This window comes from Micromonospora sp. WMMA2032, from assembly GCF_002688545.1.
GTDB lineage: Bacteria > Actinomycetota > Actinomycetes > Mycobacteriales > Micromonosporaceae > Micromonospora > Micromonospora sediminicola.
On sequence record NZ_CP024052.1, the window covers coordinates 3771873 to 3827910 of the forward strand.

At 72.3% G+C, this 56038-nt stretch carries 57 protein-coding genes, 1 tRNA gene and 1 pseudogene (2 of these 59 only partly in view); 24 read left to right on the forward strand and 35 right to left on the reverse strand.

Annotated elements, in window-relative coordinates:
• On the reverse strand, positions 1-697 hold the beginning of the coding sequence (locus CO540_RS17240; RefSeq protein ID WP_091583402.1) for an MDR family MFS transporter. Its footprint begins 977 nt before the window's first position; the window shows 697 of its 1674 coding nt (coding positions 1-697); it begins with the start codon at positions 695-697; its stop codon lies beyond the left edge, outside the window.
• A gap of 53 nt (positions 698-750) precedes the next feature.
• Positions 751-1308: a type 1 glutamine amidotransferase domain-containing protein gene (locus CO540_RS17245; RefSeq protein WP_099162847.1), complete on the reverse strand. Its 558-nt coding sequence runs from the start codon at positions 1306-1308 to the stop codon at positions 751-753.
• A 142-nt stretch (positions 1309-1450) separates the two neighbouring features.
• Here CO540_RS17245 and rfaE2 point away from each other — a divergent pair, with 142 nt between their 5' ends.
• Both rfaE2 and CO540_RS17255 read left to right on the forward strand, forming a co-directional pair.
• Positions 1451-3325: a D-glycero-beta-D-manno-heptose 1-phosphate adenylyltransferase gene (gene rfaE2, locus CO540_RS17250; protein ID WP_253865995.1), complete on the forward strand. Its 1875-nt coding sequence runs from the start codon at positions 1451-1453 to the stop codon at positions 3323-3325.
• Entirely contained in the window at positions 3322-4194 is an 873-nt protein-coding gene (locus tag CO540_RS17255; RefSeq protein WP_099162848.1) for a glycosyltransferase family 2 protein, read from the forward strand. The genes rfaE2 and CO540_RS17255 overlap by 4 nt, the downstream gene beginning before the upstream one ends.
• Here CO540_RS17255 and CO540_RS17260 read toward each other — a convergent pair.
• The 3 genes from CO540_RS17260 to CO540_RS17270 all read right to left on the reverse strand — a co-directional run bounded on the left by CO540_RS17260 (position 4169) and on the right by CO540_RS17270 (position 6355).
• Positions 4169-5251, reverse strand: a complete 1083-nt coding sequence (locus tag CO540_RS17260; RefSeq protein WP_371682306.1) for a glycosyltransferase family 9 protein — start codon at positions 5249-5251, stop codon at positions 4169-4171. The two genes, CO540_RS17255 and CO540_RS17260, sit on opposite strands and share 26 nt — an antisense overlap.
• A 73-nt stretch (positions 5252-5324) precedes the next feature.
• Positions 5325-5852 carry an Hsp20/alpha crystallin family protein gene (locus tag CO540_RS17265; protein ID WP_099162850.1) on the reverse strand — a complete coding sequence of 176 codons (528 nt, stop codon included), beginning with the start codon at positions 5850-5852 and terminating at the stop codon, positions 5325-5327.
• Positions 5849-6355, reverse strand: coding sequence for a DUF2231 domain-containing protein (locus CO540_RS17270; RefSeq protein ID WP_099164804.1), 507 nt, complete (start codon positions 6353-6355; stop codon positions 5849-5851). Before CO540_RS17270 ends, CO540_RS17265 begins: the two co-directional genes overlap by 4 nt.
• A 167-nt stretch (positions 6356-6522) precedes the next feature.
• Here CO540_RS17270 and CO540_RS17275 point away from each other — a divergent pair, with 167 nt between their 5' ends.
• The 3 genes and pseudogenes from CO540_RS17275 (at position 6523) to CO540_RS17285 (ending at position 8959) form a co-directional block, all read left to right on the forward strand.
• A complete protein-coding gene (locus CO540_RS17275) occupies positions 6523-7143 on the forward strand; it encodes a pyridoxamine 5'-phosphate oxidase family protein (protein WP_099162851.1) in 621 nt (206 codons plus the stop codon).
• A 175-nt stretch (positions 7144-7318) separates the two neighbouring features.
• Positions 7319-7765, forward strand: a pseudogene (locus CO540_RS17280) (SRPBCC family protein); the annotation flags it as partial.
• Between the two features lie 279 nt (positions 7766-8044).
• Positions 8045-8959, forward strand: a complete 915-nt coding sequence (locus CO540_RS17285) for a Nif3-like dinuclear metal center hexameric protein (RefSeq protein WP_099162853.1) — start codon at positions 8045-8047, stop codon at positions 8957-8959.
• A gap of 4 nt (positions 8960-8963) precedes the next feature.
• Here the strand turns inward: CO540_RS17285 and CO540_RS17290 are convergent, their stop codons facing one another.
• Entirely contained in the window at positions 8964-9920 is a 957-nt protein-coding gene (locus tag CO540_RS17290) for an SDR family NAD(P)-dependent oxidoreductase (RefSeq protein WP_099164805.1), read from the reverse strand.
• Between the two features lie 86 nt (positions 9921-10006).
• On the opposite strand from CO540_RS17290, the gene CO540_RS17295 reads away from it, so the two are divergent.
• Positions 10007-10909, forward strand: coding sequence for an AraC family transcriptional regulator (locus CO540_RS17295; protein ID WP_099162854.1), 903 nt, complete (start codon positions 10007-10009; stop codon positions 10907-10909).
• 22 nt (positions 10910-10931) lie between these two features.
• Here CO540_RS17295 and CO540_RS17300 read toward each other — a convergent pair whose 3' ends face one another.
• Together CO540_RS17300 and CO540_RS30190 are read right to left on the reverse strand one after the other, a co-directional pair.
• Entirely contained in the window at positions 10932-11474 is a 543-nt protein-coding gene (locus CO540_RS17300) for a hypothetical protein (protein WP_157779142.1), read from the reverse strand.
• 62 nt (positions 11475-11536) lie between these two features.
• On the reverse strand, positions 11537-11902 hold the full coding sequence (locus tag CO540_RS30190) for a hypothetical protein (RefSeq protein WP_157779143.1): 366 nt from the start codon (positions 11900-11902) through the stop codon (positions 11537-11539).
• 131 nt (positions 11903-12033) lie between these two features.
• On the opposite strand from CO540_RS30190, the gene CO540_RS17310 reads away from it, so the two are divergent.
• Both CO540_RS17310 and CO540_RS17315 read left to right on the forward strand, forming a co-directional pair.
• A complete protein-coding gene (locus CO540_RS17310; RefSeq protein WP_253865997.1) occupies positions 12034-12417 on the forward strand; it encodes a hypothetical protein in 384 nt (127 codons plus the stop codon).
• Positions 12418-12500: 83 nt separating this feature from the next.
• Positions 12501-13130, forward strand: a complete 630-nt coding sequence (locus tag CO540_RS17315) for a VOC family protein (RefSeq protein ID WP_099162856.1) — start codon at positions 12501-12503, stop codon at positions 13128-13130.
• 378 nt (positions 13131-13508) lie between these two features.
• Here CO540_RS17315 and CO540_RS17320 read toward each other — a convergent pair whose 3' ends face one another.
• Together CO540_RS17320 and CO540_RS17325 are read right to left on the reverse strand one after the other, a co-directional pair.
• The gene (locus CO540_RS17320) at positions 13509-13877 is read right to left on the reverse strand and encodes a hypothetical protein (protein WP_099162857.1); all 369 of its coding nucleotides are present in this window, start codon (positions 13875-13877) and stop codon (positions 13509-13511) included.
• A 105-nt stretch (positions 13878-13982) separates the two neighbouring features.
• On the reverse strand, positions 13983-14366 hold the full coding sequence (locus tag CO540_RS17325; protein WP_099164807.1) for a VOC family protein: 384 nt from the start codon (positions 14364-14366) through the stop codon (positions 13983-13985).
• A 681-nt stretch (positions 14367-15047) separates the two neighbouring features.
• On the opposite strand from CO540_RS17325, the gene CO540_RS30195 reads away from it, so the two are divergent.
• The 5 genes from CO540_RS30195 to CO540_RS30975 all read left to right on the forward strand — a co-directional run bounded on the left by CO540_RS30195 (position 15048) and on the right by CO540_RS30975 (position 17788).
• On the forward strand, positions 15048-15350 hold the full coding sequence (locus CO540_RS30195) for a hypothetical protein (protein WP_157779144.1): 303 nt from the start codon (positions 15048-15050) through the stop codon (positions 15348-15350).
• 459 nt (positions 15351-15809) lie between these two features.
• Positions 15810-16034: a hypothetical protein gene (locus CO540_RS17335; RefSeq protein ID WP_157779145.1), complete on the forward strand. Its 225-nt coding sequence runs from the start codon at positions 15810-15812 to the stop codon at positions 16032-16034.
• Positions 16035-16036: 2 nt separating this feature from the next.
• Entirely contained in the window at positions 16037-17140 is a 1104-nt protein-coding gene (locus CO540_RS17340) for a WXG100 family type VII secretion target (RefSeq protein ID WP_099162860.1), read from the forward strand.
• On the forward strand, positions 17137-17445 hold the full coding sequence (locus CO540_RS30970; RefSeq protein WP_253866000.1) for a hypothetical protein: 309 nt from the start codon (positions 17137-17139) through the stop codon (positions 17443-17445). The genes CO540_RS17340 and CO540_RS30970 overlap by 4 nt, the downstream gene beginning before the upstream one ends.
• 34 nt (positions 17446-17479) lie before the next feature.
• Positions 17480-17788, forward strand: coding sequence for a site-specific integrase (locus tag CO540_RS30975; RefSeq protein ID WP_256386055.1), 309 nt, complete (start codon positions 17480-17482; stop codon positions 17786-17788).
• A gap of 92 nt (positions 17789-17880) precedes the next feature.
• On the opposite strand, the gene CO540_RS17350 is transcribed toward CO540_RS30975, so the two are convergent.
• A tRNA-Thr gene (locus tag CO540_RS17350) sits at positions 17881-17957 on the reverse strand.
• A gap of 131 nt (positions 17958-18088) precedes the next feature.
• Here CO540_RS17350 and CO540_RS17355 point away from each other — a divergent pair.
• Entirely contained in the window at positions 18089-19822 is a 1734-nt protein-coding gene (locus CO540_RS17355) for a metallophosphoesterase (protein ID WP_091583518.1), read from the forward strand.
• Between the two features lie 26 nt (positions 19823-19848).
• On the opposite strand, the gene CO540_RS17360 is transcribed toward CO540_RS17355, so the two are convergent.
• The 6 genes from CO540_RS17360 to tmk all read right to left on the reverse strand — a co-directional run bounded on the left by CO540_RS17360 (position 19849) and on the right by tmk (position 25790).
• Entirely contained in the window at positions 19849-20694 is an 846-nt protein-coding gene (locus CO540_RS17360; RefSeq protein WP_099162862.1) for a regulatory iron-sulfur-containing complex subunit RicT, read from the reverse strand.
• Between the two features lie 260 nt (positions 20695-20954).
• Positions 20955-21623, reverse strand: a complete 669-nt coding sequence (locus tag CO540_RS17365) for a hypothetical protein (RefSeq protein WP_099162863.1) — start codon at positions 21621-21623, stop codon at positions 20955-20957.
• On the reverse strand, positions 21623-21928 hold the full coding sequence (locus CO540_RS30590; protein ID WP_099162864.1) for a hypothetical protein: 306 nt from the start codon (positions 21926-21928) through the stop codon (positions 21623-21625). The genes CO540_RS17365 and CO540_RS30590 overlap by 1 nt, the downstream gene beginning before the upstream one ends.
• A gap of 1 nt (position 21929) precedes the next feature.
• Positions 21930-22259 carry a YbaB/EbfC family nucleoid-associated protein gene (locus CO540_RS17375; protein ID WP_099162865.1) on the reverse strand — a complete coding sequence of 110 codons (330 nt, stop codon included), beginning with the start codon at positions 22257-22259 and terminating at the stop codon, positions 21930-21932.
• Between the two features lie 151 nt (positions 22260-22410).
• Positions 22411-23727 (reverse strand): DNA polymerase III subunit delta', encoded by a 1317-nt coding sequence (locus CO540_RS17380; protein ID WP_099162866.1) that lies wholly within the window; start codon positions 23725-23727, stop codon positions 22411-22413.
• A complete protein-coding gene (tmk, locus tag CO540_RS17385; RefSeq protein WP_253866753.1) occupies positions 23724-25790 on the reverse strand; it encodes a dTMP kinase in 2067 nt (688 codons plus the stop codon). The genes CO540_RS17380 and tmk overlap by 4 nt, the downstream gene beginning before the upstream one ends.
• Positions 25791-26097: 307 nt before the next feature.
• Between tmk and CO540_RS17390 the strand changes: the two genes are divergently transcribed.
• A complete protein-coding gene (locus tag CO540_RS17390) occupies positions 26098-27306 on the forward strand; it encodes an amino acid deaminase/aldolase (protein WP_099162867.1) in 1209 nt (402 codons plus the stop codon).
• Positions 27307-27371: 65 nt separating this feature from the next.
• Here the strand turns inward: CO540_RS17390 and CO540_RS17395 are convergent, their stop codons facing one another.
• A complete protein-coding gene (locus CO540_RS17395) occupies positions 27372-27947 on the reverse strand; it encodes a TetR family transcriptional regulator (protein ID WP_091583544.1) in 576 nt (191 codons plus the stop codon).
• 219 nt (positions 27948-28166) lie between these two features.
• On the opposite strand from CO540_RS17395, the gene CO540_RS17400 reads away from it, so the two are divergent.
• The gene (locus CO540_RS17400) at positions 28167-29483 is read left to right on the forward strand and encodes a D-arabinono-1,4-lactone oxidase (RefSeq protein WP_371682223.1); all 1317 of its coding nucleotides are present in this window, start codon (positions 28167-28169) and stop codon (positions 29481-29483) included.
• A 62-nt stretch (positions 29484-29545) separates the two neighbouring features.
• Here CO540_RS17400 and CO540_RS17405 read toward each other — a convergent pair whose 3' ends face one another.
• The 7 genes from CO540_RS17405 to CO540_RS17435 form a co-directional block, all read right to left on the reverse strand.
• Positions 29546-30499 carry a DUF559 domain-containing protein gene (locus CO540_RS17405; protein ID WP_253866002.1) on the reverse strand — a complete coding sequence of 318 codons (954 nt, stop codon included), beginning with the start codon at positions 30497-30499 and terminating at the stop codon, positions 29546-29548.
• A 110-nt stretch (positions 30500-30609) separates the two neighbouring features.
• Positions 30610-33414, reverse strand: a complete 2805-nt coding sequence (gene topA / locus CO540_RS17410; protein WP_099162869.1) for a type I DNA topoisomerase — start codon at positions 33412-33414, stop codon at positions 30610-30612.
• Positions 33415-33727: 313 nt separating this feature from the next.
• Complete coding sequence (locus CO540_RS17415; protein WP_099162870.1) at positions 33728-34336, reverse strand: hypothetical protein; 609 nt, start codon at positions 34334-34336, stop codon at positions 33728-33730.
• Positions 34327-34866, reverse strand: a complete 540-nt coding sequence (locus CO540_RS17420) for a hypothetical protein (protein WP_099162871.1) — start codon at positions 34864-34866, stop codon at positions 34327-34329. The genes CO540_RS17415 and CO540_RS17420 overlap by 10 nt, the downstream gene beginning before the upstream one ends.
• Before the next feature lie 114 nt (positions 34867-34980).
• A complete protein-coding gene (locus tag CO540_RS17425; RefSeq protein ID WP_091583561.1) occupies positions 34981-37329 on the reverse strand; it encodes a sodium-translocating pyrophosphatase in 2349 nt (782 codons plus the stop codon).
• A 293-nt stretch (positions 37330-37622) separates the two neighbouring features.
• Positions 37623-38060, reverse strand: coding sequence for an ATP-binding protein (locus CO540_RS17430; RefSeq protein ID WP_099162872.1), 438 nt, complete (start codon positions 38058-38060; stop codon positions 37623-37625).
• Positions 38060-38410, reverse strand: coding sequence for an STAS domain-containing protein (locus CO540_RS17435; RefSeq protein WP_099162873.1), 351 nt, complete (start codon positions 38408-38410; stop codon positions 38060-38062). Before CO540_RS17435 ends, CO540_RS17430 begins: the two co-directional genes overlap by 1 nt.
• Positions 38411-38546: 136 nt before the next feature.
• Here CO540_RS17435 and CO540_RS17440 point away from each other — a divergent pair, with 136 nt between their 5' ends.
• From CO540_RS17440 to CO540_RS17450, 3 genes are all read left to right on the forward strand, one after another.
• The gene (locus tag CO540_RS17440) at positions 38547-41102 is read left to right on the forward strand and encodes a DEAD/DEAH box helicase (RefSeq protein WP_253866004.1); all 2556 of its coding nucleotides are present in this window, start codon (positions 38547-38549) and stop codon (positions 41100-41102) included.
• A gap of 224 nt (positions 41103-41326) precedes the next feature.
• Complete coding sequence (locus tag CO540_RS17445) at positions 41327-41533, forward strand: hypothetical protein (RefSeq protein WP_099162875.1); 207 nt, start codon at positions 41327-41329, stop codon at positions 41531-41533.
• A 256-nt stretch (positions 41534-41789) separates the two neighbouring features.
• Positions 41790-42368 (forward strand): hypothetical protein, encoded by a 579-nt coding sequence (locus tag CO540_RS17450; RefSeq protein WP_099162876.1) that lies wholly within the window; start codon positions 41790-41792, stop codon positions 42366-42368.
• A 58-nt stretch (positions 42369-42426) separates the two neighbouring features.
• On the opposite strand, the gene CO540_RS17455 is transcribed toward CO540_RS17450, so the two are convergent.
• The 7 genes from CO540_RS17455 to ssd all read right to left on the reverse strand — a co-directional run bounded on the left by CO540_RS17455 (position 42427) and on the right by ssd (position 47442).
• Complete coding sequence (locus CO540_RS17455) at positions 42427-42819, reverse strand: Rv3654c family TadE-like protein (protein WP_099162877.1); 393 nt, start codon at positions 42817-42819, stop codon at positions 42427-42429.
• The gene (locus CO540_RS17460) at positions 42816-43196 is read right to left on the reverse strand and encodes a TadE family type IV pilus minor pilin (RefSeq protein ID WP_099162878.1); all 381 of its coding nucleotides are present in this window, start codon (positions 43194-43196) and stop codon (positions 42816-42818) included. Before CO540_RS17460 ends, CO540_RS17455 begins: the two co-directional genes overlap by 4 nt.
• Positions 43197-43267: 71 nt before the next feature.
• The gene (locus CO540_RS17465) at positions 43268-43435 is read right to left on the reverse strand and encodes a DUF4244 domain-containing protein (protein ID WP_091062778.1); all 168 of its coding nucleotides are present in this window, start codon (positions 43433-43435) and stop codon (positions 43268-43270) included.
• A 23-nt stretch (positions 43436-43458) separates the two neighbouring features.
• The gene (locus CO540_RS17470) at positions 43459-44187 is read right to left on the reverse strand and encodes a type II secretion system F family protein (protein WP_099162879.1); all 729 of its coding nucleotides are present in this window, start codon (positions 44185-44187) and stop codon (positions 43459-43461) included.
• Positions 44187-45134 carry a hypothetical protein gene (locus tag CO540_RS30395; protein WP_172967865.1) on the reverse strand — a complete coding sequence of 316 codons (948 nt, stop codon included), beginning with the start codon at positions 45132-45134 and terminating at the stop codon, positions 44187-44189. The genes CO540_RS17470 and CO540_RS30395 overlap by 1 nt, the downstream gene beginning before the upstream one ends.
• A complete protein-coding gene (locus tag CO540_RS17480) occupies positions 45131-46342 on the reverse strand; it encodes a TadA family conjugal transfer-associated ATPase (protein ID WP_099162880.1) in 1212 nt (403 codons plus the stop codon). The genes CO540_RS30395 and CO540_RS17480 overlap by 4 nt, the downstream gene beginning before the upstream one ends.
• A complete protein-coding gene (gene ssd, locus CO540_RS17485) occupies positions 46339-47442 on the reverse strand; it encodes a septum site-determining protein Ssd (RefSeq protein ID WP_099164811.1) in 1104 nt (367 codons plus the stop codon). The genes CO540_RS17480 and ssd overlap by 4 nt, the downstream gene beginning before the upstream one ends.
• Before the next feature lie 320 nt (positions 47443-47762).
• Between ssd and CO540_RS17490 the strand changes: the two genes are divergently transcribed.
• Positions 47763-48458, forward strand: a complete 696-nt coding sequence (locus tag CO540_RS17490) for a hypothetical protein (protein ID WP_099162881.1) — start codon at positions 47763-47765, stop codon at positions 48456-48458.
• A 56-nt stretch (positions 48459-48514) separates the two neighbouring features.
• Here CO540_RS17490 and CO540_RS17495 read toward each other — a convergent pair whose 3' ends face one another.
• Positions 48515-48871: a DoxX family protein gene (locus tag CO540_RS17495; RefSeq protein WP_099162882.1), complete on the reverse strand. Its 357-nt coding sequence runs from the start codon at positions 48869-48871 to the stop codon at positions 48515-48517.
• Between the two features lie 1280 nt (positions 48872-50151).
• The gene (locus CO540_RS30200; protein WP_157779146.1) at positions 50152-50436 is read right to left on the reverse strand and encodes a hypothetical protein; all 285 of its coding nucleotides are present in this window, start codon (positions 50434-50436) and stop codon (positions 50152-50154) included.
• Between the two features lie 1136 nt (positions 50437-51572).
• On the opposite strand from CO540_RS30200, the gene CO540_RS17500 reads away from it, so the two are divergent.
• The 4 genes from CO540_RS17500 to CO540_RS30205 all read left to right on the forward strand — a co-directional run bounded on the left by CO540_RS17500 (position 51573) and on the right by CO540_RS30205 (position 54717).
• Entirely contained in the window at positions 51573-52436 is an 864-nt protein-coding gene (locus CO540_RS17500) for a YDG/SRA domain-containing protein (RefSeq protein ID WP_099162883.1), read from the forward strand.
• 440 nt (positions 52437-52876) lie between these two features.
• Positions 52877-53701, forward strand: a complete 825-nt coding sequence (locus tag CO540_RS17505) for a TIGR04255 family protein (RefSeq protein ID WP_099162884.1) — start codon at positions 52877-52879, stop codon at positions 53699-53701.
• Complete coding sequence (locus CO540_RS17510; RefSeq protein WP_099162885.1) at positions 53698-54216, forward strand: hypothetical protein; 519 nt, start codon at positions 53698-53700, stop codon at positions 54214-54216. The genes CO540_RS17505 and CO540_RS17510 overlap by 4 nt, the downstream gene beginning before the upstream one ends.
• 15 nt (positions 54217-54231) lie before the next feature.
• Positions 54232-54717, forward strand: a complete 486-nt coding sequence (locus tag CO540_RS30205; protein WP_157779147.1) for a hypothetical protein — start codon at positions 54232-54234, stop codon at positions 54715-54717.
• A gap of 767 nt (positions 54718-55484) precedes the next feature.
• Here the strand turns inward: CO540_RS30205 and CO540_RS31205 are convergent.
• Positions 55485-56038, reverse strand: the 3' end of a protein-coding gene (locus CO540_RS31205; protein WP_157779148.1) for a tetratricopeptide repeat protein. It continues 2209 nt past the right edge of the window; 554 of the gene's 2763 nt are visible here — the last part of the coding sequence; the start codon falls outside the window, past its right edge; its stop codon occupies positions 55485-55487.

Below are 56038 nucleotides of genomic sequence, written 5' to 3' on the forward strand. Positions count from 1 at the left end.
CGGAGCCCCAGCCGTACTCGTTGCCACCCCAGCTCAGCGCCAGCAGCAGGCAGCTCACGCCGGCGACCAGCAGAGCCGCGCCGACCCAGTCGACCGTGTGCTCGCGCCGCTGGAACGGCACCAGCCGCATGACGTGCCAGCAGACCACGATGGCGAGGATCGCCAGCGGCACGTTGATGTAGAAGATCCAGCGCCAGTTGGTCTCCGCGAAGTAGCCGCCGACCAACGGACCGGCCACCGACGACAGGCCGAACACGGCGCCGAACAGACCCTGGTAGCGGCCCCGCTCCCGGGGGGAGACCACGTCCGAGATGATGGTGAACGCCAGCGTCATCAGGCCACCCGCGCCCAGGCCCTGCACCCCCCGGGTGACGATCAGCTGGGTCATGTCCTGCGACAGGCCGGCCAGCAACGAGCCGAGCAGGAACGTGCCGATCGAGAAGAGGAAGACCGGCCGGCGTCCGTACAGGTCGGCCATCTTGCCGTAGAGCGGCGTCGAGGCGGTCGACGCCAGCAGGTACGCCGTCACCACCCAGGAGTAGTGGTTGATCCCACCCAGCTCGCCGACGATGGTGGGCAGCGCGGTGCCGACGATGGTCTGGTCGAGCGCCGCCAGCAGCATTCCGGTCATCAGACCGAACATCAGCAGGCGGATCTGGCGGGCGGGCAGGGCGGGACGAGCGGCCTGGGCGGTCATCCCGCTTCCTATCCCACCGGGGGCGGATCATGCCCCCGGTGGGTGGTCGGGTTTCAGCGGGCGCTGTGCCGGCCCTCGGCGAACTCCTCCACGATCTTGGCGCAGAACGCCGGCAGGTCGTCCGGCTTACGGCTGCTGACCAGGCCGTTGTCGGTGACGACCTCCTGGTCGACCCAGGTGGCGCCGGCATTGGTGAGGTCGGTGCGCAGGCTCGGCCAGGAGGTGATGGTGCGGCCCCGCACCACGTCCGCCTCGACCAGCGTCCACGGGCCGTGGCAGATCACCCCGACCGGCTTGCCGGCGTCGAAGAACGCCTTCACGAACCGGACCGCCTCCGGGTCCGTCCGCAGGAAGTCCGGGTTCGCCACGCCGCCGGGCAGCACCAACCCGTCGTACGCCCCGGCGTCCGCCTCCTTGGTGGTGACGTCCACCTGGTACTGCTTGCCGTGGTCGAGGTGGTTGAAGGCCTGGATCGAGCCGGACTCGATGGAGACCAGCTCCACCTGGGCGCCGGCGTTCTCCACCGCCTCCCGGGGCTTGGTGTACTCGACCTCCTCGACGCCGTCGGCGGCCAGGAAGGCGATCCGCTTGCCCTGAAGTGTCGCTGCCATGCTGCTCTCTCCTCTCCGGGGTGTGTCTGCACGGTTCCCCCGGCCGATACCCCGAAACCGGACGCCGTCGGTGGCCCGCGTCGCACTCCCGCCCGGCCGGCGCGCAGGTTTGGCCGGTCGGCGCGGGGGGACCCGGAGGGGCATGGCAGGAGCAGCAGCGGAAGAGCGCCGGCTGGCCACCGTGGTGGCGAGCTGGCAGGGGCGTCCCGTGCTGGTCGTCGGCGACGCCATGCTGGACGAGTGGCGGTTCGCCGAGTCGGAGCGGCTCTGCCGGGAGGCCCCGGCGCCGGTCCTCACCCTGCGCCGCCGGATCTCCGCGGCCGGCGGCGCCGCGAACACCGCGGTCAACGTCGCCGCCCTCGGCGGGCGGGCCGCGCTGGTCGCCCCGGTCGGCGCCGACGTGGCCGGTGACGAGCTGCACGACTGCCTGGACCGCGCGGCGGTCTGGGACCGGACGGTGAGTCAGCCCGGCCGTCCCACCCCGGTCAAGCGGCGGATGCTCGCCGGCAACCAGATCCTGCTCCGGGAGGACTCCGGCGGCCCGGAGGACGCGCTCGACGAGGACGGGGTGGCCCGCCTGCTGACCGCGCTGCACTGCGCCACCGAGGAGCTGCGCGCGGTGGCCGCCGGGCATCCGCTCACGCTGGTGGTCTGCGACTACGGCCTGGGCGCGCTGCCCTCGGCGGTACGCGCCTGGCTGGTCGCCAACCGGGACCGGTACGGCACGGTGGCGCTGGACGCGCACGACCTGGCCGACTGGCGCGGGCTCAACCCGACCGTGGTGACCCCGAGCTTCGCCGAGGCGACCCGGCTGCTGGCCCGCGCCGCCGCCGGCTTCGCGCACGCCGAACGGGGTGCCGTCCGCGGCGGCGGCGACCTGCACCTCGACCACCCGGCGGAGGCCGACGGCCCGTCCGAGCTGGTGGTGGGCGCCGCACCCGGCGGGGCCGGCGAGCGGACCACGGGCGGCCCGCACCCGACCTCCGGAGCGCCCGCCGCGACGGCCGCCACCGGCGGTCCGGCCGGGCCGACGGGTGAGCCGACACCCGGCGAGGAGCGGGTGGCGTTGACCGGGGACGGTCTCAGCGTCACCGGCACCGGGGTGACGGTGAACGCGGCGGCCGGCGAGGGCGTGGACCGGGCGGTGCTGGCCGAGTCACGCCTGCCCGAGCTGCGCGCCCACACCGGCGCGGACGTGGTGGCGGTGACCCTGGACACCGAGGGCGCGGTGGTCGGCGGCGCCGACGGCTCGCCCCGGCGCAGCCACAGCACCCCGGTCCCGGCGAGCCACGCGGTGGGCGCCGGGGACGCGTACCTGGCGGCCATGACGCTGGCGCTCGCCGCCGACGCGGGCCTGCCGACCGCCGCCCAGCTCGCCCAGCTCGCCGCGACCATCACGGTCGCCGACACCGGCACCTGCGTGTGCCGTCGGGAGGACCTGCTCGCCGCGCTGGGCACCGGCGGTGAGGAGGCCGGGCACCCGGCCCTGGTCGGCGCCGAGGAGCTGACCGCGCTCGTCGCCGACCACCGCCGGGCCGGCCGTTCGGTGGTGTTCACCAACGGCTGCTTCGACGTGCTGCACCCCGGGCACGTCCGCTACCTGACCCAGGCCCGCGCGCTCGGCGACCTGCTGATCGTGGCGGTCAACTCGGACGGCAGCGTGCGGCGGCTCAAGGGCCCGGACCGGCCGGTCAACCCGGTCGAGGACCGGATCGCCCTGCTGGCCGCGCTGGCCTGCGTCGACCACGTGGTGGTGTTCGAGGAGGACTCGCCGGCCCGCCTGATCGAGGCGGTCCGCCCGGACGTCTACGTCAAGGGCGGCGACTACCCGCCGGAGATGGTGCCGGAGGCGCCGCTGGTCCGGCGACTGGGCGGCCAGGTGCGCACCCTCGGGTACGTGCCGGACCGCTCCACCTCGGCGATCATCGACCGCATCCGCGCCCAGGCGGCCAGCGAGCACCGTGAGGCCGTGCCCGACCCGCACCTTCCCGCCGTGGGCGAGGGCAGGCCGGCGTGACCCGACCGCTGGACCCGGGCACGCCCGAACAGTTCCGCCGGCCCCGTCGGCTGGACGTGCTGATCCCCACCCGCAACCGGCCGGCCGAGTTGGCGGTCACCCTCTCCGGGCTGGCCGCCCAGGAGGGCGTACCCGGGTTCGGGGTGGTGGTCAGCGACCAGTCCGACGGCGACCCCGCGTACGCGCACCCGGCGGCGGCCACCATGGTCCGGGCGTTGCGCCACCGGGGGCACCCGGTGCTGCTGACCCGGCGGCTGCCCCGACGCGGGCTGGCCGAGCACCGCTCCTACCTGCTGTCCCGGTCGGCGGCCGACGCGGTGCTCTGCCTCGACGACGACGTGTGGCTGGAGCCGGGCGCCCTGTCCCGCCTGGTCACCGCGCTGGACGAGCTGGGCTGCGGGTTCGTCGGCAACGCCGTGCACGGGCTCTCCTACGCCGACGACGTCCGCCCCGACAGCCACCGGCACTACGAGGAGTGGCCGGGCCGGCCGGAGCCGGAGCGGATCCGCCCCGGCACCCCGGAGTGGCACCGGGCGTCGATCCATCCGGCGGCGAACCTGCTGCACGTCACCGAGAAGCTGAACCTGCCGGCGGGCGCGTGGCGGGCGTACAAGGTCTCCTGGATCGGCGGCTGCGTGCTCTACGACCGGGCCAAGCTGGTCGAGTGCGGCGGCTTCGACTTCTGGGAGCGGCTGCCCGAGCGGCACCAGGGCGAGGACGTGGCCGCCCAGCTCGCCGTGCTGGAGCGCCACGGCGGCGCCGGTGTGCTGCCCAGCGGGGCCTACCACCTGGAGTCGCCGACCACTGTCACCGAGCGGGACGTGGAGGCGTGGGAGGTCGTGCTCAGCGAGTCGACGGCGGAGGTGTGAGCAGCTCCCGGGCCGCCTCCACCACCTCGGCGACCGGCACGTCGGCCACGAACGACACCCGGTGCGGGCACTCGCCGTCGCCCGGGCGGTGCGGGTAGATCCCCGGCGTGCAGTCGACGCCGCAGACCGGGCAGAGCGTGGTCCAGGCGGCGATCGGGCGGTGCCGGCCGCGCAGCGGTGAGGCCCCGTTGATCAGGTTGCCGACCCAGAAGATCCCGACCGTGGGCGCGCCCACCGCGGCGGCCAGGTGCAGCGGGCCGGTGTCGTTGGAGACCACCAGCGCGCAGTCCGCGTAGGCCGCGGCCAGCGCGCCGAGGCTGAGCGTGCCGACCTGCGGGCGCACCGGCACGCCGGCCGCCGCGACCACCGCGTCGACCGTCTCCCGCTCGGCCGGGGTGCCGGTGACCAGCACCTCGTACCCGTCCCCGGCCAGCGCCCGGGCGACCTCGGCGAAGCTCTCCGCCGGCCAGCGCCGCCGGGTGTCGGTCGCGCCCGGGTGCAGCGCCACCCGGGGGCGTTCGGGCGCGCCGAGCACCTCCGCGGCCTCGGCCCGGTCGGCGTCGGTCACCGCCAGCGCGGGGGTGATCGTGGTGGCCGGCGCCCCGACCAGGGCGGCCACCTCCAGGTAGCGGATCACCTCGTGCTGGTAGTAGACGTAGCGCAGCCAGCGGTCCAGCGGCGGCGCGCCGTCCGCCCGCAGCCCGGCGGTGACCCGGGCACCGAGCCCGGTGACGAACGGATTGGAGTTGGCGCCGCCGCCGTGCACCTGCAACGCCAGGTCGAACCGTTCGGTCCGGGCGGCGGCCAGGAACTCCGCTGGGTCCGCCGGGCTCTCGTCCGGGCCGGGGTCCCGGAGGCCGGGCGCGGGCGGCACCACCAGCACCCGGTCCACCGGGCCGGGCCGGTCGCGCCAGAGCGCCGCGTGCCACGGCGCGCCGAGCAGCACGATCTCCGCCGACGGGTACGCGGCCCGCAGCGCGTCCAGCGCCGGCAGCACGAAGATGAAGTCGCCGAGCGCGTTGGCGCGCAGCACGGCGATCCGCTCGACGTCCGGCACCCGCTCACCGACCGTGCCGAGGACCGACGGCTCCGGGTCGCGGCGCGGCGACGTCGGGCTGGTCACGCGACCCCTACGGCCTGTCGATCTCGTCGACGGTGGTGTCCGGGTGGTGCAGTTCCCGGTCGGCGGCCGGATCGGCCGGGCTCGACGTACGGCCGGAGGTGGCGCGCGGGCCGGTGCGGCCGACGGTGATGGTGCGCGGCGCGGGCCGGGCCGCGCGGGGCAGGTGCACCCGCAGCAGGCCGTGGTCCATCACCGCGTCGATCCGTTCCGGGTCCACCCGGGACGGCAGGTCGACGCGGTATTCGAAGCCCCGGGTGGTGAACCCGCCGGGGATGCCCTGGTCGGCGTTGACCTCGGCCTCCGAGCGGGCGCGTACGCACAGCTCGCGGTCGTCCAGCTCGACGGCCACCTCCTCGGGCGCCACGCCGGGCAGCCGGACGACCACCTCCCAGCCGTCGGCGGTCTCGGCCATCTCCACGTCGGGGGTGCCGGAGCGGCCGCCGACCAGGCGGCTCAGCTCGGAGCGCAGCGACTGCAACTCGCCCATCGGGTCCCAACCCTGCTGGCGTCCCCGCCAGCCCCGCTGTTCCGTCATCGCACGTCTCCGATCCGCTGGGTGGCCGAGGGGGGTCGCAGCGAGCTGGGCGCGTTGAGGTCGTGCTCCGGGTCGACGCCGACGCCGAGCCGGTCGACCAGCTCCCCGCCGAGCCACGCGCTGATGCCGAGGATCGCCACCGCGACCACCTCGATCGCGAACAGCGCGCCGCCGGCCGCCCGAGAGTCCGCGTTGAGCCGGACCGCCCAGACCGCGGCGAAGAGCAGGATCACCGCCACGTTGGCGGCGGCGTGGGTGAGCCCGACCCGCTTCGCGCGGGTGCCGGTGGGCAGGGCCAGCAGGTCGAAGGCGCCGGCCGCCGCGGCCAGCAGGCCGCCGATCAGCCCGACCGTGACGTTCCAGTACGCCACCTCGCCGAGGAAGTCCGGCCCGCCCACGATGTCGATCAGGTCGAAGATCACCGCGGTCACGAAGAGGCCGACCGGGAACATCACCAGCATCGGGTGCACGGGATGGCCGAGCACCTTGAGTCGGCTCTCCATCACGGCCTCCATCCGTCGCGTCCGGACACTCGCTGCGATCCGGTCCCTACCCGTCGGCACCGGGGGCAAACCCGGCGCTCGACGCCCTCTCCTAGGCTGACCCTGACGGATCCCGGCCCGTCGCGGGCCGAAACCGTCGTCAAGGTCAACGGACGGGGGAGGAAGACGTGACGACACGGGAGATCACCAGCCCCGAGGAACTGCGCGACCTGCTGGGCGCGCCGATGCCCCGGGCGGTGACGAAGGAACGCCGTACGCTGCACGCCCGCGACCGGGAGTGGCTGGCCGCCTCGCCGTTCTGCCTGATCGCCACCGCCGGCGCGGACGGCAGCTGCGACGTCTCGCCGAAGGGTGACCCGCCCGGCTTCGCGCTCGTGCTCGACGACACCACCATCGCCATCCCGGAGCGGCCCGGCAACCGGCGGGCCGACGGCTACCGCAACATCCTGGCCAACCCGCACGTCGGGCTGATCTTCCTGATCCCCGGCCGCACCGACACGCTGCGGATCAACGGGCGGGCCCGGCTGGTCGGCGACGCGCCCTGGTTCGCCGACATGGAGGTCAAGGGCCACCGGCCGGTGCTCGCCGTGGAGGTGGCGGTCGAGCAGATCTTCTACCACTGCGCGAAGGCGTTCCTCCGCTCCGAGCTGTGGCGGCCGGAGACCTGGCAGCCCGACGTGCTCCCGTCCCGGCCTCGGCTGGTCAAGGAGGTCGAGGCGGTGGCGGAGAGCCTGGCCGACCTGGAACGGCACTACGGCCCGGACTACGTCCGCAAGCTCTACGTCTGAGTCACGTCTTCGGCGCGAAGATCGCGGCGGCGGCGATGTCACCGCCGATGATCTGCCAGTCGCCTCGGGGCGATCGTGGCGGACCCTCCGCGCCGGCGATCTCCGGTCGTCCGGTTGGGCCGGATCTGCGGGGGTACCGATCCCGGTGCAGACGACGGGACGACAAGGAGTGGTCATGACCAGGAAGGTCGAGAAGTCCATCGACGTCGACGTGCCGGTCACCACCGCGTACAACCAGTGGACCCAGTTCGAGGAGTTTCCCCGGTTCATGGGTGGCGTGCGCGAGGTGCGCCAGTTGGACGACCGGCGGACGCACTGGATCGCCGAGATCGCGGGCGTGCAACGCGAGTGGGACGCCACCATCGTCGAGCAGGTGCCGGACCGGACGGTGGCCTGGGCGGCCACCGACGGCACCACCAACGCGGGCACCGTCCGCTTCGCGCCGCTCGACACCGAACGCACCCAGGTCCACCTGCTCCTGGAGTACGAGCCGGAAGGGCTGGTCGAGCAGGCCGGCGAGCGGTTGCACCTGGTGGACCGGCAGGCCGAGTCCGACCTGGCGCGGTTCAAGGAGTACATCGAGGGCCGGCAGGTGGAGTCCGGCGGATGGCGCGGCACGATCGCTCCGGACAGACTCCCGTCCGAGGAGGCCGACCTGCCCGATCCGGCGGCGCGGCACCGTGCGGACACCGACGAGGAACCGCCGCCGCCGGAGACCGAGCCCGAGGAGGCGACGGCGCGGATCCCGGCCTCGCGGGACGCCGTCGGTCCGCGATAGACCTTTCTTCCTCCCTGCCGGAGTGGGCCCGGCGGACCGGCCGCGTGGCCGTGTCCGCCGGGCCCGCTTCGTTCCGCGTATTCACGCTTGCCGCTCCCGCCGCGGGCGGCGAGACTCCGGGGCGTGGATCTCAACCGGATCGTCGCCGCCCTGGACAGCCTGTTCGAACTCGACACGGCGCCGCCGGACACCGCGATGTCCCGCCACCTGCCCCGCGTTCACGAGGAGGCCGGCACCGACTGGCGGAGCTTCGTCGAGCCCAGGTTCGCCGAGCGCTTCAACGGGTTGATGCGGCGCGGACGGCCCGACGTCGGAACCGTGTACGGCGCCTGCTTCCCGTCGGCCGAGGTGCTCGACGCCTGGCTGGCCGTGGCCGAGCCGGGTGACCTGCTGGTCACCCACCATCCCATCGACGTCCGCAACGGCTCCCCGGAGGACGACACCTGGGCGGAGGGCTTCGTGCCGATCGACCCGGCGCGGCTGCGGGCCGTGGCCGAACGAGGGCTCTCCCTGTACTCCTGCCACGCGCCGATGGACGTCTCGCTGCGGGTCGGGACGGCCGCCGCCGCGGTGGAGGCGCTGGACGGCACCGTCGTCGACCGGTTCTGGCCGTACGGCGACGGCCACGCCGGGCTGGTGGCCGACGTCCCACCGGTCAGCTCCGCCACGCTCGTGCGGCGGGCGCGGGAGCTGTTCGGCGTGACCACCGTCGAGGTCGAGGGCGCCGACCGGGACGTCGTGACCCGGGTGGCGGTGGTCGGGGGCATCGGCGACCACGTCGAGCAGATGGCGCTCGCCGAACGACTCGGCGCGCAGGCGTACCTCACCGGCGAGCTGCACGTCCGGATCGAGGGCGAGTACGGGCGCAGCAAGTTCGCCGCCGTCCGGGCCTTCGCCGCCACCACCACCATGACCCTGATCGGGGTCTCCCACGCGGCCAGCGAGCACCTGGTCGTCGAGACCCAGTTGCGTCGCTGGTTCGCCGAGGAACTCGGGCTGACCCTGCACCCGATCCGGGAACCGCGCTGGTGGCGGTGACCGGTCACCGGCGGCCGGCGAGCACCGCCTCCGCGTACTCCCAGAGCCGGTCGGCGGCGGCCGGGTCGACGGCATGGGCGGCCACCCCGCCGGTCGCCTCCGGACCGCCCGCGACCACGTCGGCCTCCTGGTTGTCGTCGAAGTAGCGCCCGGTGACGCCCTCGACCAGCGGCGACGCGGCGAGCAGCACGGACGTCGCCGCCCCCTGGGCGGCCGTCTTGTAGTAGGGCTGCTCGATGCGGTTGCCCGCCTCGTCCATCGCCCCGAAGGCGCGCAGCGTCTCGTCGTCCATGTGGCGCTGGAGGTTCGTGGTGATGAAGCCCGGGTTCAACGCGTTGGCGGTGATCCCGTCGCCGCCCCACCGACGGGCGATACCCACCGCGAGCAGGACCTCGGCGGTCTTCGACCGGCCGTACGCGGCCCAGGTGTCGTACGGCTGCCGCTCGAACTGCGGGTCGTCGAAGTCGAACGCCTCCCGCAGGTGCGCGCCGGAGCTGACCAGCACCACCCGGGCCGACCCGGCCGCCCGCAGGTACGGGTGCAGGCCCCGGACGAGCGCGAAGTGGCCCAGGTAGTTGGTGGCCAACTGGAGTTCCCACCCCTCGGCGGTGAGCTGCCGGGCGGGAATCGCCATCACGCCCGCGTTGGCGACCAGCGCGTGCAGCGGGCCGTCCCAGCCGGCGAGGAACGCGTCCACCGAGGTCAGGTCCGCCAGGTCGAGCGCGGCGGCGTGGACGCGGCCGGCGAACTCCGCCACCAGCGGCTCCGCCCGGGCCGGCGCACGGGTGGCGACGGTGACCTCCGCGCCCGCGCCGGCGAGCGCCCGGACCGTCTCGGTGCCGATACCGGAGGCTCCGCCCGTGACGATCATCCGGCGGCCGGTCAGGTCGACGCCGTCGAGGATCTCGGCCGCCGTGGTGCGGGGCGTGAACGGGGTGCTCAGTCGGATGGTCTCTGTCATGACCTCCACGCTAGGGGCGGGACCGCTGGACTGTCCGTACTCTGGAATCCGCCACTCTTTAGCGGGCGTCCAGGGAGGGAGGTCGCGTGGATCCGCTGGACGACGTGCTCGCGCTGCTCGACACGACGAGCCACGTCTCGGCCGCCCTGTCCGCCGGCGGGCGCTGGGCGGTGCGCTTCGACCCGCCGACCGGGGTCAAGTTCAACGCCGTACGGCGCGGACGCTGCCTGCTGCGGGTGGACACCTCGCCGGAGCCGGTGCCGCTCGACGAGGGCGACTGTTTCCTGCTGACCCGGCCGGTCGGCTACACCCTGGCCAGCGACCCCGACGTGCCGGCCGAACCGGCCGGACCGATCTTCCGGGCGGCGGCCGACGGGCCGGCCCGGGCCGGCTCCGGCGACGAGGTCCTGCTGGTCGGTGGCGCGTTCTCCTTCACCGACCGGTCCCGTGACCTGCTGCTGGACAGCCTTCCACCGGTCATCCACGTGCCCGCGACGACGCCGGAGGCGGAAACCGTCAGGTGGGCGGTCGGGGAGATCGACGCCGAACTCCGCCAGGGTCGCCCCGGCGGACGGCTGGTCGCCGAACACCTCGCGCTGGTCATGCTGATCCGGATCCTGCGCCTGCACCTCGACCACGGAACCCCGGCCGGCTGGCTGGCCGGCCTGACCGACCCCGTGGTGGCCCCTGCCCTGCGGGCGATGCACGCCCACCCAGAACGGCCGTGGACCGTGGCGGCGGTGGCCCGCTCCGCCACCGTGTCCCGCTCGACCCTGGCCGCCCGGTTCAAGCAGGTGGTCGGGTGCGGCCCGCTGGAGTACCTCACCGGGTGGCGGATCGAGCTGGCCGCCGACCGGCTCCGCCGCTCCGAGGACACCGTGGCCACCATCGCCCGCGCCGTCGGATACGGCTCGGAGAGCGCACTGAGCGTGGCGTTCAAGCGGGTCACCGGGCTCTCGCCCCGGGCGTACCGGAACCGGACGGCCTGACGCCCGGCGACGGTCTCCCGCGCTACCTGGTCTGCTCCAGGGCGGCCCGGGCCGCCGCGACGAAGGAGTCCCGCCGCGTCGCCCGCTCCTCGATCGCGGCACGCCGCTGCGGTCCGTGGACGTCAGCCGGCGCAACGCCGTCCGACTCCGCGGCGGCCTCGCCGGTCAGTCGCCGCTGTTCACGGGACTCGCCGTTGATGCTCGCGGTGACCAGCTCCGCCTCCCGGGCGACCTCCTCCGGCCCTTCGAGCAGGACGATGTTGTACGCCTCGTCGAGACCGCGCAGCGCCTGGTACGTCTCCCCGTGGCCCGCCCCACTCTCCTGCCGCCAGGTCCGGTCGAGGCTTCGGTACGCCTGGTCGCACGCGCCGAGGAACCCGACGTACGCGTCCCGGCGCCGCTGCGCCCTCTCCGTCGCCCGCTGCTCCGCCCGCTCCTCCCGAGCCCCCGTGAGATGGCTCGTGACCTGGCGACGGGCGGCCCACGCACCGATCACCCCGGTCATGCCGGCGGCGGCCAGAGTGGACATGGAGGTGATCAGCGCTACGGCGACCGTGTCCTGCACGCCATCCATGATCGCCCATCGGGCGGGCACGGGCAGCCCTCCGGCCCTCGCCGGCGCGATGGTCAGCCCGATCGGCTGACCCAGTAGGTCTGCTTGTGGCCCCGGGCCTCCATCCGCGCCGCCGTCGAGTCCGCCTCCGCCCGGCTGGCGTGCCGGGAGACCTCGTACCGGTTGCCGTTGTCGTCCTGGCGCCACACCGTCCAACCGTGGCGACGGTCCGCGGGCGGGGGCCAGATCGGGACGAACGCGTCCTCCGGCCAGTCCGGCAGCACCGTGCGACTGAGGGACATGAACACCGGACCGTGCGGGGTGTCGACACGCCAGTTCTCCCACTGGTCCAGATCGTGCGACGCGAACCGGGCCAGCAACCGCACCAGCTCCCGGACCTCCGCGTCGGTCAGCGGCCCGCCCGGATCCACGCTCTCCATGCGGCCACGATCCCAGAACACGCCGACCGGCGTCGATACGGTTGATCCGGCCGCCCCTCGCCGCCGGCCCGGCCAGCGACCGGGCAGAAGCCGCCTACACTGGCCGTGATCCGACCCGTCGGGAGTACGGAATGAGCCTCGACATCGCGGTGTGGGTGCCGAACGACGCCGCCCACGCCGGCCGGGTCGTCGTGGCGGATCCGCCGGGAACCAGTACGGCGGTGGGCACCGAGAGCGTTCGCCATCAGCTGTGGGGTTCGGCAGCCGCCCGGCGGCTCGGCGCAACGATCCTGCCGCAACTGGCGGACATCACCGTCGAGAATCGCGGGAATCTCCAGGTCTCACCGGCTCAGCTCGACGCCTTCGAGCAGGAGTGCGCGCTGCTGGCGGGGAACGTCGGGCACCTGTCCGCCGCGACGGGACACGACGCGGATCGGATCCTCCGGTACCTGGCCACCATGCGGCACGCCGTGACGCGCGCCAGGGCGGTCGGTGGTGGCGTCGTCATCTGGTAGTGGCGGCACGACCGGGGAAGCGATTCAGGGGCCCGGTCACGGCCGCTGACCCGGCCACCAGCGGCCCTGTTAGCTTCGCAGGCATGACTGCGCAGATCACCGCCGGGCAGTTCCACGAGGCCGACGGTGTCGAGGACTGGCGATCCCTCTACCACGTGGTCTCGGCCTGTTTCCGGACCGCTTCGCTGGCCGAGGGCACAGCGCTCGTCGATGCGATCGGTCGGCTCGCCGGCGAGGCCGAGCAGCAGTACCTGAGTATCGACCTGCGCCCCACCGGCGTCACCGTGTCCCTGTCCCGGCGCGACATCGGGCTGGCCCGCCGGATCTCGGCCGCCGCCAGGGCACTGGACATCCCCGCCGACCCGACCGCCGTGCAGCTCATCAACGTCACCCTCGACGCACTCGTCAGCGCGAACGTGCTGCCGTTCTGGCGGGCGCTGCTCGGATACCGCCAGATCGGCGACGACTACCTGGCCGACCCGGCACGTCGCGGCCCAGGCTTCGGGTTCCAGACCATGGACGCGGCGCGTCCGCAACGCAACCGCATGCACCTCGATGTCGCCGTCCCGCACGATCAAGCCGAGGCCCGCGTCGCCGCCGCCCTGGCCGCGGGCGGCCACCTCGTCTCCGACGCGCACGCGCCGAAGTGGTGGATCCTCGCCGACGCCGAGGGCAACGAGGCATGCGTCGCCACCTGGGTCGGCCGCGAGTAGCACCGTCCCGATCACACTTCCAGCCCGACACCACCGGTCCACAGCCTTGACGAGCCCGCTGTCGACCTTGAGAAACGGCGAAGCCCAGGCCAATGACCTGGGCTTCTTCACCGAGCCGCCTGACGGAATCGAATCGTCGCCCTACGCAATACCCGATCAAGTTGCCCGCCCCACCGAGCTGGGCACACAGCGGCCTGGCAGCGGAAATGCCTCCCGACATCGCACACTGATCCCCCGCTGTCTTCGCTGGCAGCCGCGTCGTCGTCGGGATCCCCTCTCGGGACCTGCTCTCCTCCGTGGCCGTTTGGATCATCGATCTGCTCGTCCTGTACGGAGTGATACGGCTGGCCGTTCGCCACGGTCCGTGAGAGTTCGGGTTCAGTCGTCGTGACCGGCAGCGGGGCGAAGGTGTTCCCACTGCGGGTCGTAGCAGACGAGCCCGTGTTCGGCGGCCATCTGTGCGGCCTCCGAGGAGACCTCGTCGGACCGGCTGAACGGGATCGTGAAGTAGACCATGGGGCCGGACGCCTCATCGATGAGGCCGTTCGACAGGAGGTAAAGCTCGGCGTCGCGGCCGTACAGGTCGGGCCATCGGGCCGCCACGGCGTCGACGTATGCCCGGATTCGCGGCGTCGGCGGCTGTTCCTCGCTCTCGAAGTACCGCTGATAATGGGCCTCGTATGCCTCACCGGCCGCTTCGTCGTTGGCGGGCAGATCGCCCTCCCACACCGCCAGGTCGTAACTCATGCGGGCAGCGTGCCAGTGCTGGCGGATCTCCTCGTCGGGCAGTCGTGGACCGTCCAGCGAGTGGTAGCAGAGCTGGATACCCGATCGCGGGCACTGGCCGTGGCGTCAAGCGACGCAAAACTCGTTGCCCTCGGGGTCCTGCATGACGACGTGACCGAGCACGTCGCCGTACCACTCCTCCCGGATCACCGTCGCGCCGGCGGATACCAACGCGGGGACCTTCTGCTGGATCAGTCGTGCCCGCTCGACCATGTCCCAGGGGCCTGGACCGGCCACCCGGAGGTCGATATGCATGCGGTTCTTGCTGGACTTGCCCTCGGGCACCTTCAGGAAGCTCATGGCAGGGCCTTGGCCGTCCGGGTCGACGATGGAGGCGTTGTCGGGCTCGTCGAAGCCAGGTTCCTTGACATAGCCGAGGGCGAGCGCCCAGAAGGCAGCTATCCGCTGCGGATCGTCGGCATCGCATCCCAAGGTCCAAAGAGTCGCCATGACGCCAAGGTACGGGGGCCCGCGACTGGCTGTCATCGGCGAGATCCCCTGCTCCCCGGTCTGCCCCACGCGTCCGCCAGGCGATCGAGCGACTAGCTCCGAGGGCATGAGCCACCCGCACGATGAGCTTGCGAGCATCCTCGCGTAGCCGCTTCCATCCAGAGTTTCTCCATGGCTTTGACGTACGCCGCGGCTTCCTCGTCGCGATGGACGTGTACGCGGGCCTGTTCGGTGACGACCTGGACGCCGTCCCCAACCGGCCAGCATTCGCGGCGTGGGACGCGGACCATCTGCGGACCGGCACGCCCGACGGCGGTCTCGTGGACCTTGAGAAACGGCGAAGCCCAGGTCGATGACCTGGGCTTCCGTACCGAGCCGCCTGACGGAATCGAACCGTCGACCTACGCATTACGAGTCTGTCGCGGCCTGGTGGTCGTCGTGGTCCTGGTCCCCGCCGACCTTCTGCTGCGGTCCGGCCGAGTCCGTCGCCGTTCGCAGGCTTGGCTGCTCCCGTGGCTGCTCCGGCCGGCGCAACGCCAACGTCCCGGGCGTCCTCTGAGCGGATGGAAGCGGACTGCGAGGAGTCACGCAACACGGCAGCCTGCTTCTGTATCGCTCTGCCTGGTTTAGCAGATACCAAAGGTGCGGCCAGGGGGACCAGGCGTGATGGGCTGTGCGTCGATGGGCGGCGAGAAGCTCCGCACCTGCCCGAGAGTCGCGTATCGAGTGATGCCACACCTCAAGGACCCAGCGTCGAGGCACGACCTTACGCCGGACGTACAAGCCAAGGGTGTCGTACATGCCAACTGCGCGGTTCATCAGGTAAAAGCTCTCGGAACGATCGTCGGGAAGCTGCTGCGATCTTCCGGCGTCAAACAGGAGCCGCCGTCCCTGCTGTATTTCGGGGGAGATGAGTTGCTCGTGCATGTACCTGTAGGCATCCCGTCGCTGTTGACTCCGCTGCACGAGCACGGTGCTCAGTGACAGGCCCACGGCCAGGGTCGCGATCACGACACCGAGCAAGTCCTTGTAGGTATTTACCCACTCCATGAGGCCAACGTAAAGACGGAAGGCAACCGGCCCGCCTCGTCTGTCCGTGTGGCGGCCTCGGGCGGCTGTCCGCAACCCCGCTGGGTGGATCCGGGCCTATCCTGTCGGCGTTTCGATACGTCGTTCGATCGTGGCGCTGAGCAAGGCCGGGCTAGCGCGATCGGTGCTCTCGCTGCTTCCTCGCCGCCCTTCTGAGTGGCATACGGGGACAGCCTCATCGGGTCGATGGTTGCTATCGTCGCTCGCATGGTGGCAGGGAGTAACAAGAGCCGGCGGAAGTCTCGTAAGTCAATGTCCCCTGAGGAGCGAGTGCAAGCCGAGCGGGACGTCCGGGGTGCGGTCGCTGACCTGCAAGTAACCGCCTACTCCAACCTCCGAAACGCCATCGCCAACGTGGCGATCTTCTTCGGCTTCATCGGCGTGTTCGCCACGGTCATCGGCGCAGCAGACGGGTTTCGGCTGATCCCGATGCTGGTCTTGGTCCTGGCCGGGCTAGCCGGGGCCGCCTACTACCCGGCTCGTCACCAGCACACGTTGGCGGTCAGGCTGCTGATGGCGTCGAGCGCGCTCCTGGTGATCGGGCTGGCCGGCCTGGTCCTCGTCGCCACGGTCCTCTAACCATGAGCTTCAACGTCGAACCTGGCGCGCTGGTCAACTACGCCCGACAGTTGGATCGCGCGAGTGGCGACGCGACCGCGATCTCCGGCTACATCGGCAACCACACCCAGGAGGCCACCGGGGGCGAACTGATCGCCATCGCCGCCGACGGCCATCGGCACGCCACCACCGTCATCACGGACACGATGAAGCGGCTGAACGCACTGCTCGACGCCTCCGGGCCGGAGTTGACCGCCGCCGCCGGCTACTACCGCAAGACTGACGTCAGGGCAGCATCAGACCTGGATCGCACCCTACCGGGTGCCATCCCCTGCCAGCCTCCGACAGCGCTGGAGGAGGAACTCAGGACCCTCGCCTGTCCCCCACCGCCCTTTGTCGACCTGCGCGATGTGACCGGCAGTCTCACCCCGCCACCGGAACCGGACTCACCGCCCAACGCCCTTGGCTGGATGGACTACATCAGTCCCACGTCCTGGGCCATGAAGGGCTTCGACACCGTCTTCGGCTTCGACCCGATCTCCTGGCTGCAAGAACGCATGTTCGGCAACTGGGAAGCCCTCGCCACCATGCAACCCGTCCTCAGCAACGCCGGCAACGCGCTGCACGACCTGGCCCTCAACGTCCAGACCGGCGCCACGACCCTGCACCAGATGTGGCACGGACAGGCCGGAGACGCCGCACACAGCTACTTCACCCAACTGTCCGGCGCCACCGCCGCCCTGCGGGGGCCGCTCAACGACATCGGCCACGAGTACAAGGTCATGGCCGACTCCGTCTGGTCCATCGGTGAATCGCTCGGCGGCGTCATCAAGGGCCTCATCGACGCGGCCATCATCGCCGGCATCTCCGCCGCCGCCGGAACCATCACCGCGGCAACCGGCGTCGGCGCAGTCATCGGCTACGGCGTGGCCGCCGTTGAAGTCGCCAACATGCTCAAGCTGTGGGGCCAAGCCACACAGCTCTACCAACACGCCAACGCCGCCGTCCTCGCGTTCCGGTCCGCCCTGACCCACCGGCTCGGCGACCTCGAATCCGTCAAACTTCCCGCACTACCCGGCAGCAACGGCTACGACCATCCCCTCGTCGCGGCCGGCGCCACCCGATGAGCGACATCGCCGACATCGCCAGCGATGACCCACGACGCATGAAGGCACTGCACGACAGCCTCGACCGGCTCGCCGACAGCCCACAGCCTGAACTCCGCGAGATGGCCCGCGCCGTCCTCAACGGCGACATCATGCTCAGGACAGCCGCCCTCACCAGCGCCTACGGTCCCGCGCTCAACGACGCCTTCAGCAACTTCTGGACCTACTACAGCCAACTCGACCCCGAAGAACGCCAGCAACTCGAAGCCACCGCCTACATCGACAACCCGGACGTCGCACACCGCCCGGGCAACGCCCAACCGTAACGGCGTCGTCCCGCCGACGTCTCGCTTACAAGCTCTGTGCGTAGCGTCCGTACGCGTCCAGGTCTTCGCCACCGCTGTTGGCACGCCCATCCACCCCCACAACGACTACCGATCGTTCCGGGAGATCATCCGGCGGGCGGGCTTACGGCAGGTCCGTCTTCACGACCTACGGCACACAGCGGCAAGCGTCCTCCTCGCTCAGGGCGTACCCGCCCGCGTGGTCATGGAGATCCTCGGCCATTCGCAGATCAGCGTCACCCTCAACATCTACGCCCACGTGGCCCCGGAGATCGCCCGAGAAGCGGCCTCCCGGTTGGAGGGGGCGCTGTGGTCGGGTGAGTAGGTTGGCTGCTCGCTTGGCTGCTCAGCCTTCCGACTGCAAGCAAAAGGCCCAGGTCATGATCGGCAATCAAGCCGGTGACCTGGGCCTTTCCGTGGAGCCGCCTGACGGAATCGAACCGTCGACCTACGCATTACGAGTGCGTCGCTCTAGCCGACTGAGCTAAGGCGGCAACGATCGTCAAGTGTACGGCACGCCCCGCCGGAAGCCGAACGGGATACCCCTACACCAGAACCGGACATCGGGCACATCTGCCCGAGTACGGGAGAGACTTCCCGTCCGGACCGGACTACCCTGCGGCGGGTGAGCGAGGACCACGAACCACCCCGACCGTCCCCCGCGGCGCACCCGGGCGAGCGGGCCTCCCGCCGCCCGCTGAGCATGGACCCCCGGGAGCTGGGCTTCACCCCGCGCCCACCGGTCCCCTGGCTCGCGCCGCTGCTGCTGATCAGCACCGGCCTGCGGACGCTGCTCGCCATGCTGTTCGGCGCGTACCTGGACAAGCGTGAGCTGCAGAACGCCTTCGGCGACGACACGTTCCGGCAGGTCGGGCCGGACGGCGGGCTCTGGCTCGACTACGTGGCCGACCTGGGGGACGGCTTCGACGCCACCTACTCGATCGCGTACCTGCTGGCGCAGCCGGAGCTGACGGTGGACGGGCACCGGCTGCCCCGCGCGCAGACGCTGGTGATGGGCGGCGACCAGGTCTACCCGTCGGCGGGCTACGAGGCGTACGAGGACCGGTGTAAGGGTCCCTACCAGGCCGCGTTGCCGGTCGCCCCGCCGGAGCGGCCGACGCTCTTCGCGGTGCCGGGCAACCACGACTGGTACGACGGACTCACCGCGTTCCTGCGGCTGTTCGTGCGCTCCCGGGACCGGCACTTCGCCGGCTGGGGCACCGGCCAGTCCCGCTCGTACTTCGCTGTCGAGCTGCCGGCGGACTGGTGGCTGCTCGGCCTGGACGACCAGTCCGGGTCGTACCTGGACGATCCGCAGCTCACCTACTTCGACCAGGTCGCCCGCAAGCTCACCCCGCGGTCCAAGGTGATCCTGGCGGTGCCGGCGCCGACGTGGGTCAAGGCCGTCGACCACCCCAACGCGTACGACTCGATCGACTACTTCATCCGGACCATCGTCGCGCCCACCGGGGCGCAGGTACGGGTGCTGGTCTCCGGCGACCTGCACCATTACGCCCGCTACGCCGGCCCGGAGCGGCAGCTCATCACCTGCGGTGGCGGCGGCGCCTACCTCTACCCCACCCACCACCTGCCGGAGCGGTTGGAGGTGCCGCCGCGCGACACGCTCACCCGGCGCGCCAGCCGCACCCGCGAGTACGACCTGGCCGCCCGTTACCCGGACCGGGCCCGTTCCCGGCGGTACGGCTGGGGCATCTTCGGCCGGTTGCCGTTCCGGAACCCGGGCTTCACCACCCTGCTCGGCACGGTGCACACGCTGCTCATGCTGGCGATGGCCGGGGTGGCCGCGCAGCGGGCCGACTCCACCGCGCAGCGGCTGTTCAGCGTGCCGTTGGTGGCGATGCTGGTGGTGACGTTGCTGGGTGCGGCGTTCTTCGCCAAGCCACCCAGCGCGGGCGGGAAACGGCACGCCCGGCACTGGATCCTCGGCGTGACACACGGTGTGGCGCAGGTGGCGCTGGCGGCCGGTGGCACCTGGGTCTGGCTGCACCTGCCGTTCTACGACTGGCCGTGGCCGTGGCCGGCGGTCGCCGCGGTCGTCCTCTACGGTCCGGCAAGTGGGCTGGTCGCCAGCCAGGTCGTGGCGCTCTACCTGCTGGTGGCGGGCGCGTTCGGGGTCAACCTGAACGAGTTGTTCGCCGCCCAGGGCATCGAGGACTCGAAGGCGTTCCTCCGGTTCCGGATCGACCCGGACGGCACCTTGACGATCTACCCGATCGCCCTGGACCGGGTGGCCCACGCCTGGCAGCTCAACCCGGACGACTCCCCCACCGCCCCCTGGCTGACCCCGAAGACCCCGCTGACCCCCCGCCTGGCGGAACCCCCCGTCACCCTCCGCTGACCGGGCACCGTGCCGGAGACGGGAGGTCAGGAGGGGGTGTTGTAGTGCTGGTCGTGGGCCTGGCGGGGGGCGCAGACGGAGGCGCGGCTGCACTGGCAGCGGGAGCCGTCGGCGTCCAGCCGGACCGTCACCGCGTCCCGCGGGACGCTGTGGCCGACCACCTTGCCCTCGCCCTCGGGGGTGGAGACGCGGCTGCCGACCGCCGGGGCGGACTCCTGGAACCGCTGGTAGAGCGGGTGCTCGTACTTCAGGCAGCACATCAGCCGCCCGCACGCGCCGGAGATCCGTAGCGGGTTGAGCGGCAGGTCCTGGTCCTTCGCCATCCGGATCGTCACCGGCTCGAAGTCGGTGAGGAAGGTGGCGCAGCACAGGTCGCGCCCGCAGGAGCCGATGCCGCCCTGCACCCGCGCGGAGTCGCGGGCGGAGAGCTGCCGCAGCTCGACCCGGCAGTGCAGCGTCGCGCCCAGGTCGCGCACCAGCGAGCGGAAGTCCACCCGGTGCGGCGCGGTGAAGTAGATGGTGGTGCGGTCGCTGCCGCTCTCCGGCGTGGCGAGGACGTGGTCGACGGCGACCACCTTCATCGGCAGGCCGTGCTCCCGGATCAGCCGCTTGGCGGCCACCTTCGCCTCGGCCTTGCGCCGGCGCAGCAGCTCGTCGCGGCGCAGGTCGTCGTCGCCGGCCAGCCCGGCCAGCCGGGGGAAACCGTCGGTGTCCTCGGTGACCCACTGCGCGGCCCAGACGCACTCGGCCACCTCGGGCCCGTCGTCGGTGGGCACCAGCACCCGGTCGCCCACCTGCGGGCGCAGCTCGCCCGGGTCCAGGTAGTAGAGGCGCCCGTACCGGTTGAAGCTGACCGCGCAGAGCATGCCCATGTGCCCACCCTACGCGGAGGCTCGCCGGCGGACGGCCGACCGGTCGCCGTCCGGTCACCCGACGCAGCGATCCATCCCGATCAACCCGACCGAAGCGCCTCCCACACCTCGCCCGGACGGCTGAATCCTGGGCCGGGCGCGGGACAAACGCCGGCCGACCGCGTTGAGTGAAGGCATACCTGCGGGGGGTGCAGGGGAAGGCCACGGCGTCGCCGCCGATGCCCGGCCACGGCCGGATCGGCGCGCGACGCCGTGGACCGTCAGTAGCCGATCCGGGTGGTGCCGCCGTAGCGCGGCGCGGTGGCGGCCCGGTCCCGCCACGTCGTCTCGGCCAGGCTCGGCCCCCACTGGCGCAGCAGCGTCTCGGCGCCGTCGTAGGCCACCCCGAGCACCGAGAGCACCCGGGTGGCGATCTCCGCCGCCGCCGACGCCCCGACCCGGCCCGCCTCGCCGCCCGGGCGACCGGCCGCGTGCACGGTGACCGCCTCGGCCGAGCCCAGCACCTCGGCGAGCACCCGGGCCAGGGCGGCCCGGCTGCTCTCCACCCAGCCGGCCAGCGCGTCGGCGTAGCCCGCGGTGGACTCCAGCCGCCCGACCAGGCTCTCCGGCCCTTCGTCGAGGTGCCGCAGCAGTGCGCCACGGGCCTCGTCGTAGGCCGCGGCGGCCGACCCGGACCAGGCGACCTGGTCGGTGAGCAGGGCGCAGGTGTCGTCGTAGCCCCGGACGAGCCGGCGCACGGCGTGGCCGGCGCCGGTCAGCGGCGCGGGGTGCAGGTCGAGGAACTCGCGCACGGCCGCACCGGGGAGGACCTGCATCCGGCGCAGCAACGGCCAGAGCCGGTGCCCCTCGGGCGCGCCGGCGGCCAGCAGCGCGTCGACCCGGGCGAGCAGGTCGAGGCCCGGCTCGGCCAGGCGGTCGAGCGCGTCCATCAGGCCTCCCGGGCCAGCCGGCGGGCCACCGCGTCGTCGGCCGCCGCGTAACGGTCGGCGGCACTGCGCAGGGCGGCCGCGGCGGTGGCCAGCCGGTTGGCGGCGGCCTGGGCCTCGCGCGCCCGGTCGGCGGTGGCGGCGGTCCACTGCCGGTGCAGCGCGCGCCCCACCTCACCGGGCCGGCCGACGGCGTGGGCGCCGAACGCGGGGTGCGGCGGGTCGGTGGCGGTCACCGTGCGGGCCAGCGTGGCGAGGGTCGCGCCGGCCTCGTCGAGGCGGGCGGCGAGCGCGCGCAGCGTCTCCATGTCAGGCTCCCGCCAGCGGCCGGTAGGCCGCGAAGGTCTCGTTGTGCAGCTTCTCCCGGGCCCACTGCGCCGCGTCGGCGGCGGCGGTCACCGCGGCCTGCACCGAGCCGGCCACGTCGCGCGGGCTGCGCTGGTGCAGCGGGCCGAGGAAACGCACGTCGGTGATCCGCCCGCCGGCGGTCACCACCACCTCGACGAGCCCGTCGGGTGAGCGGACGGTGACCTCGACCGTGGCCACCGCCTGGTCGAACTCGGCCTGCAGGGTCTCGATGCGGCGGTAGCGCCGCACCGCCTCCTCGATCCAGGCCTCGTCGATCTCCCCCCGCGGCATCGGCGGACTCCTCCCGGCCGGTCGGCGGCGCCGGCCCCCCGGCGTCGCCCTTACTGAGCGTGCCGCCTTCGTCACCACGGCATCACCGGACCGTACCGCACGTCAATCGCGCCTGTCGATGCCCTGTGGACAGGCCCGGGGTGGGGTGGGGTCAGCCCCGCCAGAGGGACAGCATCATCGCCTCCACCGCGATCCGCGGCTTGACGTTCGCCTCGATCGCCGCCCGGCACTCCAGCACCGCCTCCAGGCGGCGCAGCGCGCCCTCGGCCTCCCACTTCTGCGCACCGGCCCCGGCCAGCGCCGCCGTGTCGGTGTGCACCGGGACGACCGGCGCCCGCAGCGCCATGGTGAGCGCGTCCCGGTAGAACCCGGCGAGGTCGACGAGCGCCCGGTCCAGCGCGTCCCGCTGGGCCCGGGTGGCCCGCGACTTCTGCCGCTTCTCCAGGTCCTTGAGCTGGCCGGCGGCCCCCCGCATGGCGCCGGCGGCGCCCCGGCCGGTGCCGCCCGCGCCGAGCGCGGTCTGCAGCGCCGCCCGCTCCGCCTCGTCGGCCTCCGCGACCGAGGCGGCGGCCTCCGCCTCGGCGGCCTCGATCAGCGCCGAGGCCGCGTCGAACGCGGCGCCCACGCCGGTGAGCCGGCGCGGCACCGCGAGCACGGCGTCCCGCCGCTGCCGCGCCTCCGGGTCGCGGGCCAACCGCCGGGCCCGGCCCACGTGCCCCTGCGCGGCCGCCGCGGCCCACTCGGCGACGTCCGGCGCGATGCCGTCCCGGCGGACCAGCACCTCGGCCACCGCGCCGGCGTGCGGCTGGCGCAGCGGCACGACCCGGCACCGGGAGCGGATGGTCACGGAGACGTCGTCCGGGTGGGTCGAGGGGGCGCAGAGCAGGAAGACGGTACGTGGTGGCGGCTCCTCGACCGCCTTGAGCAGCGCGTTGCCGGCGGCCTCGGTCAGCCGGTCGGCGTCCTCGATGATGACGACCTGCCACCGGCCGCCGGACGGCGTGCTCGCCGCCCGCAGCACCAGCGCGCGCATCTCGCCGACGCCGATGGAGAGCCCCTCGGGCACCACCAGCCGGACGTCGGCGTGCGTGCCGGCCAACGTGGTGTGGCAGCCCGGGCAGCGACCGCATCCGGTGCCGTGGACGCACTGCAGGGCGGCGGCGAAGGCGCGGGCCGCCACCGACCGACCGGACCCGGGCGGCCCGGTGAAGATCCAGGCGTGGGTCATCCCGGCGCCCGGGTCGGCGGCGGGGGGAGCCACCGGGCCGTCCGCGCCGGGCTCGTCGAACTCCTCGGCGAGCGCGTCGAGGTCGTCGTGCCCCTCGGGGTCCCCGGCGCCGGCCGGTGCGCCCGCGTGGGCCGCGACGGGCGCGGCGGCACGCAGCAGCGCGGCGGCCGAGGCGGCGGCCCGCCGCAGCGTGGCCACCGCCTCGTCCTGCCCGACCAGGTCACCGAAGACGTCCGTCATCGGCGGGTCTGCTCCATCGTCACCAGCTCCGCGTCGGATAACTCGGGCTGGACCGAGGTGTCCGGGCCCTGCGCCGGGCGCGGGTGCACGATCGCGGCCGGATCGACCAGGAACTCGTCCACCCGCCGGGCGACGGCGTCGGCGATCTCCTCGACCGGCCGGGACGCGTCCAGCACCAGGTAGCGCTTCGGGTCGCCGGCGGCCAGGTCGAGGAAGGCGTAGCGGACGCGCTCGTGGAACGCCAGCGACTCGGCCTCCAGCCGGTCGGCGCCCTCGCTGCGGGCCTCCACCCGACCCAGGCCGGTGCGCGGGTCGACGTCGAGCAGGACCACCAGGTCGGGCTTGAGGCCGCCGGTGGCCCAGGAGGAGAGCCAGGAGACCTCGTCGACCGGCAGCGTCCGGCCGGCGCCCTGGTAGGCCAGGGACGAGTCGACGTAGCGGTCGCTGACCACCACCGCGCCGCGGACCAGCGCCGGACGGACCACGGTGGCCACGTGGTGGGCGCGGTCGGCGGCGTAGAGCAGCGCCTCGGCGCGCGGCGACGGCGTGTCGTCGTGGGTGGTGCCCAGCACCAGCGAACGGATCCGTTCGCCGACCCCGGTGGCGCCCGGCTCGCGGGTGACCACCACGTCCCGACCCTGGCCGCGCAGCCGCTCGGCGAGCGTCGCGAGCTGGGTCGACTTGCCGGCGCCCTCACCGCCCTCGAAGACCACGAAGAGGCCGCTGGAGACGAACGGCTCGGCCGGCATCAGCGGGCGGCCCCGGATCGAACCCCAGAGGTCGGCGAGGACCGGCACGCCCTTCTTGTCGTCCATCTGCCCGAACGCGCTGATCCCGGCGAAGATGCCGGCCGCGCCGGCGGCGAGCAGAAGCAGCCGGGTCGAGGAGATCGAGATGCCCAGGTCGGCGATGGTGAGCTGGCGGGAGCCGCCGACGCCGACCAGCAGGCTGCTCAGCGCGATGGCCAGGATCAGCACCAGCCGGGTGCCGATCTGCACCACCGCGAAGACCCGGCCGCGCACCTCGTCGGCGACCTCGCCGCCGAGCAGCGTCGTGCCGGCCAGGAACGCCATGCCGGCGCCGGCGCCGACCAGGATCGCGCCGACGATCGCCATGGACAGGTGGATGGCGAACGCGAGCACCAGCACGGATGCGCTGGCCAGCACGATGCTCATGCCGAACCAGCGGCGGCGGGACATGTCCCGCACGATCATCGGGCCGAGCCCGATGCCGAGCGCCAGCCCGACGAAGATCGCGCCGAAGAGCAGCGAGAACGCGGCGTCGCCGGCGCCGAGCGAGTTGGCGAAGAACTTGGCCGTGCCGACCACGATGCCGCCGCCGGCGAAGGCGCCGAAGATGCCGAGCACCAGGCCCCGCACCAGCGGCGTCTGGCCGATGAACTTCCAGCCCTCGGCGAACTGGCGGAACATGCTCTGCTCGGCGCGCTCCCCCTCGCCGCGCTGGGCCTCGCTGATCTCCTTGATCCCGAACGCCACCACGAGCGCGGTGGCCAGCCGGGAGAAGGCGTTGAACCAGAGCGCGAGCTGGGCCGGCTCGGCCCAGTCGGGCAGGTCACCACCGACCGCCCCGCGGACGCCCCGGTCGAGCACGGCCAGCGCGACGGCGGCGGCCACCGGGGTCAGGCCGTACGTGGTGATCAGCGTGAGCTGGTTGGCCGCCTCCAGCCGGGTACGCGGGATCAGGTTGGGGACCGCCGCCTCCTTGGCCGGGATCCACATCAGGGTGATCGACTCGATCAGGAAGGTGGCGATCAGCGCCCAGCCGACCACCAGGCCGCCCGCGGCGCCGGTGAGCGCGTAGAGCGGGATCGACGCGAAGAGCACGAAGCGCAGCAGATCGCAGATGACCATCGTCCACCGCCGGTCGAACCGGTCGGCGAAGACGCCCGCCACCGGGCCGAGCACCAGCGCCGGCAGCAGCCGGATGGCGGTCACGCCACCGAAGGCCGCGCCCTGGGCGGTGCTGCCGGACACCTGCGAGGCGGCGAAGAGCGCGGTGGCGAGCAGGCCGAGCCAGTCGCCGAAGGAGGCCGCGCTGAGCACGATCCACAGCCGGCGGAACGGCCGGATGCGCAGCACCGAACGGATGGCGGCGATCCCGGAGCGGTCGGCCTGTGTGCCGGGCGACGACACGCCGGGCGACTCGCCGTTCTTCTGGCTTTCGATGGCCGTACCTCCACGTGCCGGCCCAGATGTGGGCATCCCCGGTGGAACACTCTAGTCGCGCAGAGGGCGTCGCCCCCCGCGACATTCACCTGCTCGCCGAGCCTAGGCCGCCGGGACCACCGCCCGCAGCCCGGACAGACGCGAGGGTATTTCGCATTGCCGTCCAGACAGTTAGCGTGCAGACGTGGCCATCGACCGTGCCGAACTTCGCGATCGTCTCGACCGGGCGACCGCCCACCTCGACCCGCCGTACGCGGTGGTCGATCTCTCCGCGTTCGACGCCAACGCGGACGCGCTGGTCGGCCGGGCCGGCGGCAAGCCGCTGCGGGTGGCGAGCAAGTCCGTGCGGGTCCGCGAGCTGCTGACCCGCGCGCTCGCGCGCCCCGGCTGGCACGGTGTGATGGCCTTCACCCTGCCCGAGGCGGTCTGGCTCGCCCGGACCGGCGTCAGCGACGACGTGCTGCTGGCGTACCCGACCGCCCACCGGGCGGCGCTCGCGGAGCTGGCCGCCGACCCGGCCCTCGCCGACGCGGTGACGCTGATGGTCGACGACGCCGGGCAGCTCGACCTGATCGACCGGGTCTGCCCGCCCGGCCGCCGCCCCGCCCTGCGGATCTGCCTCGACCTCGACGCCTCCTGGCGACCGCTGCGGGGGCGGGTCCACGTCGGCGTGCGCCGCTCCCCGGTGCACAGCGCCAGGGCGGCCGGCACGCTCGCCGCCGCCGTCGCCGGCCGGCCGGGCTTCCGGCTGGTCGGCCTGATGTCGTACGAGGCACAGATCGCCGGCCTCGGCGACGCCCCGCCGGGGAAGGCGGTGCTCGGGTCGGCGATCCGGGTCGCCCAGCGCGGGTCGTACCGGGAACTGCTGGCCCGCCGGTCGGCGGCGGTCGCCGCGGTCCGCGAGCACGCCGACCTGGAGTTCGTCAACGGCGGCGGCACCGGCAGCGTGGCCGCCACCAGCGCCGACCCGGCGGTCACCGAGGTCACCGCCGGCTCGGGCCTCTACGGGCCGACGCTGTTCGACGCGTACCGTGCCTGGCGGCCGACCCCGGCGGCGTTCTTCGCCTGCGCGGTGGTCCGCCGGCCGACGCCCGCGATCGCCACCGTGCTCGGCGGCGGTTGGATCGCCTCCGGCCCGGCGGCGGACAGCCGGCTCCCCCGGCCCTGGCTGCCGGCCGGGCTGACGCTGCTCGGCGCCGAGGGTGCGGGCGAGGTCCAGACCCCGCTGGCCGGGGACGCCGCGAGCGACCTGCGGGTCGGCGACCGGGTGTGGTTCCGGCACGCGAAGGCCGGTGAGGTGTGCGAGCACGTCAACGAGGTGCACCTGGTCGAGGGCGACGCGGTGGTCGCGACCGCGCCCACCTACCGGGGTGAGGGGCGGGCCTTCCTCTGACCGGGCCGGGACGTGACGACGGCGGGTCCCGGCGCACTCGCAGAACCCGCCGCTCGGCGTGCCGCTCAACCCTGGTGGACGACCCCCGTCGGGGCGTCGACCTGCCGGTGCAGGTATTCCCGGATGAGCGCCTTCGCCTCGACCAGCACCCGCTCGTCGCCGTCGGTGCGCCGGCGGAACGCCAGCTTGATCAGGGCGTCCGCGGCCTCCACCGCGACCTCCAGGTGGAACCGCAGGTCGGGCACGCCGGCCAGACCGAACCGTTCGGTGAGCACGCGGGCGAGCTGCTCCGCGATGACGCCGTTGTTGTCCCGCTGGTCGTCCAGCAGGTGCAGGTCGACCACGTCGCCGAAGTGCAGGGTACGGAAGCCGGGGACGGTGCGGTGCATCGAGATGTACTCGTCGATCGCCGCGTCGACGCCGTCCCACCAGTGGGTCAGGTCGTCCGAGGCGAACCGCTCGTCGAGCCGCTGGAGGTAGGACTCCATGGTGCGCAGCGTCAACGCCTGCACGATCGCCCGCTTGTCCGGAAAGAACTGGTAGACCGACCCGATCGCCACCTCGGCACGCTCGGCGAGCAGGGTCGTGGTCAGCCCCTCGTACCCCACCTCGTCGACGAGCTCGGCGCAGGCGTCCAGCATCCGCTGGACCCGCGCGACACTTCGACCCTGCACCGGTACCCGACGCAGCGGCCCGGTCGTGGCGGCTGGTGTGGACACTCGGCGCCACCCCCCTTCGACGGATGAACATATCTGCACGTCACGAGTCTGTGACTACCGGTACAACGAGCCGGGCTCGATTGCGGTATTTACCAGGCACAACGTTCCTGATATGAATTCAGTTCATATTCATGTCGAGGAGTGGCCGTCATGACCGGTACCCCCGTCGCCTGGTCCAACTGGGCCGGCAACCAGCACAGCACGGCGCTCCTCACCGCGCGTCCCCGGACGGTCGACGACGTCGCCGAGGCGGTCCGCCAGGCCGGCGCCGCCGGCCGGACGGTCCGGGCGATCGGCAGCGGTCACTCCTTCACCGCCGCCGCCGTGGCCGACGGTCACCGGCTCGACCTCGCCGACCTGGAGACCGACGTCACCGTCGACGTGGCGCGCCGCCTGGTCACCGTACCGGCCGGGATGACGCTGCACACCCTCAACGAACTGCTCGCCGGGCACGGGCTGGCGATGCCCAACCTCGGCGACATCGACGCCCAGACCATCGCCGGCGCGCTCTCCACCGGCACCCACGGCACCGGCGGCAGGCTCGGTTGCCTCTCCACCTTCGTGACCGCGCTGACGCTGGTCACCGGCACCGGTGAGGTGCTGCGCTGCTCGGCCGAGGAACACCGCGACGTGTTCGACGCCGCCCGGGTCGGGCTCGGCGCGGTCGGCGTGCTGGTCGAGGTCACGCTGCGCTGCGTGGACGCCTTCGTGCTGCGCGCGCACGAGCGGCCGGCCCCGCTCGCCGAGGTGCTCGACGACCTCCCGGGCCTGCACGAGCGGCACGACCACGCCGAGTTCTACTGGTTCCCCTACACCGACCGGGTGCAGGTCAAGGCAAACGACCGGGTACCCGCCGACGACCGGCCGCTGCCCCGCTGGCGCGGCTGGCTGGACGACGAGTTCCTGTCCAACACCGTCTTCGCCGGCGCCTGCCGGCTCGGCCGCGCCGTGCCCGCCCTCGCGCCCCGGATCAGCGCCGTCTCCGCCCGCGCGCTCACCGAACGCACCTACACCGGCCGCTCCGACCACGTCTTCTGCACCCCGCGCCGGGTCCGCTTCGTGGAGATGGAGTACGGGCTGCCCCGCGACGCGCTGCCCACCGCGCTCGCGGAGCTGCGCCGGATCGTCGACCGGATGCCGTTCAAGGTGCTGTTCCCGGTCGAGGTGCGGTTCACCGCCGCCGACGACATCTGGCTGTCCCACTCCTACGGGCGGGACTCCGCGTACATCGCCGTGCACCAGTACGTGGGGATGCCGTACGAGCCGTACTTCCGCGCGTTCGAGCAGGTGGCGACCGAGCTGGGTGGGCGACCGCACTGGGGCAAGCTGCACTGGCGGAACGCGGAGTCCCTGGCCACCGCCTACCCGAGGTTCACCGACTTCCAGTCCGTCCGCACCCGCCTGGACCCGAACAACGTCTTCACAAACCCCTACCTCCGCCAGGTCCTCGGCTCCTGACCAGATCTTGGAAGCGGAGGGCCTTCCGGAGGGCCTTCATCTTCCAAGATCTGCTCCGGTCGTCATCCCGGCCACCCGGCGGCCCTCAGTGCGGCGCGGAGTTGGGCGACAACTGCTGTCGGATCGGCGCGCAGGGCCCACGAGGGAAAGCGGAGCACGCGGTCGCCCTCGACCCACAGATCGTTCTGCCGCCGCATGTCCGCCCAGGCGTGCGCCGGATCCAGATGCTGCCCGCCGTCCACCTCGACGTGCACCCGCCACTGCTCGAAGTATGCGTCGAGGTAGCGCCGGCGGCCGGAGGAGTCGCGACGAATCACCTGGCACGTCGGTTCGGGCAGGCCGGCATCGCGTACGAGACCGAGCAGGTCCAGTTCGCCGAGGGAGTGTGCACCGCCGGCCGCATCGGTGGCGGTGGACAGGATCAGACGCCGGCGACGGACCCTGGGCATCCGCTCCACCACCTCGTGCAGGTCGTCACCACCCACCAGCCGCTGCTGAAAGGCGGCCGCGACGATCGTGCGGGCCTGCGTGTCGGTCGACGCCCACTGCGCCGCGTCGACCACCGATCGGGCCGCCGCCGTCCGGGGCGGCGCCGCGACCGGCACCACATCGGTGTCGGGCAGATGGGTCGTCCGGTGCGCCAGCACACCGGTCGGCAGCGGGGATCGACGGGTCGTGGCGGGCAGGAGCAGATGGACCACCCGGTCCGGGAACCCACGCAGCCCGCCCGCCTGAGCAGCCGTCATGCCCCCCAGGAGCGCTGCGGGGCCGGCCGCCAGCACCGCGATCCACCGGAGCTGGGCGGGACCGACCGGACCGTTGTGCGCGACGAGAACCGCGCGATGCGCCTGCCGCCACCGGCCGGTCGTCACCCGGTGACGGATCGCCCTACGGGTGAAGTGCACCCGCGCCTGCTGGAGGCTGAGCACGTCCTCCTGCCGGAAGAGCAGCCAGGTCAATTCGTCCGCGTCATCCGACGGCAGCGCCCGCCGCATCCCCGCCCAGGATTTCCCCACCTACCCACGGTGCTCCCCGACGCCACTCCTCCGCCGCCCCTGTGGACAGTCACGAGATCTTGGAAGCAAAGGGCCCCTATAGGGGCCGTTTCCTTCCAAGATCTCGGAAGTCACTCCTTCGGGGTGGAGGTCGCCTTTCTGGGGGCGGCCTTTTTCGCGGGGGTTTTCTTGGCGGCTGTGGTCTTCTTCGCCGCCGCCGTGGTCTTCTTCGCCGCGGTGGTCTTCTTGGCGGGGGCGGCCTTCTTCGCCGCCTTCTTCTTCGGGGCCGGACCCTTCGCCCGCTTCTCGGCGAGCATCTCCGACGCCTGCTCCAGCGTCAGCTCCTCCGGCGTCTGCCCGCGCCGCAACGACGCGTTGAACTCGCCGTCGGTCACGTACGGCCCGAAGCGCCCGTCCTTGATCACCAGCGGCTTCTCGGTCAGCGGGTCGGCGCCCATCTCCCGCAGCGGCGGCGCGGCGGCGCGACGACCGCGCGTCTTCGGGGCGGCGAGCAGGGCCAGCGCCTCGTCGAGGGTGACCGTGAACATCTTGTCCTCGGACTCCAGCGAGCGGAACTCCTCGCCCCGCTTCACGTACGGGCCGTAGCGACCGTTGTTGGCGAAGACCTCCACGCCGTCCGGGGCCACGCCGACCAGCCGGGGCAGGCTGAGCAGCTGCAACGCCTGGTCGAGGGTGAGGCTGTCCGGCGACTGCGAGCGCAGCAGCGACGACTTGCGCTCGCCGCTGGCCACGTACGGGCCGAACCGGCCGGACTTGAGCAGGATCGGCTCACCGGTCGACGGGTCGTCGCCGAGCTTGCGCTCACCGCCGCCGCCGAGGAACAGCTCGTGCACCTTCTCCGGGGTCAGCTCGTCGGGCGCCAGGCCCTCCGGGATCGGCGCCCGGTCGCCCTGCGAACCGCCCTCCTCGCCCTCACCGGCGGGCGTGACCTGCTCGCCGCCCGGCAGTTCGCGCTGGAGGTACGGCCCGTACCGGCCGACCCGGACGACGACCTCGCGGCCCTCGTCGTCGGTGAACAGCGGGATCGAGTTGACGCTGCGCGCGTCGATCTCGCTGAGGTTCTCGGTGACCAGCTTCTTCAGCCCGCCGGCGTGCGCGATGGCCTGGTCGCCGGTGCCGTTGGCGCTGCCGAAGTAGAAGGAGGTGAGGAAGTCGACCGCGGCGTGGTCGCCGCCGGCGATCTCGTCCAGCTCGTTCTCCATGCTGGCGGTGAAGTCGTAGTCGATCAGGCGCGGGTAGTGCCGCTCCATCAGCCCGATCACCGCGAACGCCAGGAACGACGGGATCATCGCCTGGCCGCGCTTGACCACGTATCCGCGGTCCTGGATGGTCTGCATGATCGACGCGTAGGTGGACGGGCGGCCGATGCCCAGCTCCTCCAGCGCCTTGACCAGCGACGCCTCCGTGTAACGCGAGGGCGGCTGGGTGTGGTGGCCCTGCGCGGCCAGCTCGTCGGCGGTCAGCGGCTGGTCCTTGACCAGCGTGGGCAGCCGCCGCTCGGCGTCCTCCGCCTCGGCGTTCTCGTCGTCGCTCGACTCGACGTACGCGCGCAGGAAGCCCGGGTCGGTGATGGTCTTGCCGGTGGCGCCGAAGTCGGCCTCCTCCTGGGCGGAGGAGACGGCCCGGATGCGCACCGAGACGCTGGAGCCGACCGCGTCGGTCATCTGCGAGGCGATGGTGCGCCGCCAGATCAGCTCGTAGAGCTTGAACTCCTCGGCGGACAGCTCCTTGGCCACGTCGCCCGGCGTGCGGAAGTTGTCCCCCGCCGGGCGGATCGCCTCGTGCGCCTCCTGGGCGTTCTTCACCTTGCCGGTGTACCGGCGCGGCTCCGGCGGCACGCTGCGCTCGCCGTACAGCTCGACGATCTGCCGGCGGGCCGCCGTGATGGCGGTCTCCGACAGGTTCACCGAGTCGGTACGCATGTAGGTGATGTAGCCGTTCTCGTAGAGCCGCTGCGCGGTGCGCATCGTCTGCTGCGACGAGAACCGCAGCTTGCGGGCCGCCTCCTGCTGGAGCGTGGAGGTGATGAACGGCGCGTACGGGCGGCGACGGTAGGGCTTCTCCTCGACCCGGGTGACCGTGAACGGCCGGTCCGCGAGGCGGGCGGCCAGCCCTCGGGCTCCGCTCTCGTCGAGGTGCACGACGCCGGCGCCGGCGCGGACGCGGCCCGTGGTCGGCTCGAAGTCCTTGCCGGTGGCGATCCGGTCGCCGTTCAGCGCGACCAGGGTGGCGTTGAAGGTACGCGGCCCCTCGCCCGGCTTCGCCACCGCCAGGGTGGCCAGGATGTCCCAGTATTCGGCGGTGCGGAACGCCATCCGCTGGCGCTCCCGTTCGACCACGATCCGGGTCGCCACGGACTGCACCCGGCCCGCCGAGAGCTTCGGCATGACCTTCTTCCACAGCACGGGGGAGACCTCGTAGCCGTAGAGCCGGTCCAGGATCCGCCGCGCCTCCTGGGCATCCACCAGGTCGCGGTCGATCTCCCGGGGGTTCGCCACCGCGGCCTGGATGGCCGGCTTGGTGATCTCGTGGAAGACCATCCGCTTGACCGGCACCTTGGGCTTGAGCGTCTCCACCAGGTGCCAGGCGATCGCCTCGCCCTCGCGGTCCTCATCCGTGGCCAGGAAGATCTCGTCGACCTCCTTGGCCAGCTTCACCAGCTTGCTGATCTGCTGCTTGCGGTCGGCGGAGACCACGTAGAGCGCGTGGAAGCCGTTGTCGACGTCGACGCCGAGCCGGGCCCAGGGCTCACCCTTGTACTTGGCCGGCACGTCGGCGGCGTTGCGGGGCAGGTCCCGGACGTGGCCGAAGCTGGCCTCCACGACGTACCCCGGGCCGAGGTAGCCCGAGATCGTCTTGGCCTTCGCCGGTGACTCGACGATGACCAGACGGGTGGTTCCAGCGTTGCTCGGCACGTCTCTCCCCGACCTCACTCCTACGCCATGCCCGCTTCGGGCCGTGTTTCGCCCCTCCGGACCGCCGGCGGTCCGGATGTCCAACGTAACGCGCCGTCCGCGTCCCGGGTTTCGTGGGCGGCAAACGGGCCGCCTCCCCCGGCGCCCCGGCCGCACCCTGCCGGACGGCGCCACCGTACACCGTGGGTAGGGCACCGGGCGGGTCACTGTGACGATCGCGCACCCCCGGCGGAGGGGGCACCGGTCGTTTTCCGGCCCAAACCACCGCCGGGCATGTCCGGGATCGGACAGCCGGTGGGGTTGCGCCGGTGGATCAGCCGTGCGGGCCCGGCCACTCGGCCGCCGGCGCGGCCGGCGGACGCTCCCCGACCAGCTCCGCGAGCCGGTTCACCCGGCGTCCCCCGATCCGGTAGGCGGGCCCGCCCTCGCCCGGTTCGACGAACGCGGCCGGCAGCCCGACCGCCGCCAGCGCCGCCCGCACCGACGGCCAGCACGGCTCGTCGTCCGGGCCGAGCCGGAGCCGGAACCCGGCCGGTTCGGCCGTCCCGGCCGCCGCCGCCCAGAGCCGCAGCCGCCGCCCGTCCAGGTGGAACCGGGCCGGCGGCCGCTTCGCCGCACCGCGCAGCCAGGCCCGCGCGAGCGGCGCCAGCGTGGTCGAGTACGCGGTGCGCACCCGGTGCCGGCCGTCCCCGGTCGGCTCCCAGCTCGCCGGCACCCCCCGCGCGCCCAGCTCGGCCACCAGCACATGCACCCGCCAGGCGGCGTCCACCACCACGGAGATCCGGGCGGTGCCGCCCATCCGCACCACCTCGCCCGGCCCGGCGAGCAGGCCGGCGAGATCCGCCAGCGCGGGGTCGGCCGCCTCGGTGGAGAAGAGCGAGGGCTGGCGGGCCGGGTTCGGGGTGGGAGGGGTCAGCGACACTCCGGGACCTCGTCGAAGGCCTCTTTCAGTTCGGGCGAGTTGAGCTTGCTGGTGTCCAGCGCGCTCGCGTCGTACTCCTTGTTCAGCGTGTCCACGGCGGCGCGCACGCCGTCGTAGAACGGACCGGCCTGGGCGGTGTCGAGCCCGTCGATGGTGTCCCGGGCCCGCCCGTACGCGTCCCGCATCTTGCTCAGCGAGCCGCGGAACCCGGCCGACACCTCGTCGCCGTGTTCGACCTCCGGCACGCCCGCCTCCTCGACCTTGCGCCGGGCCGTCTCGCTGGCCTCTGCGGCGCCGGCGAACAGCCGGACCAGGTTCTCCCTGGCCTGCGCCGGCGTGGTCTGCGCGGTCATCTGCTGCTGGGTGCTGCTGGTGAGCTTGGAGATCTCCGCCCGCCAGGGGGTGAGCGCCTGGCAGACCGACGCCGCCCAGGCGCGCGGGCTGGGACCACCGCACCCGGCGACGACGAGAACCAGCGTGGCCAGGACCACCGTGAGCTTTCCGGCGGTTGCCGCCCGGCGCGTACGCATGCGTTGCAGCGTACGACCTCCGGGAGGAACCGCCACCGGTCAGGTTTCGTGCACGGGACCGCCGGACGGCACGGTTCCCGGCCGGCCGGGGCCGACCGGGAACCGTCGTGTCACTCAGGCGTTGACCGTCTCCGGCCGCTGGTCCGGGGTGCCCGCACCGCTGTCGGAGTTGTCCATGGCGACACCCTTGCGCTTGCTGAACACCACCGCCGCGGCGATGATCAGCGCGGCCACCACGGCGATCGTGATGCGCAGCGCGGGGTTCTTGTCCTCGCCCACGCTCCAGGCCACCACGGCCGGGGCGATCAGCAGCGAGACCAGGTTCATCACCTTGATCAGCGGGTTGATCGCCGGACCGGCGGTGTCCTTGAACGGGTCGCCGACGGTGTCGCCGATGACCGTGGCGGCGTGCGCCTCGGAGCCCTTGCCGCCGTACGCGCCGTCCTCGACCAGCTTCTTGCCGTTGTCCCAGGCGCCACCGGAGTTGGCCAGGAAGACCGCCATCAGCGTGCCCGCGCCGATCGCGCCGGCCAGGTAGGAGGCCAGCGCGCCCGGGCCGAGGCCGAAGCCGACCGCGATCGGGGCCAGGATGGCCAGCAGGCCGGGGGTCATCAGCTCGCGCTGCGCGTCCCGGGTGCAGATGTCCACGACCTTGCCGTACTCGGGCCGCTGGGTGCGGTCCATGATGCCGGGCAGCTCGCGGAACTGCCGCCGTACCTCCATCACCACGGCGCCGGCCGAGCGGGACACCGCGTTGATGGCCAGGCCGGAGAAGAGGAAGACCACCGCGGCGCCGATGATGAGGCCGACCAGGTTGCGCGGGTTGGCCACGTTCAGCGCGTTGAGGATCTCGGTGCCGACGTCGCCCACACCCGCGTCCGCGTACGAGGTCCGCAGGGTGTCGGTGTAGGAGCCGAACAGCGCGGTCGCGGCCAGCACCGCGGTGGCGATCGCGATGCCCTTGGTGATCGCCTTGGTGGTGTTGCCGACCGCGTCCAGCTCGGTCAGCGTCCGCGCGCCGTGCTCGTCGATGTCGCCGGACATCTCGGCCACGCCCTGTGCGTTGTCGGAGATCGGGCCGAACGTGTCCATGGCGACGATGACGCCGACGGTGGTGAGCAGGCCGGTGCCGGCCAGCGCGACCGCGAACAGCGACAGCGTGATGGAGCTGCCGCCGAGCAGGAACGCGCCGAACACGCCGGCGCCGATGAGCAGCGCGGAGTAGACCGCCGACTCCAGGCCGATGCTGATGCCGGCGAGGATGACGGTGGCCGCGCCGGTCTGCGAGCTCTTGCCGATGTCCTGCACCGGGCGCCGGTTGGTCTCGGTGAAGTAGCCGGTCAGCGCCTGGATCGCGGCGGCCAGCACGATGCCGATCACGACCGCGCCGATGGCCACCAGCCGCGGGTTGCGGTCGACGTCGGTCAGCCCGCCCTCCAGCTCGCCGAACGTCGCCGGCAGGTACGCGAACGCGGCGATCGCCACCAGCACCGCGGAGATCACCGCGGAGAGGTAGAAGGCCCGGTTGATCGCGGTCAGGCCGTTGCGGTCGCTGGTGCGCAGCCGGGTGATGAAGACGCCGACGATCGCGACCAGCACGCCGATGGTGGAGATGATCAGCGGGAAGACCAGGCCGTCCTCGCCGAACGCGGCGCGGCCCAGGATCAGCGCGGCGACCAGCGTGACCGCGTACGACTCGAACAGGTCGGCGGCCATGCCGGCGCAGTCGCCGACGTTGTCGCCCACGTTGTCGGCGATGGTGGCGGCGTTGCGCGGGTCGTCCTCCGGGATGCCCTGCTCGACCTTGCCGACCAGGTCGGCGCCGACGTCGGCGGCCTTGGTGAAGATGCCGCCGCCGACCCGCATGAACATGGCGAGCAGCGCGGCGCCGAAGCCGAAGCCCTCCAGCACGGTGGGGGCGTCACCCCGGAACAGGATGACGACCAGCGCCGCGCCGAACAGGCCGAGGCCGACGGTGAGGAAGCCGACCACGCCGCCGGTGCGGAACGCGATCTTCATGGCGCCCTCGCGCCCGCCTTCGCGCTCCCGGGCGGCCGCGGCGACCCGCAGGTTGGCCCGGGTGGCCAGCCACATGCCGGCGCCGCCGATGAACGCGCTGAACAGCGCACCCACCACGAAGAACGCCGACCGGCCGATCTTCACCAGGGTCTCGTTGCCGTCGGTGTCGTGCACCGGCAGCAGGAAGAGCAGCACGACGGCGATCACCACGAAGATCGCCAGGGTGCGGAACTGCCGCAGCAGGTACGCGGACGCGCCCTCCTGCACCGCCCCGGAGATCTCCTGCATGTTGGTGGTTCCCGTACCGGCCGCCAGGACCGCCCTGGTGAGGGCGGCCGCGAAGACGAGCGCCACCAGCGCGATGACCGCGGCGATGACGACGTACGTCACGTTGGCTCCGGTAAGGGACAGGGCGCCGCCGTCGGCGGCCAAGGTCCCGGACATCTATGTCCTCCTGTACCGAACACTCGCGCCGGCTCGTGGAGACGCACGGGCCGACGCCTGGATGCGAACTCGCCAGCGCGCGCCATCCACCCGTTTCCGCTGGCTGCGGGCAGCGATCACTTGCTGACAACCCGGGTACTGTAGCCCTCCGGCGTGGTGAGGGTCACACCGAGGGGGCACCGTGTCTCGATGATCTTCGTAACTGTGTTATGCGAGGAAATCTGATATATAGGGCGGTCGACACGACGAGGCCGCGCTCCCCGACGGGGAACGCGGCCTGCGAGCGGACAGGGTCAGGCGCGGCCGGCCGGCCAGGCCATCCGGACCTCGGTGCCGACACCGTCGTCGACCGGGCGGACCTGGAGGTCCTCCACGAAACCGGCGAGCAGGGCGAAGCCCACCCCGGTGGTGAGCGCGTCCTCGCTGAGCGACTCCTTCGCCAGCTCGTCCGGGCCGAGCGCGGCCAGCCCGAGGCCCGCCTCGATCGGGGCCCGGTCCACCACCCGCACCGAGTAGCCGCCGCCGTCGGACATCTCCACGTAGACCGGCTCGGCCAGCCCGTACTGCCGGTGCAGCGCCACCGCCCGGGTGCACGCCTCACCGATGGCCAGGCGCACCTCGTCGAGCAGGTCCTCGCGCACGCCGGCCCGCCGGGCCACCGCGACGCCGACCAGACGGGCGGTGCGCACGTGCACCGGGGCCGGGGAGAAGGACAGCTTGACGGTGGCCATCACGCGCCGCTGGTGTCGGCGGCGATGGCCGCGTCGACCGTCGGGTGCAACGGGAAGACCTGGTCCAGTGCGGTGATCCGGAAAATCTTGAGCAGCGGCTCCTTGTCGCAGACCAGGGCGAACGAGCCGCCGGCCGCGCGCAGCCGCTTCAACGCGCCGACCAGCACGCCGAGCCCGGTCGAGTCGAGGAAGTCGACCCGACCCAGGTCCACCACGACGCGGCGGGCCCCGCCGTCGATCAGCTCCAGGAGTCGTTCCCGCAGGCGGGGGGCGGTGTAGACATCCACCTCACCGCCGACCTCGAGCACCGTGTGCTCCCCCACGGTGCGGGTCGCCAGCGACAGCTCCATCGGCCCCTCCTCGGTAAACTCTCCTGGGCATCTAACCATCCCCGCCGTGCGACCCCCTCGGGTCACCGGTCAAGGCCCTCCCCATACCCCCACCCTGCGGTTCCCAATTCCGAACACCAGTGCGAGAGTGCAGGACGTGACCGACGACAGGCCCGGCCCCCGGCGCGCGCCGGCCGAGCTGCTTCACCGGTTGCGGCTGCGGCACGCCGCCGACCCGGTCACCCACGTCGAGCGGGTCCCGGCCCGCGCGGGCGAGCCGGTCCCGTGGCCCGGCTGGGCACCCGAGGACCTGCGGGCGGCGTTCGCGCGCCGCGGCGTCGCCGCCCCGTGGCGGCACCAGGCCGAGGCCGCCGAGCTGGCGTACGCGGGCCAGCACGTCGTGGTCGCCACCGGCACGGCGTCCGGCAAGTCCCTGGCCTACCAGCTGCCGGCGCTCGGCACGCTGCTCGCCGACCCGCGCGCCACCGTGCTCTACCTGGCCCCCACCAAGGCGCTCGCCGCCGACCAGCTGCGCGCCGTCGCCGGCCTGGAGCTGGACGGGGTACGCCCCGCCACCTACGACGGGGACACGCCACGCGCCGAACGGGAGTGGATCCGCCGGCACGCCCGCTTCGTGCTGACCAACCCGGACATGCTGCACCACGGCATCCTGCCCGGGCACGCGCACTGGTCCGGCTTCCTGCGCCGGCTCGCGTACGTGGTGGTCGACGAGTGCCACACCTACCGGGGCGTCTTCGGCTCACACGTCGCGCACGTGCTGCGACGGTTGCGCCGGCAGTGCGCCCGCTTCGGGCGTACCCCCGTCTTCTTGCTGGCCTCGGCCACGTCGGGTGACCCGGCGACGGCGGCCGGGCGGCTCACCGGCCTGCCCGTCACCGCCGTCACCGAGGACACCTCGCCGCGCGGCGGGGTGACGTTCGCGCTCTGGGAGCCGCCGCTGCTGCCGCCCACCGACGCGTCCGTCGACGCCGACCTCGTCCAGGTCCGGCGCTCCGCGTTGCGGGAGACCGCCGACCTGCTCGCCGACAGCGTGGTCGAGGGGGTACGCACGCTCGCGTTCGTCCGGTCCCGCCGGGGCGCCGAGGTGGTCGCCGCGAACGCGCGCCGGGCGCTCGACGAGGCGGTGCCCGGGCTGGGTGGCAGGGTGGCCGCCTACCGGGCCGGCTACCTGCGCGAGGAACGCCGGGAGCTGGAACGGGCGCTGCTGCACGGCGACCTGCTCGGCCTCGCCTCCACCAACGCGCTCGAACTCGGCGTCGACCTGGTCGGGCTGGACGCGGTGCTGATCTGCGGCTGGCCGGGCACCCGGGCGTCGCTCTGGCAGCAGGCCGGCCGGGCCGGGCGCTCCGGGGACGAGGCCCTGGCGGTGCTGGTGGCCCGGGACGACCCGCTCGACACCTACCTGGTGCACCACCCGGAGGCGTTGTTCGGGCGGCCGGTCGAGGCGACGGTGCTCGACCCGGCCAACCCGTACGTGCTCGCGCCGCAGCTCGCCTGCGCCGCGCACGAGGCCCCGCTCACCCCGGCCGACCTGGACCTGTTCGGCGAGGGCGCGAAGGAGGCGGTGGACTCGCTGGTCGAGGCGGGGGCGCTGCGGCAGCGGCCCACCGGCTGGTACTGGCGGCATCGGGAACGCCCCGAGGTCGACCTGCGCGGCGAGGGCGGCGCCCCGGTCTGCGTGGTGGAGGAGTCCACCGGCCGGCTGCTCGGCACCGTCGACGGCGGGTCCGCGCACTTCCTGCTCCACACCGGCGCCGTCTACCTGCACCAGGGCGTCTCCTACGTGGTCGACTCCCTCGACCTGGCCGACGGGTGCGCGCTCGTGCACGCCGAGGAGCCCGACTGGTCCACCCACGCCCGCGACGTCACCTCGCTGTCAGTGGTCTCGGTCCGCTCGTACGTCGACGCCGGCCCGGTCGGGCTGTTCCTCGGCGAGGTGGACGTGACCAGCCAGGTGGTGTCGTACCAGCGGCGGCGCATCGCCACCGGTGAGGTCATCGACACCCGCCCGCTGGACCTGCCCGCGCGGGAGCTGCGCACCGTCGCGGTCTGGTTCACACTCTCCCCCGGGTCGCTGGCCGCCGCCGGTGTGGAGGCGGCGGACGTACCGGGCGCGCTGCACGCCGCCGAGCACGCCGCGATCGGCCTGCTGCCGCTGATGGCGACCTGCGACCGGTGGGACATCGGCGGCCTCTCCACAGCGCTGCACCCGGACACCGAGGCGCCGACCGTCTTCGTCTACGACGGCCACCCGGGTGGGGCAGGTTTCGCCGAGCGGGCCTACGGGACGGCCGCCGCCTGGCTGCGCGCCACCCGGGACGCGATCGTCGAGTGCGGGTGCGAGACCGGCTGCCCGTCCTGCGTCCAGTCCCCGAAGTGCGGCAACGGCAACAACCCGCTGGCCAAGCCGGAGGCGGTCAAGGTCCTCGACGTGGTGCTCGCCAACCTCGCCACGGCCGGCGCGGGCCGGCCCGGGGGCGACGGTCCGGGCGAGGCCCGGCCGGGGGGTGACGGTCCGGGCGAGGCCCGGCCGGGGGGTGACGGTCCGGGCGAGGCCCGGCCGGGGGGTGACGGTCCGGGCGAGGCCCGGCCGGGGGGTGACGGTCCGGGCGCGGGCCGGAGCGGAACGCTGCCGCGGCAGGGCGAACGGACGGTTCTCCCCTCACCCACCGGGTCCGGCGCTTCGGACTGACCGGCCTCACCGGCCGCCACCTCGGGGAAGTGGCGACATCGACTGGCCGCCGACCCCGCCACATCGCCGAGCCGGTGTGGATCATGCGAGTGCCGTACCGAAGTCTGGTGGGTGGGACGCGTGCATGAGCGTGGCAGCCTCGGGGCATTGATGCATGGGAGCGCTTCCATGCATCATTTCGGTAGCGCCGAGGAAACCAGACCCGTCCCGCCGGAGGTGCCGCCGTGGCCGACACGATCGCCGAGACCGTCGAGCTGCTCTACACCATCGACCAGGAGAACCTCACCCCGGACCAGCAGATCGCGCTGGGCACGGCGCTGGCGAACCTGGCCCAGGCCGAGCGGCTGGAACAGATCAACGAACGCCTGCGCGGCATCCACCAGGTGCTGAACAGCTGGGCCATGAAGGCCACGGTCGACGGCGGACGCTGACCGCGCATTGTGGTCACCCACCCCATCACCTGCCGGTTCGCCACGGTGGTGGGGTCCACACCGCTCGACCGCGTGGCCGGACCGGTCGCGGGGGAGGGCGAACGGCCCACCCCGCCGAGCCGGACCGGCCCGGGCGCGACAGGCGCCAGCCCGGCGCGGACGGGCATCGACCCGGCGCGGGCGGGCGCGTCGACGTGCGGGCGGGCGGTGGTCGCGACGCTGTGCGAGACTCCGGCGACCCCTCGAAGGAGATCAGATGTCGCTCGACAACCTGCAGGCCCAGCACCGGTTCATCGTCCGTCAGCGGATCCGGATGATGGTCAACCAGTACGAGGTGCACGCCGTGGCACCGGACGGCTCCGAGGGCGGGCTGCTCGCGTTCGCGCAGCAGAAGCGGCTCGCCTTCAAGGAGCAGGTGACCATCTACACCGACGACACCAAGCAGTACCCCCTCCTCGGCTTCAAGGCCCGCCAGCGGCTCGACCTCGGCGCCACCTACGACGTGACCGATCACGCCGGCACCCCCATCGGCCTGTTCCGCAAGGACTTCGCCCAGTCGCTGCTGCGCTCCACCTGGCACGTCGAGCAGCCCGGACTGCCGGCGGCGACCGGGCAGGAGCGCAGCCTGCCGGTCGCGCTGCTGCGCCGCTTCGTCGACTCGCTCTCCTGGCTGCCCTACCACTTCGACTTCCTGGCCGGCGGTCAGCCGGTGTTCTCGGTCGACAAGAAGTGGGGCCTGCGCGACCGGTACGTCGTCGACATCCAGCACCCGCAGATCGACCGTCGGCTGGTCATCGCCATGGCGGTCGGCCTGGACGCCCTCCAGTCCCGCTGATCCTCCGCCCCGGTCGGCGGCGCGGCACCACCACACGCGCCGCCGGCCGGGCCGGTTCTCACCCGTCGACGGCCCGGACCGGGCCGGCCCGCGACGTGGCCGCGGCGACGCGGGCCATCCCGGGCAGGGGGGCCACCCGCACCTGAGCCGTGACGATCAGGTCGAGCCCGTCGACCCGGCACGCGGCCAGTCGGCCGCCGTTGGCCGAGACCAGCACGGCAGCCCGCGCACAGGCGGCGTCGACGCCGTCGAGCACCCGGACGGCCCCCGCGAGCGCGCCGAAGTCGGCCGCGACGCGAGCCTGGTGACGCGCGCACCGGGCGGCGCCGAGCCCGGCCCCGAACAGCCCGACGAGGACGAACACCAGACCGATCGCGAGCAGGCACACCGTCGCGCCGCCCCGCTCGGCCGACGCGTGTCGGGTCGGAGACGACGACCTTCCCGGTCTCACGACACGGGCCCGGGCGTGCCGGGTTCCACGGCGGCCACCGCGACACCCGACACGGTCAGCCCGGGCAGTCGCGCGCCGAACGTCCGGACCGGCGCCCGGACGGACGCGGTCACCTGGTCGCCGGCAACGCTCACCGTCACCGCCGCGCCGGCGGGGGCGTGACGGGCGCCGACGGTCGACCCCGATCCGCCGCGCGCGGCGGCGAGCGCCGCCTCCCGGGCCGCGTCGAGGCACGCCGCCCGGGTGGTGACCGCGTCGACCGCGGTCAGCCCGGCGACGAGAAGGACCATCAACGCCGGCAGGCCGGCCGCCAGCTCGGCGGTGAACGATCCGCGCTCCCGCGAGCGCCGCCGACCGGCCGGGCCGGGACCCGGCACCGCGACGACCAGCGGAGGCGTCGGAGCACCCGTACGCCGACCGGGCCGCCGGCCGGCCCACCGGCGTCCGGTCACTTCAGGGCCCGGTCGATGACCGCGGTCAACGCGGACTGCACGTTTCCGGAGGTGAGCACCTTCAACAGGATCCCGGCGAAGGCGACCGCGGCGAGCGTGCCCACGGCGTACTCCGCGGTGTTCATGCCGGCGTCACCCCGCAGGCGGGCGAGGAGTCTGCGCATCTCGTACGTCCTTTCTCGATGGTTTAGAGCACGTCGCCGAGGACGGCGACGATCACCGGCACCAGACCGGCGAGAATGAAGGCGGGCAGGAAACACAGCCCCAGGGGCAGCACGATGAGCACACCCGCGCGCCGGGCCGCCGTCTCGGCGGCGACGGACCGCTCGGCCCGCAGGTCATCGGCGAGTCGGGTGAGCGCGCCGGCCAGCGCGGCGCCGCTGTTCGAGGAGCGGACCGCCGCCCGGACCAGGCTTTCCGCCCCGACGACGGTGCGCAGGTGCGCCCACGCCTCGGCGGCCGTACCGCCCAGGCCCATCGTGCGGCCCACCCGGCCCAGCCGGTCCGCGAGTGGCCCGCCGAGCGCCTCCGCCACCGCGAGCGCCGAGCGGTCGACCGGAGCGCCGGCGCGGAGCGCGGCGGCCAGCAGGTCGGCGGCGAGCGGCAGGTCGGCGATCTCGCGCAGGCGCCGCTCCCGCGCGGCACGGGGCTCGATCCGGCGCAGCAGACGGTCGGCGGCGACACCGGCCAGGAGCCCGGCGACCAGGCCCGCCCAGCCGCCGACGACGACGGACACGGCCGCCCCGCCCAGGATCGCGGCACGCCGGACCCGGTCCGGCCACCACGGCGGACGGGCCGCCACCTGAGCGGGTGCGAGCCGGCGCAGCCGCCGGACCGGCCGGACGACCGGCCCGGCCACGCCGAGGAGTGACGCGGCGCCGACGAGGCAGACCACGGCGACCGCCTGCCGGGGCATCACGCCGCCCGCCCGGGCCCCGCGCCGAGCCGCTCCGCCCAGAGGAGCCCGCCGACCTGGAGAACGACGGCTGCCACGGCGCTGCCGCCGCCCACCGGGGTGTGCAGGAGCACCGCCACCGGGTCGACGCCGATGGCGTAGCCGAGACCGATCCCGCCGAGCGGCAGCGCGGCGAGCAGCCACGCCGTCGCCCGGGCGCCGGCCGCCTGGGCCGCCGCCGAAGCCAGACCCCGGTCAGCCGCGCGGGCATCGGCCTCGACGCGTTCGAGCAACTCGGCCAGGGGCGCACCGGTCCGGTCGGCCAGCCGCACCGCGGCCCGGGCGAGTCGGGCCGTACGCCCCTCACCGTCGTCGAGCACCCCGCCGACGGGCAGGCCGGCCCGCAGGTCGGCGGCGACCGCGCCGAGCCGGTCGAGGTCGCGGCGGTGCGCGAGGTCGGCCGCCCGGCGGGTACGCCGTCGCAACACCGCCCGGGCCGCGAGCGTGCCGTAGGCGGCCAGCACCAGAGCGGCCACCGGGCCGCCGAGCAGCATCCCGGTCCCGCCGCCGAGCAGCGCCGCCAGCGGCAACGCGTGCCGGGCGGGGAGCGCCGGACCGAACGGCCACCGGACGGGTGTCGGACCGGGGCCGGATCCCGATCCGTGCGGGTCCGGACCGGGGCCGGATCCCGACCCGTGCGGGTCCGGACCGGGGCCGGATCCCGACCCGTGCGGGTCCGGGCCGGGGTCGGATCCCGAAGCGTGCGGGTCGGTGGCCGGGCGGCGGCCTTGCGCGTCAGCAGCCCGGTCGACCACCGGTGGGGTGCGGCCGCCGGCCGGCGAAGGTCCGAGGCCGGGCGGCAGGCCGAGGATCGCGCGTCGCCGGATCCGGCCGGTGCGAGCCGGCCACGCGACGGTCGCCGCGGCGCCGGCCAGGAGCACGACCACCAGCCAGAGCCCGCCGGTCACGACGGGCCCGCCGAGCCGGGCCAGGCGACGCGGAGGATCGGCGGCACGGACACGCCCCGCTCACGCAACAGGTTGCCGAGGGCCCGCGCGGCCAGGCCGAGACCCCGTCCCCGGGTCCAGGCCGGCACGACTGTCACCACCCGGTCCGCCCCCTCGGGCAGGAGCAGGCCGATCGAGTCGAGCACCCGACCCTCGCCGGTCCGGCGTACCTGGAGGACGACCTGCAGGGCGGCCGCGACCTGGGCGTGCAGCGCCACCCGTGGCAGCCCGCCGAGCATCCCGAGCGCCTCCAGTCGGGCCGGCACGTCCGCCGGGGCGTTGGCGTGCAACGTGCCCGCCCCGCCGTCGTGGCCGGTGTTCAACGCGGCCAGCAGGTCGACCACCTCGGCGCCCCGACACTCGCCGACCACCAGCCGGTCCGGTCGCATCCGGAGCGCCTGCCGGACCAGGTCGCCCAGCCCGACCGCCCCGACGCCCTCCACGTTGGTGGTGCGCGCCTGGAGCCCGATCACGTGCGGATGCACCGGTCGGAGCTCGGCGGCGTCCTCCACCAGCACGATCCGTTCGGTGCCGGGCACCAGCCCGAGCAGCGTGTTGAGCAGCGTGGTCTTGCCCGAGCCGGTGCCACCGCTGACCAGATACGCGAGCCGGGCGGCGACCACGGCGTCGAGCAGCGGCGCGACCGGACGCGGCACGGTGCCCCGGGCGACCAGTTCGTCAAGGGTGAACGGCCGCTGGCGGAAGGTGCGCAGCGAGAGGTAGGGGCCGTCCGTCGCCACCGGCGGCAGCACCGCGTGCAGCCGGGTGCCGTCGGGCAGCCGCGCGTCGGCGAAGGGCGAGGCGTCGTCCAGCCGACGGCCGGCGGTCGAGGTCAGCCGCTGCGCCAGCCGGCGTACGTCGTCGACGGTGCCGAGCGGCACGGCCACCTGGTGCAGCCCCCGCCCCCGATCGACCCAGACCCGGACGCCGTTCACCAGCACGTCGGTGACCTCCGGGTCGGCCAGCAGCGGCGCCAGCGGGCCGGCGCCGACGAGGTCGTCGTGCACCCGGTCGGCGATCCGCAGCAGGCTGGTGTCGCCGAGCACACCGGCGGACGGCTCGGCGCGTACGGCGGAGACGACCGCGGCGGCGGTGACCGGAGCGTCCTCGGCGACGAACCGGTGCCGGACACGGACCGCCAGCTCCGCCGGGCGGGCGGGGCCGGTCACGCCGCACCCGCCTCGGACCGGCCGGTCAGCTCGTCGACGAGCCGCTGGCACAGCGCGGCGAGCGGGCCCTTGCCGGTGGCGCCCGGGGCCTCGCCCCGTTCCAGCCCTCGGCAGAGACCGGGCTCGGGCCGCAGCGTGCCGGCCAGGGGCAGACCGAGTGCGCGGGACACCTCGGCCGCGCGTAGCCGGCCCGGCGCCGGACCGCGCACGATCACCGCCAGGTCGGCGCAGTGCGGGGCCGCGGCGGCGGCCACCCGGGCCGCGGCGGCGGTGGCCCGCAGCTCCGCCGGGACCACGAGGAACGCGCGATCCGCGGCCTGGAGGGCGATCACGGCCGCGTCGTCCAGGTGCCGGGGCAGGTCGAGCACCACCACGTCGCGCCCGCGCCGGCCGGCGTCGACCGTGGCGGCCATCGCCTCGGCCGGCAGGTGCCGCAGGTCGCCCCGATCCCACGAGAGCACCACCAGATCTCCCCGGCTCGGTAGGGCGCGGACCAGTGACGGTGGGTCGACCCGACCGTCGGCGCCGGCCAGCTCGGGCCAACGCAGCCCGTCGAGCTGCTCCCACCCGAGCACCAGGTCGAGCCCACCGCCCAACGGGTCGGCGTCGACCAGGAGGGTGCGCAGCCGAGCCCGGGCGGCGCTGACGGCCAGCCCGCCGGCGAGCACGCTCGCCCCGGCCCCGCCACGCCCGCCCAGCACCGCCACCACCCGTCCTGGAGCCGCTCCGGCCGGCCCGACCGCGCACTCGGCGAGCCGGTCGACCAGCCACGGTTCCGCCGCGGGCAGGGTCGCCACGTGTTCGGCGCCGAGCAGCTCGGCCAGCTCCGTACCCGGGTCGAGCTGCCCCGCGCGACCGACCAGGACCGTGCGGGGGCGGCGCGGGAGGCGCGCCCGCAGGCAGGCCACCGCCTGGTCGGCGCCGACCAGCACCAGCGGGGCCGGCGCCCAGCGCGCCCGCGCGGCGGCCGGGTCGGCCGCCAGCTCGACCTCGGTGCCGCCGGCGGCCGCGAGCCGCAGCAGTTCGTCGAGCAGGTCACCGTCGGCCGTCACGAGCAGGGGCAGGCGACGGTACGGCGGGAGCGGGGTGCGGGGCGGCATGGCGGCCTCCATCGGTCGGACTCGGACGTGCCGTGCAGGAGCCTGCCCACCAGGACGGGTCGGCGCCTCCCGCCGGCGCTCCCCTGTGGATGACGGAAGTGGTTGTGGACAGACCGCGCCGAACGAGTGGATCTGCTAAGGACGGGCGCGCGACCCGACAGCGGCGATCGTCCGAAAGCGCTGGCCGGGCGGTCGGTCCACCCGGGCCCACCGGACAGGGCGGGTGGCACCGCCAGCCATTGACGTCCGCCCTCGCCCGTCGCGCATAATCGGATCCCCCTGCCGCGACACGGACGGCACCGGCTCGTGGAATCGAGGCCATGACCGATCCACCGCACGGCACCGGAACCCCGCCCGCCCGGCGTCACGCCCGGGCAGCGCGGCCGGCCGACAGGGATGCCTGGCTGCGGGACCTGTCACCGGCCACGCGCGCCTCCGTGGCGGTCGGCATCGTGGTCGTGGTGCTGGCCGGGGCGCTCACCTACTTCGCCATGCCCCGCCGCCCCGACCTGCCCCCGCCGATCGGCGGCGAGGCGATCCTGGCGTCCCCGGAGCACCCCACGTCGGCGGCCGAGCTGCCGACCGACTCGTACTCGCCGGCGCCGGTGTCGCTCTCCACCCGCGCCGCGCTGCCGACCCGGCCGCCGGCACCGCCCCGCCGCACCACCCCGACCGGCCGCCCACCGGCGCCGAGGCCGTCGGTCACCAGCGCCCGGCCGCCCGCGCCCCGGCCCGGTGAACTCACCCCGCTCCCGGCGTCCCGCGAGTCCACGCTCCGCTCCAGCGGCGGCGGGCCGGAGACGTTCGTCGACTTCGTCAACGCCCGGACGGCGCCCGTCGTCGTGTACTGGCTCGACTACGACGGCCAACGCCGCCGGTACGCGGTGCTCCAGGCGGGGCAGACCCACCGGCAGCAGACGTACGTGGGGCATCCCTGGGTGGTGACCGACGAGCGCGGGCGGGCCCTGGTCTGCTTCGAACCCGCGCGGGAGACGCTGCGCGCCGTGGTCCGCTGACGACCGCCCGGGTCATCCGGTCGCGCTCAACCACCGTTGCCACCTGACGCGGCGGATCACCACGGGCCGCGGTGACCGAGGCCCAGGACCAGGGCAGCCACCGAGACGGCGAGGAACACGGCCGGTCCGACGAGTTGGCGGGAGCCCACCCGCAGGTGGGCGACGAACGCGCCGACGAAGTAGAGCACCAGACCGCCGGCGGCGAGCGTGCCCAGCAGCGGCACGGCGAACCCGGCCAGCAACCCCGACGAACCCGCCGCGAGCAGCGTGCCCAGCACCGGCGCCCACGAGTGGGGCAGGCGCTTCATGTCCAGCTGGGTCTTCGGGTACGGGTGGCCGGCCAGATAGGTCACGGCCGCGGAGCCGGTGAGGACGGCGGCGACGACGGTGACCGTGACATACGCGGCGAACATGGATGCCTCTCCCTGGTGTCGGCGGAACCGTGCACCCAGAGGTCGAGACAGCGCGCCACGATGTGACTGATCGGACCGGCGATCACAGCCGTCCGCCACCGCGGCCCGGCTTCGGAGTAACGGTGGCGGGAGGCGACAAGCGGTGCAGCCCGGAAAGGGACGACCCCCGTCGGGGGGAAAGTGACCTGACGTAGCAGCGAGTGTGATCGAGTGTCGTACCACGTGGTCAGAGGCATCGGTCGTGCCGTCGAGCATGATCGAGCGTCGCCACGTGGTGCGGCGTTCGCTGACGATCCGCTGCCTTCGGGCTGAAGCGCTGCGGGTGCCCGAGGACGGCCGGAGGCCGCCCGCAGGGCACCCGCAGGCGCGGATGCCAGGCCGCCGAACCTCGTGATCCGTAGCTCCGGGCGATGCGGTGGCCTGCGGTTGTCCTCGACGTCGGCCAGCTCCTGGTCGCCGCATGGCACCTCTTGCGGGTCGGTCGGTTGCTGTACATCGCTGCTGTACTGCTGGGTTCCACTACCCAGCAAGACAGGGCCGGTCGGAGCCCGCCGAACACTTCGTCCCGAACGCGGGTACGCGGAATCAGCGGGTGTCATCCTGTGTCGTCTCGTGCCGCTGGCCATAGCTGCGCTGCCTGCTCGTGCGGTCCGCTGACGCCCGGTGACGGGGTTCTCGCTGCCTTCTGGCTGCTTGTACTAGTTGATCAAGCGCCTTCGACCGCGGGGTTGCTTCTGCGCCAATCCCGCCACCCTCGGAGGTTGTCAGGCGATGTTGCATGCCGCCTCTACGATGTCCCCGTGTCGAGGTCGAGGAGAGATCGCAGGGCGGCTGCCCAGTCGAGGCGCGCTGTCCTGACCATCGTGGGGGCCACCTCGGCCGTCGAGGTTCTTAAGATAGGTGCTGGCTTCTCCGGCCGTCCCACCCCCACGCAACTCACCCTGACCGCTCTCGTGGCAGTGCTCTCCGCAGCTCTCGTTGTGCTTGCGACCGGTGAGCCCTTCAAAAAAACAATCAGCCAACCAAATCTACATTTGAAAAAATCACTTCTGTAAACTCGTGTTTACAGGTGAGGATCGGCTGCAATCCGGCTAGATGGTCGAAGAGCGAGGAATCGAGTTGGCAGCTCGACGGCTTAGCTACAGGATGGCCGTAGCGCAACCTTCTTATTCGCAGCTCCGGGTGATGCCAGCTCCTTCCGCCATCCTCGACGTCGGACAGTTCCTAGTCGCCACCTGGTGGCTCCTGCGGCTTGATCGTTGCTCTACATCGCTGCCTGGTTATGAGGCCCATCGCTTCGGGTCATCTCGAACGATCCTGAGCGGAGGCGTCACTCCTCGCGCCACAGCGGCATCGTTCATTCTTTCCAGAACCCGGATACCTTCGAGGGCATTTCCGCCAATAATCATCGCCAACGCATCTCTATATTCGGCAGTCAGAACATTATGGTTCGGATCACCAACTATTTCAACAGTGAATCCGGCGTCACGAAATGCCCCCAAAGCCTTCTTCTCTTCAGTCGTCAGTCCACGAGCTAGGGCCAGAACCAGCCTCTCGGCGAGCATCTCAACATCTCTGGCAGTCGTATGTTGATCCGTTTCTGAATCGGACGGACGCCAGTCGCCGCCATTGGGGTCTTCGCCATATAGAGACGGCTGCCTCGGTGTAGGCCCTGCCGACTCAGGGTGGAGCCCATGCGATGTCACGCGATCGACCCGCTGCCCATCGGCAGGCGATGCGGACCGGTGAGCTTGCCTGCTGCTGCTTAGTCGTGGCGCCATGGCAAGCACAATCGAAGCCAATGACGCGAGCAGTGATATCCCAGAAAAGACCGTACCTGCTGCAACATCGCCGTACACAAGGACTGCCATTGCCAGCAGGGCTGACGCTGCTACCAGCATTAAGGCGCGAACAAGGTATGCATCTTCACGATTACTATACAATGACCGGTCAGCGCTACCTGATTTCCTTGGCGCTATCAGCTGAGGAGAGATTATTTCCGCGTCAGCCAATGACCGCGGCTCGGTGCTTCTTGCCAAAGCGCGGAGGAGGGCTATCGGAACCGCGTTACTTGCAGTAATGCCTGTCGAGAAGGCCGGAGTGTCTCTAGCGAGCGCAGCAACGAGGTAGCGGGCGAAGGACGTCATGCCTGCCCACCTCCAGGCCCACCCGTGCTCTGGCTTGTCGCTGCGGTCCCGGTCGCGGGCTGCCTTGGCTGCTGGGGCACGAACGTCTGCGAGGCAGCATCCGGAGAGGCCAGTGCTGGAATCTGACGCGCTAACTGTTCGACGATTAGGGGAGCAGCCACTCCAGCCGCGAAGGCGCCGAAGGTACCGTTAACCACGCCTGACTCGACGGCTATGGCCGCTACGCCGCCGCTTACCCCTAAGCGGATGACGACCGAGGCGATGAATGGACCGAAGGGCGGTTCGCCGCGCCGACGCCACGGCCAGCCCTTGCAGCGTCGCACCGCCGCCACGAACTGAAGCCCTTCCACTGCAAACCCACCGAAGCATCCGACAGCAGCGGCAAGGACCCAGGTCATACGCGAGAGCCTACAGTCCCTGGTGGACAGACGGGCCGGCTAACACTGCGGCGGCGGCCCACTCCACTCAACGGGCGCGGGCGCGGGCGCGGGCACGGGCACGGGCACGGGACGCATCAGCAGCCCGCGTCGCGCTCGTGCCCTACAGTGCCTCCCATGGCCGTCCGAACCTACGGTGAAATACCCGGTTTCCCTGTTGGCGCCCGTTTTGTTAACCGAGTATCCCTGGCGAAGTCCAAGGTTCACAGACCGCGCCAGGGAGGGATCTGCGGCGGGACTGACGGGGCAGAGTCCATCGTGGTCTCCGGCGGCTACATCGATGATGAGGACTACGGGGACGAGCTCGTCTACACCGGCCAGGGAGGAAACGACCCGGCGACCAAGCGGCAAATCGCCGACCAGGAACTCACTCGCGGGAATGCTGGGCTGGCCCGCAGCCAGCTAGATGGTCGACCTGTACGGGTGATCCGGGGTGCCGGTGGCGATCCAAAGTACTCCCCCGCCAAAGGGCTTCGGTATGACGGACTATTTCGGGTCGTTGACCACTGGCATGAAATAGGCAAGGACGGCTACCGGATCTGGCGTTTTCGCCTCGTCACCCTCAATAGCGCGGACCTGCCGCCCGCTCCGACAGATGAGGACGGGCGCGCCGAACGGGTGACGACGGTTGTTCAGCGCCTAATCCGTAGCTCAAAGAAGGCTATCCAGGTCAAAGTCTGGCATGATTTCACTTGCCAGGTATGTAGCCTTCGGATCATCACACCCGCGGGTCCCTATGCAGAGGCTGCCCACATCCGGGCTCTTGGAAAACCGCACGATGGACCCGACGTAGAAGCCAATGTTCTTTGTCTTTGCCCCAACGACCACGTCCGTTTCGACGCGGGGGCTATCTACGTCGACCCGGCCTGGGTGGTTCGCGATAGCAGCACGAACGCGGAGATTGGCCCTCTGAGGAGATCCCCAGCTCACCACATCGACCCTGCTCAGCTCGCGTACCATCGGGAGCATCACGTGCCATAGCCGTCCCCTCTTGCTGCCGCGAGTCCGTTGTTCGGCCTCGGTAGCAGCTGATCTGCAGCTACACCCCCTTGAGCTACCTCCGCCGGCCGCTTCAGCTCGGTCCTCGCGTTTACCCGAGTTGACCATCGGCGGTGGTAAAGCAGCTACGAGGTGGCCCATTCCCAGACGGGACAGTCCTCCGGCGCTCCGCCGTACATGCCTCGTTGCCTTCCGAGACGGCTCCCCGGTCGGGCGACACCTGCTACCCGTGCGGACGAGTAAGCCCTGCACCGCCCGGCAGCGGTCGCGACAGGCCGCAGCCGACATCGATTGAGGAGTGTGCCAGATGGGGTGATCGTGCCATGATGGCCGCAAGTCCCTGAAACGCCCCTGCGACACTTGTGGATCTTCTGCCCCTCGTGGTACGTCCCGCCCTCACGATGGAGCAACTGTGATCTTGAATGGCTGAGCCGACGATCTTGAACTTCGACAACCCGCCGATCGCTGAGGTGGTAGCCGCCGTCAGCTATGACGCCCTGCCATCGAGTGCCCTTGCGCACTTCGGGATCTTCTGGAAGGAGCACCTGGCGGCGACGTTCCCGCGGATCGAAGAGAAGCCTCCACTGGTGCCGCCCCTTGAGCGCTTCGGCGCCGAGGTGTTTGCGCCCCAGCTAACTCTGGTGACCGAACCAGATTATCCTTCTCCGCGCCTGTGGGCTCTCAATGAGAGCGGCGATGAGCTCCTGCAATTGCAGCGGAACTGGTTCGCTTGCAACTGGCGCAAAGTGCGGTCGGACTCGTCCTATACCCACTGGCCCTCCCGCCGTGCCGCCTTTGCTCGCTGGTATTCGGCGCTGGAGGAGTACGTTCGGCTTAGTGGGCTCGGCTCTATCACTCCTCTTCAGTGCGAGCTTACATACGTGAACCACATCCTCAGTGGCAACACTTGGAAGCGGCACGGAGAAGTCTCGAAGATCTTCCGATCTATTGGTGAGTCTGAGATCCCAGTAAGCCTCGAACGCGAGAGCACTCGATTCGGGCAGGACTTCTTGATGCTGGGGGACGACAGTCGACCCATCGGCCGACTTCATGCGAGTGCACAGCCAGCATTCCGCACCGAAGGTCGGGAGCCGATATATGTCCTTGAACTGACTGCTCGTGGAGTTCCGGCCAACCCCGACATCGATGGGATTCTTAGCTTCCTTGATCAAGGTCGAGAGGCGATAAACGCCGCTTTCTCGGCACTTACCGCGGATGAGATGCAGCTTGAGTGGGGGAGAAAATGACTGTCCTGTTTGACGAACGAGTCACCTACCCCGCGCACCTCACGCACTCGAGCCGCATCCCTTACCACTCCGGAGGGACGCTTGCTGCAGGCGCAATGCTGTCCGCCCGGGCGATCCGCGTGAGGTCAAGCTTCGGGAGTCTCGAAGCGTCAAGCGAAGGCGATTCCTGGTTCGGCGAAGCGGTCGGGGACTTGATCGGGTGGGTAAATAAGGACGAGGGATGGGACAGCTATGGAGCCCGTCGGATCTCCCCGCAGGTCGCCCGCCGTGTCGCGAAGCTGCTTCACCAGCTTGCCTCATCGCAGGTCCCCCGGCCCTTCATAACGGGAACGTCCACCGGCGGCCTGAACCTCCAATGGGAAAGCGATCGATACGACCTTCAGTTCACGTTCGAGGAGCGCGATTCGTCCGCTTTATACTGGAATAAGGAAGAAGGCGAAGAGTGGGAAGGCCCTTTGGAGCGCGCGGCTTCAGCCCTGCAGGCAATTACCCGCGATAAGGATTTTAGCGAGTAGCGGTCGGGGGCCAAGTTGACGGAAGAAGTCGAATTCCAGGACGACGATACTATTAGCGACGACAGCCTGTTGTATCGTCGAATATTCCCCGGCTTTATTAACTGGAGTAAGACCGAATCAGACGGGCGGCCCAAGATTCCTAGCCAGGGATTCCAGGACTACCCTGAGGAAAGAGCTCGACAGGAGTTCGGCCTACCCGGCGCCTGCATGTCGGTGGATCTGGGGTACATCCTGGATGAGCAAGGGTTTGCGCCGGAACGCCTTCTCGAAGGGTATGGCGATTACGGGCTGGTGGTCCTCAACGTGGGGCAGTTGCGCCATTTGAAAGGGCCAAACGGTCAGGACTGGACGCAGGGCATTATGCGTGACCCTCGACCCGATGCCCCTTGGCACGCTGTCGCTTTCGCTTGTTCGGGCAAGAAAACCTCCGCGATGAAGAATGCGATCAGTGGAGTGGCCAGGTGGGTCTTCGTACCCGCGAATAGAGGTGGGCAGTTCTAGCCCCAAGACGCACTGTCTCAGCTGCCGGGCGACAAGTGGGATCCCTTGCCGCATCAAGGGTACGAAGACGCTCTCCTCCCCCTTCTGCCATCCCGTCTGCCGCCGACCCACACCTCGGTGGAGCGGGCCAGGGCCAGGGCGACAAGGTGGAGCGCCCTACCGGACGAACGACCTTGCCGCCCTGGCCCTGGTCTGCTCGGCTTGCCTGGGTCGGTGGCTGGCGGGATGGCATCCCACCTCAACCACTCTCCGAAACCGAAACCGTTCGGCAACTCCATCTCGGAGTCGTCTGGCCCCCGCCGGAGGCACAGCTCTAACCCCGCCCCCTCCCTCACCCCACCACCCTCACACCACCTCCGCCCCCTTCCCCACCCTGGGCCTGAGCGACTGTGCGGAACCGTTCGGCAACTTCGCCTGCAGCGGTGGGTCTGCCGGATCTCGTGGCGCTTCGGGATCGCCGCCACCGGGTGGAAGCGTTTCGCCTGGCCCTGGTCGTCCTTCGGGACTCGTCACCGGGTCACCTCACTGACCCAGGTGAGACGCGCGGGGCGGGGCGTGGGGTTCGGGCCGGCTGATTTTTCCGCCCCGGCGCCCTTGCGCCGGGGCGGCGGCTCCGCAGGAGCCGTTTGCCGCGCCCCGGCCCGCGCCGCGCGGAGCGCCTTGATCCTAAAGAGATTGTTTCGGCAGTCAGTCGACCCACCCAGTCCACCCACCCAGTCCGCCCACCCGGTTGGGACCGTGTTGGTTGACCAGTTATGAGCTCCCAGTTAAGCGGTGTCGGACACTGCCTCGTCAGCGTGGGGCGACTTGGGTGGTGTCAGTTTGGGGTGCTGGTTGACGGCGCTGTTTCGTAGGTCGGTCAAGATCGATGCCGCCGCGTCTCGGCGTGCGGTGAACGCCTGCGGTTCGGTGGCTGCGAGTTCGTGGAAGTAGCGCACCCCTTCGGCAGCTGCATCGAGGATCTGTTCCGACGTCTCTCCGAGGATGCGAGCTACGTATCCGAGGTTCCACAGTGACGTGGCGAGGGCGGGCAGGTAGGCGTCCCGGTTGCCGTCGACCAACTCCCGGCGCAGGTCGACGGCCTCCTGGCTGGCCTCCAACGCCTCCGCCCGCCGCCCCACCTCCGCCAACCGAACAGCGTGGTTGTTCACCGACGCCGCGAGGTTGGGCAGGTAGGCGTCGCGGTTGCCGTCGACCAACTCCCGGCGCAGGTCGACGGCCTCCTGGCTGGCCTCCAACGCCTCCGCCCGCCGCCCCACCTCCGCCAACCGAACAGCGTGGTTGCTCACCGACGTGGCGAGATTGGGCAGGTAGGCGTCCC

Excerpts from the sequence above, each read along its gene's own strand:
- CO540_RS17245 (WP_099162847.1), bottom strand. The coding sequence starts at position 1,308 with ATGGCAGCGACACTTCAGGGCAAGCGGATCGCCTTCCTGGCCGCCGAC.
- rfaE2 (WP_253865995.1), top strand. The coding sequence starts at position 1,451 with ATGGCAGGAGCAGCAGCGGAAGAGCGCCGGCTGGCCACCGTGGTGGCG.
- CO540_RS17265 (WP_099162850.1), bottom strand. The coding sequence starts at position 5,852 with ATGACGGAACAGCGGGGCTGGCGGGGACGCCAGCAGGGTTGGGACCCG.
- CO540_RS17270 (WP_099164804.1), bottom strand. The coding sequence starts at position 6,355 with ATGGAGAGCCGACTCAAGGTGCTCGGCCATCCCGTGCACCCGATGCTG.
- CO540_RS17290 (WP_099164805.1), bottom strand. The coding sequence starts at position 9,920 with ATGACAGAGACCATCCGACTGAGCACCCCGTTCACGCCCCGCACCACG.
- CO540_RS30190 (WP_157779143.1), bottom strand. The coding sequence starts at position 11,902 with ATGGAGAGCGTGGATCCGGGCGGGCCGCTGACCGACGCGGAGGTCCGG.
- CO540_RS17310 (WP_253865997.1), top strand. The coding sequence starts at position 12,034 with ATGAGCCTCGACATCGCGGTGTGGGTGCCGAACGACGCCGCCCACGCC.
- CO540_RS17315 (WP_099162856.1), top strand. The coding sequence starts at position 12,501 with ATGACTGCGCAGATCACCGCCGGGCAGTTCCACGAGGCCGACGGTGTC.
- CO540_RS17320 (WP_099162857.1), bottom strand. The coding sequence starts at position 13,877 with ATGAGTTACGACCTGGCGGTGTGGGAGGGCGATCTGCCCGCCAACGAC.
- CO540_RS17325 (WP_099164807.1), bottom strand. The coding sequence starts at position 14,366 with ATGGCGACTCTTTGGACCTTGGGATGCGATGCCGACGATCCGCAGCGG.
- CO540_RS30195 (WP_157779144.1), top strand. The coding sequence starts at position 15,048 with ATGGGCGGCGAGAAGCTCCGCACCTGCCCGAGAGTCGCGTATCGAGTG.
- CO540_RS17340 (WP_099162860.1), top strand. The coding sequence starts at position 16,037 with ATGAGCTTCAACGTCGAACCTGGCGCGCTGGTCAACTACGCCCGACAG.
- CO540_RS30970 (WP_253866000.1), top strand. The coding sequence starts at position 17,137 with ATGAGCGACATCGCCGACATCGCCAGCGATGACCCACGACGCATGAAG.
- CO540_RS17360 (WP_099162862.1), bottom strand. The coding sequence starts at position 20,694 with ATGGGCATGCTCTGCGCGGTCAGCTTCAACCGGTACGGGCGCCTCTAC.
- CO540_RS17365 (WP_099162863.1), bottom strand. The coding sequence starts at position 21,623 with ATGGACGCGCTCGACCGCCTGGCCGAGCCGGGCCTCGACCTGCTCGCC.
- CO540_RS30590 (WP_099162864.1), bottom strand. The coding sequence starts at position 21,928 with ATGGAGACGCTGCGCGCGCTCGCCGCCCGCCTCGACGAGGCCGGCGCG.
- CO540_RS17375 (WP_099162865.1), bottom strand. The coding sequence starts at position 22,259 with ATGCCGCGGGGGGAGATCGACGAGGCCTGGATCGAGGAGGCGGTGCGG.
- CO540_RS17380 (WP_099162866.1), bottom strand. The coding sequence starts at position 23,727 with ATGACGGACGTCTTCGGTGACCTGGTCGGGCAGGACGAGGCGGTGGCC.
- CO540_RS17395 (WP_091583544.1), bottom strand. The coding sequence starts at position 27,947 with ATGCTGGACGCCTGCGCCGAGCTCGTCGACGAGGTGGGGTACGAGGGG.
- CO540_RS17420 (WP_099162871.1), bottom strand. The coding sequence starts at position 34,866 with ATGCGTACGCGCCGGGCGGCAACCGCCGGAAAGCTCACGGTGGTCCTG.
- CO540_RS17425 (WP_091583561.1), bottom strand. The coding sequence starts at position 37,329 with ATGTCCGGGACCTTGGCCGCCGACGGCGGCGCCCTGTCCCTTACCGGA.
- CO540_RS17430 (WP_099162872.1), bottom strand. The coding sequence starts at position 38,060 with ATGGCCACCGTCAAGCTGTCCTTCTCCCCGGCCCCGGTGCACGTGCGC.
- CO540_RS17435 (WP_099162873.1), bottom strand. The coding sequence starts at position 38,410 with ATGGAGCTGTCGCTGGCGACCCGCACCGTGGGGGAGCACACGGTGCTC.
- CO540_RS17450 (WP_099162876.1), top strand. The coding sequence starts at position 41,790 with ATGTCGCTCGACAACCTGCAGGCCCAGCACCGGTTCATCGTCCGTCAG.
- CO540_RS17465 (WP_091062778.1), bottom strand. The coding sequence starts at position 43,435 with ATGCGCAGACTCCTCGCCCGCCTGCGGGGTGACGCCGGCATGAACACC.
- CO540_RS17470 (WP_099162879.1), bottom strand. The coding sequence starts at position 44,187 with ATGCCCCGGCAGGCGGTCGCCGTGGTCTGCCTCGTCGGCGCCGCGTCA.
- ssd (WP_099164811.1), bottom strand. The coding sequence starts at position 47,442 with ATGCCGCCCCGCACCCCGCTCCCGCCGTACCGTCGCCTGCCCCTGCTC.
- CO540_RS17490 (WP_099162881.1), top strand. The coding sequence starts at position 47,763 with ATGACCGATCCACCGCACGGCACCGGAACCCCGCCCGCCCGGCGTCAC.
- CO540_RS17495 (WP_099162882.1), bottom strand. The coding sequence starts at position 48,871 with ATGTTCGCCGCGTATGTCACGGTCACCGTCGTCGCCGCCGTCCTCACC.
- CO540_RS30200 (WP_157779146.1), bottom strand. The coding sequence starts at position 50,436 with ATGCTCGCCGAGAGGCTGGTTCTGGCCCTAGCTCGTGGACTGACGACT.
- CO540_RS17500 (WP_099162883.1), top strand. The coding sequence starts at position 51,573 with ATGGCCGTCCGAACCTACGGTGAAATACCCGGTTTCCCTGTTGGCGCC.
- CO540_RS17505 (WP_099162884.1), top strand. The coding sequence starts at position 52,877 with ATGGCTGAGCCGACGATCTTGAACTTCGACAACCCGCCGATCGCTGAG.
- CO540_RS17510 (WP_099162885.1), top strand. The coding sequence starts at position 53,698 with ATGACTGTCCTGTTTGACGAACGAGTCACCTACCCCGCGCACCTCACG.